The 57671-nt window shown below is 40.6% G+C and carries 55 protein-coding genes (2 of these 55 only partly in view); 27 read left to right on the forward strand and 28 right to left on the reverse strand.

All coding sequences use genetic code 11. From position 1 onward, the window contains the following. The 10 genes from murI to hutC form a co-directional block, all read right to left on the reverse strand. Positions 1-579: the 5' portion of a glutamate racemase gene (gene murI, locus ACTJJH_RS06150; RefSeq protein WP_440600887.1), read on the reverse strand. Its footprint begins 222 nt before the window's first position; only the first 579 of its 801 coding nucleotides appear in the window; the start codon lies at positions 577-579; its stop codon lies off the left edge, out of view. A gap of 23 nt (positions 580-602) precedes the next feature. Beyond that, the gene (locus ACTJJH_RS06155; RefSeq protein WP_440600888.1) at positions 603-1241 is read right to left on the reverse strand and encodes an HAD family hydrolase; all 639 of its coding nucleotides are present in this window, start codon (positions 1239-1241) and stop codon (positions 603-605) included. Positions 1242-1345: 104 nt separating this feature from the next. Beyond that, complete coding sequence (locus ACTJJH_RS06160; RefSeq protein ID WP_440600889.1) at positions 1346-3172, reverse strand: DUF885 domain-containing protein; 1827 nt, start codon at positions 3170-3172, stop codon at positions 1346-1348. A 254-nt stretch (positions 3173-3426) separates the two neighbouring features. Then, positions 3427-4347: a formimidoylglutamase gene (gene hutG, locus ACTJJH_RS06165; RefSeq protein ID WP_440600890.1), complete on the reverse strand. Its 921-nt coding sequence runs from the start codon at positions 4345-4347 to the stop codon at positions 3427-3429. Positions 4348-4357: 10 nt separating this feature from the next. Further along, positions 4358-5563, reverse strand: a complete 1206-nt coding sequence (hutI, locus tag ACTJJH_RS06170; RefSeq protein ID WP_440600891.1) for an imidazolonepropionase — start codon at positions 5561-5563, stop codon at positions 4358-4360. A 51-nt stretch (positions 5564-5614) separates the two neighbouring features. Then, entirely contained in the window at positions 5615-7027 is a 1413-nt protein-coding gene (locus ACTJJH_RS06175; protein WP_017481863.1) for an amino acid permease, read from the reverse strand. 64 nt (positions 7028-7091) lie between these two features. Then, positions 7092-8630 (reverse strand): histidine ammonia-lyase, encoded by a 1539-nt coding sequence (gene hutH, locus ACTJJH_RS06180; protein WP_000421598.1) that lies wholly within the window; start codon positions 8628-8630, stop codon positions 7092-7094. Between the two features lie 87 nt (positions 8631-8717). Next, positions 8718-10385, reverse strand: a complete 1668-nt coding sequence (hutU, locus tag ACTJJH_RS06185) for a urocanate hydratase (RefSeq protein WP_014207979.1) — start codon at positions 10383-10385, stop codon at positions 8718-8720. A 261-nt stretch (positions 10386-10646) separates the two neighbouring features. Then, entirely contained in the window at positions 10647-11222 is a 576-nt protein-coding gene (locus tag ACTJJH_RS06190; protein WP_032005044.1) for a HutD/Ves family protein, read from the reverse strand. Then, complete coding sequence (hutC, locus tag ACTJJH_RS06195; protein ID WP_005066641.1) at positions 11219-11971, reverse strand: histidine utilization repressor; 753 nt, start codon at positions 11969-11971, stop codon at positions 11219-11221. The genes ACTJJH_RS06190 and hutC overlap by 4 nt, the downstream gene beginning before the upstream one ends. Before the next feature lie 353 nt (positions 11972-12324). On the opposite strand from hutC, the gene ACTJJH_RS06200 reads away from it, so the two are divergent. Beyond that, positions 12325-13437 (forward strand): acyltransferase family protein, encoded by a 1113-nt coding sequence (locus tag ACTJJH_RS06200; RefSeq protein WP_440600892.1) that lies wholly within the window; start codon positions 12325-12327, stop codon positions 13435-13437. A 33-nt stretch (positions 13438-13470) separates the two neighbouring features. On the opposite strand, the gene zigA is transcribed toward ACTJJH_RS06200, so the two are convergent. The 3 genes from zigA to ACTJJH_RS06215 all read right to left on the reverse strand — a co-directional run bounded on the left by zigA (position 13471) and on the right by ACTJJH_RS06215 (position 17117). Then, the gene (gene zigA / locus ACTJJH_RS06205) at positions 13471-14736 is read right to left on the reverse strand and encodes a zinc metallochaperone GTPase ZigA (protein ID WP_372549104.1); all 1266 of its coding nucleotides are present in this window, start codon (positions 14734-14736) and stop codon (positions 13471-13473) included. Between the two features lie 142 nt (positions 14737-14878). Then, a complete protein-coding gene (zrlA, locus tag ACTJJH_RS06210; protein WP_440600893.1) occupies positions 14879-15565 on the reverse strand; it encodes a D-Ala-D-Ala carboxypeptidase ZrlA in 687 nt (228 codons plus the stop codon). A 163-nt stretch (positions 15566-15728) separates the two neighbouring features. Then, positions 15729-17117, reverse strand: coding sequence for an amino acid permease (locus ACTJJH_RS06215; RefSeq protein ID WP_002119258.1), 1389 nt, complete (start codon positions 17115-17117; stop codon positions 15729-15731). Positions 17118-17473: 356 nt separating this feature from the next. Here ACTJJH_RS06215 and fahA point away from each other — a divergent pair, with 356 nt between their 5' ends. The 4 genes from fahA to ACTJJH_RS06235 all read left to right on the forward strand — a co-directional run bounded on the left by fahA (position 17474) and on the right by ACTJJH_RS06235 (position 21041). After that, positions 17474-18781 carry a fumarylacetoacetase gene (fahA, locus tag ACTJJH_RS06220; RefSeq protein ID WP_206260467.1) on the forward strand — a complete coding sequence of 436 codons (1308 nt, stop codon included), beginning with the start codon at positions 17474-17476 and terminating at the stop codon, positions 18779-18781. Then, on the forward strand, positions 18768-19400 hold the full coding sequence (gene maiA, locus ACTJJH_RS06225) for a maleylacetoacetate isomerase (RefSeq protein ID WP_347746680.1): 633 nt from the start codon (positions 18768-18770) through the stop codon (positions 19398-19400). The genes fahA and maiA overlap by 14 nt, the downstream gene beginning before the upstream one ends. Positions 19401-19417: 17 nt before the next feature. Next, complete coding sequence (locus ACTJJH_RS06230; RefSeq protein ID WP_002119119.1) at positions 19418-19966, forward strand: VOC family protein; 549 nt, start codon at positions 19418-19420, stop codon at positions 19964-19966. Between the two features lie 295 nt (positions 19967-20261). Next, positions 20262-21041 carry an IclR family transcriptional regulator gene (locus ACTJJH_RS06235; RefSeq protein ID WP_005066619.1) on the forward strand — a complete coding sequence of 260 codons (780 nt, stop codon included), beginning with the start codon at positions 20262-20264 and terminating at the stop codon, positions 21039-21041. Between the two features lie 72 nt (positions 21042-21113). Here ACTJJH_RS06235 and hppD read toward each other — a convergent pair whose 3' ends face one another. Then, complete coding sequence (gene hppD / locus ACTJJH_RS06240) at positions 21114-22169, reverse strand: 4-hydroxyphenylpyruvate dioxygenase (protein ID WP_002119157.1); 1056 nt, start codon at positions 22167-22169, stop codon at positions 21114-21116. A 528-nt stretch (positions 22170-22697) separates the two neighbouring features. Between hppD and ACTJJH_RS06245 the strand changes: the two genes are divergently transcribed. Then, positions 22698-23168, forward strand: coding sequence for a DUF523 domain-containing protein (locus ACTJJH_RS06245; RefSeq protein WP_068929670.1), 471 nt, complete (start codon positions 22698-22700; stop codon positions 23166-23168). Positions 23169-23188: 20 nt separating this feature from the next. Here ACTJJH_RS06245 and ACTJJH_RS06250 read toward each other — a convergent pair whose 3' ends face one another. The 3 genes from ACTJJH_RS06250 to pncA form a co-directional block, all read right to left on the reverse strand. After that, positions 23189-24532 carry an MATE family efflux transporter gene (locus ACTJJH_RS06250; RefSeq protein ID WP_322977099.1) on the reverse strand — a complete coding sequence of 448 codons (1344 nt, stop codon included), beginning with the start codon at positions 24530-24532 and terminating at the stop codon, positions 23189-23191. A 176-nt stretch (positions 24533-24708) separates the two neighbouring features. Beyond that, positions 24709-25647, reverse strand: coding sequence for a bile acid:sodium symporter family protein (locus tag ACTJJH_RS06255; RefSeq protein ID WP_440600894.1), 939 nt, complete (start codon positions 25645-25647; stop codon positions 24709-24711). A gap of 52 nt (positions 25648-25699) precedes the next feature. Continuing rightward, on the reverse strand, positions 25700-26344 hold the full coding sequence (gene pncA, locus ACTJJH_RS06260; protein ID WP_141314603.1) for a bifunctional nicotinamidase/pyrazinamidase: 645 nt from the start codon (positions 26342-26344) through the stop codon (positions 25700-25702). Between the two features lie 328 nt (positions 26345-26672). Between pncA and dapA the strand changes: the two genes are divergently transcribed. The 5 genes from dapA to ACTJJH_RS06285 all read left to right on the forward strand — a co-directional run bounded on the left by dapA (position 26673) and on the right by ACTJJH_RS06285 (position 30322). After that, complete coding sequence (dapA, locus tag ACTJJH_RS06265) at positions 26673-27566, forward strand: 4-hydroxy-tetrahydrodipicolinate synthase (RefSeq protein ID WP_017386188.1); 894 nt, start codon at positions 26673-26675, stop codon at positions 27564-27566. Between the two features lie 15 nt (positions 27567-27581). Then, entirely contained in the window at positions 27582-28184 is a 603-nt protein-coding gene (locus tag ACTJJH_RS06270; protein WP_002119179.1) for a hypothetical protein, read from the forward strand. 36 nt (positions 28185-28220) lie between these two features. Then, positions 28221-28940, forward strand: coding sequence for a phosphoribosylaminoimidazolesuccinocarboxamide synthase (gene purC, locus ACTJJH_RS06275; protein WP_002119240.1), 720 nt, complete (start codon positions 28221-28223; stop codon positions 28938-28940). A 192-nt stretch (positions 28941-29132) separates the two neighbouring features. Beyond that, complete coding sequence (locus tag ACTJJH_RS06280; RefSeq protein ID WP_440600895.1) at positions 29133-29336, forward strand: hypothetical protein; 204 nt, start codon at positions 29133-29135, stop codon at positions 29334-29336. Between the two features lie 149 nt (positions 29337-29485). Then, on the forward strand, positions 29486-30322 hold the full coding sequence (locus tag ACTJJH_RS06285) for a formate/nitrite transporter family protein (protein WP_014207993.1): 837 nt from the start codon (positions 29486-29488) through the stop codon (positions 30320-30322). Positions 30323-30335: 13 nt separating this feature from the next. Here the strand turns inward: ACTJJH_RS06285 and ACTJJH_RS06290 are convergent, their stop codons facing one another. The 3 genes from ACTJJH_RS06290 to ACTJJH_RS06300 form a co-directional block, all read right to left on the reverse strand. Continuing rightward, positions 30336-31601: a replication-associated recombination protein A gene (locus ACTJJH_RS06290; protein ID WP_440600896.1), complete on the reverse strand. Its 1266-nt coding sequence runs from the start codon at positions 31599-31601 to the stop codon at positions 30336-30338. A gap of 105 nt (positions 31602-31706) precedes the next feature. Beyond that, on the reverse strand, positions 31707-32879 hold the full coding sequence (locus ACTJJH_RS06295) for a PQQ-dependent sugar dehydrogenase (protein ID WP_440600897.1): 1173 nt from the start codon (positions 32877-32879) through the stop codon (positions 31707-31709). A gap of 110 nt (positions 32880-32989) precedes the next feature. Continuing rightward, entirely contained in the window at positions 32990-33448 is a 459-nt protein-coding gene (locus ACTJJH_RS06300) for a YcgN family cysteine cluster protein (protein WP_440600898.1), read from the reverse strand. A gap of 193 nt (positions 33449-33641) precedes the next feature. On the opposite strand from ACTJJH_RS06300, the gene ACTJJH_RS06305 reads away from it, so the two are divergent. From ACTJJH_RS06305 to ahr, 8 genes are all read left to right on the forward strand, one after another. Beyond that, positions 33642-33800: a DUF1328 domain-containing protein gene (locus tag ACTJJH_RS06305; protein WP_002053759.1), complete on the forward strand. Its 159-nt coding sequence runs from the start codon at positions 33642-33644 to the stop codon at positions 33798-33800. 172 nt (positions 33801-33972) lie between these two features. Further along, on the forward strand, positions 33973-34710 hold the full coding sequence (locus ACTJJH_RS06310) for a dienelactone hydrolase family protein (protein WP_440600899.1): 738 nt from the start codon (positions 33973-33975) through the stop codon (positions 34708-34710). 184 nt (positions 34711-34894) lie between these two features. After that, positions 34895-35257, forward strand: a complete 363-nt coding sequence (locus ACTJJH_RS06315) for an HIT family protein (protein ID WP_002119132.1) — start codon at positions 34895-34897, stop codon at positions 35255-35257. 143 nt (positions 35258-35400) lie between these two features. Beyond that, on the forward strand, positions 35401-36435 hold the full coding sequence (mutY, locus tag ACTJJH_RS06320) for an A/G-specific adenine glycosylase (protein ID WP_284115804.1): 1035 nt from the start codon (positions 35401-35403) through the stop codon (positions 36433-36435). A gap of 47 nt (positions 36436-36482) precedes the next feature. Then, a complete protein-coding gene (locus ACTJJH_RS06325; protein ID WP_005066592.1) occupies positions 36483-37019 on the forward strand; it encodes a M23 family metallopeptidase in 537 nt (178 codons plus the stop codon). A gap of 9 nt (positions 37020-37028) precedes the next feature. Next, positions 37029-37274, forward strand: a complete 246-nt coding sequence (locus ACTJJH_RS06330; RefSeq protein ID WP_001287364.1) for a hypothetical protein — start codon at positions 37029-37031, stop codon at positions 37272-37274. Between the two features lie 30 nt (positions 37275-37304). Beyond that, positions 37305-37865 carry a DNA-3-methyladenine glycosylase I gene (locus tag ACTJJH_RS06335; RefSeq protein ID WP_019767330.1) on the forward strand — a complete coding sequence of 187 codons (561 nt, stop codon included), beginning with the start codon at positions 37305-37307 and terminating at the stop codon, positions 37863-37865. Positions 37866-37903: 38 nt separating this feature from the next. Then, on the forward strand, positions 37904-38932 hold the full coding sequence (ahr, locus tag ACTJJH_RS06340; RefSeq protein ID WP_017481883.1) for an NADPH-dependent aldehyde reductase Ahr: 1029 nt from the start codon (positions 37904-37906) through the stop codon (positions 38930-38932). Positions 38933-38934: 2 nt separating this feature from the next. Here ahr and ACTJJH_RS06345 read toward each other — a convergent pair whose 3' ends face one another. Then, complete coding sequence (locus tag ACTJJH_RS06345) at positions 38935-40359, reverse strand: aminotransferase-like domain-containing protein (protein WP_087400305.1); 1425 nt, start codon at positions 40357-40359, stop codon at positions 38935-38937. A 90-nt stretch (positions 40360-40449) separates the two neighbouring features. Here ACTJJH_RS06345 and ACTJJH_RS06350 point away from each other — a divergent pair, with 90 nt between their 5' ends. Continuing rightward, positions 40450-40824 (forward strand): hypothetical protein, encoded by a 375-nt coding sequence (locus ACTJJH_RS06350; RefSeq protein WP_019767328.1) that lies wholly within the window; start codon positions 40450-40452, stop codon positions 40822-40824. On the opposite strand, the gene ACTJJH_RS06355 is transcribed toward ACTJJH_RS06350, so the two are convergent. Further along, positions 40808-41710 (reverse strand): LysR family transcriptional regulator, encoded by a 903-nt coding sequence (locus ACTJJH_RS06355; RefSeq protein ID WP_440600900.1) that lies wholly within the window; start codon positions 41708-41710, stop codon positions 40808-40810. The genes ACTJJH_RS06350 and ACTJJH_RS06355 overlap by 17 nt on opposite strands. 120 nt (positions 41711-41830) lie before the next feature. Here ACTJJH_RS06355 and dkgB point away from each other — a divergent pair, with 120 nt between their 5' ends. Together dkgB and ACTJJH_RS06365 are read left to right on the forward strand one after the other, a co-directional pair. Next, complete coding sequence (dkgB, locus tag ACTJJH_RS06360) at positions 41831-42634, forward strand: 2,5-didehydrogluconate reductase DkgB (RefSeq protein ID WP_019767326.1); 804 nt, start codon at positions 41831-41833, stop codon at positions 42632-42634. A gap of 4 nt (positions 42635-42638) precedes the next feature. After that, a complete protein-coding gene (locus tag ACTJJH_RS06365; RefSeq protein WP_005066574.1) occupies positions 42639-43829 on the forward strand; it encodes an MFS transporter in 1191 nt (396 codons plus the stop codon). A 39-nt stretch (positions 43830-43868) separates the two neighbouring features. Here ACTJJH_RS06365 and ACTJJH_RS06370 read toward each other — a convergent pair whose 3' ends face one another. After that, positions 43869-44522, reverse strand: coding sequence for an START domain-containing protein (locus ACTJJH_RS06370; protein ID WP_002119284.1), 654 nt, complete (start codon positions 44520-44522; stop codon positions 43869-43871). 50 nt (positions 44523-44572) lie between these two features. Further along, entirely contained in the window at positions 44573-45394 is an 822-nt protein-coding gene (dapB, locus tag ACTJJH_RS06375) for a 4-hydroxy-tetrahydrodipicolinate reductase (RefSeq protein ID WP_002119175.1), read from the reverse strand. A gap of 183 nt (positions 45395-45577) precedes the next feature. Here dapB and ACTJJH_RS06380 point away from each other — a divergent pair, with 183 nt between their 5' ends. Further along, entirely contained in the window at positions 45578-45937 is a 360-nt protein-coding gene (locus ACTJJH_RS06380) for a hypothetical protein (protein WP_060465151.1), read from the forward strand. 114 nt (positions 45938-46051) lie between these two features. Here the strand turns inward: ACTJJH_RS06380 and dnaJ are convergent, their stop codons facing one another. From dnaJ to ACTJJH_RS06400, 4 genes are all read right to left on the reverse strand, one after another. Continuing rightward, on the reverse strand, positions 46052-47164 hold the full coding sequence (dnaJ, locus tag ACTJJH_RS06385; RefSeq protein ID WP_002119101.1) for a molecular chaperone DnaJ: 1113 nt from the start codon (positions 47162-47164) through the stop codon (positions 46052-46054). Between the two features lie 103 nt (positions 47165-47267). After that, positions 47268-47645: a membrane protein gene (locus ACTJJH_RS06390; RefSeq protein ID WP_002119294.1), complete on the reverse strand. Its 378-nt coding sequence runs from the start codon at positions 47643-47645 to the stop codon at positions 47268-47270. A 139-nt stretch (positions 47646-47784) separates the two neighbouring features. After that, positions 47785-50910 carry an efflux RND transporter permease subunit gene (locus tag ACTJJH_RS06395; protein WP_005078784.1) on the reverse strand — a complete coding sequence of 1042 codons (3126 nt, stop codon included), beginning with the start codon at positions 50908-50910 and terminating at the stop codon, positions 47785-47787. Next, the gene (locus ACTJJH_RS06400) at positions 50907-52013 is read right to left on the reverse strand and encodes an efflux RND transporter periplasmic adaptor subunit (protein WP_204085656.1); all 1107 of its coding nucleotides are present in this window, start codon (positions 52011-52013) and stop codon (positions 50907-50909) included. The genes ACTJJH_RS06395 and ACTJJH_RS06400 overlap by 4 nt, the downstream gene beginning before the upstream one ends. Positions 52014-52161: 148 nt before the next feature. Here ACTJJH_RS06400 and ACTJJH_RS06405 point away from each other — a divergent pair, with 148 nt between their 5' ends. The 4 genes from ACTJJH_RS06405 to ACTJJH_RS06420 all read left to right on the forward strand — a co-directional run. Further along, on the forward strand, positions 52162-52785 hold the full coding sequence (locus ACTJJH_RS06405) for a TetR/AcrR family transcriptional regulator (RefSeq protein WP_002119184.1): 624 nt from the start codon (positions 52162-52164) through the stop codon (positions 52783-52785). 170 nt (positions 52786-52955) lie between these two features. Further along, positions 52956-55640 (forward strand): phosphoenolpyruvate carboxylase, encoded by a 2685-nt coding sequence (gene ppc, locus ACTJJH_RS06410; protein ID WP_262520271.1) that lies wholly within the window; start codon positions 52956-52958, stop codon positions 55638-55640. 297 nt (positions 55641-55937) lie between these two features. After that, positions 55938-57233, forward strand: a complete 1296-nt coding sequence (locus ACTJJH_RS06415) for a solute carrier family 23 protein (protein ID WP_002119102.1) — start codon at positions 55938-55940, stop codon at positions 57231-57233. Between the two features lie 80 nt (positions 57234-57313). After that, positions 57314-57671, forward strand: partial view of a LysR family transcriptional regulator gene (locus ACTJJH_RS06420; RefSeq protein WP_002119266.1) — the 5' end (the start) only. 533 nt of this gene lie beyond the right edge of the window; only the first 358 of its 891 coding nucleotides appear in the window; the start codon lies at positions 57314-57316; its stop codon lies beyond the right edge, outside the window.

Here is a 57671-nt window from a genome sequence, read left to right on the forward strand (position 1 = left end):
TGAAACAAATGGATAGTGTGTGCATCCTAAAATAATCGTATCGGCTTTTTGTTCGACCAACGGCGCCAAAATATTTTCTAAATAATCCTTAACTTCCGCGGTATGTGCTTTGCCCGTTTCGATTTTTTCAGCTAAGCCAATACAAGGCACTAAAGACACTTTAATATCTTGCGCATACATTTCAATTAAACTTTTTAAATTTTTACCCTTTACCGTGGTGGCAGTTGCCAAAACCGCAATATGCTTACTTTGAGTGATTGCCACAGCTGGTTTTACGGCGGGTTCTATTGCAATAAGTGGCACATTAATTTGTGCTCTAATCGTTTCAATCGCTACAGCCGTCATGGTGTTACAAGCAATCACGATCGCTTTGCAATTCCCGTCATTTATAAGATTTGAGATTAAGTGAGTGGTTCGTGAAATAATCCAGTCACTTTCTTTGTCTCCATATGGGACATATTTCGAGTCAGCGAAATAGATAATGTCTTCATTCGGAAGCGCCTGCCGAATATGCTTAAAGAGAGACAACCCGCCTAAACCAGAATCAATCATTCCAATCGGGTTGTTATTGTTATTCATGATTTATCCTGCATTTCATATATTTAGAAAAATTCTTTCATGGTTGCTAAGTCGTTGAGCACGACTTTGGGCTGAATGGTTTTTAATTTTTCAGCCGATGTATAACCCCAACCTACCGCAGCAAAATCAATGCCTGCTTTATGTGCAGCTTCGCCATCAGTCGTTTGGTCTCCGACATAAATGGCCTGCTCTTTATTTAAATTCAAAATATTGAGAACACGCTTAATTCGTTTAGCTTTGCCAAATATAGACGAGCCACCATCAATATGGCTAAAAAGTTCACATAGTTCTGTACCAAGAATACTTTGACAGTTTTCTTTAGAGTTTGAAGTAATAATTGCGAGCGTATATCCCCGATTATGTAGTTCAATTATGTGATCCCGCATGCCTTCAAACATGTAAACTTCTTGGTTTCTTTCTTTCATTAAACGAATGAAATCTTTGGCAATCCAAGGCAGTTTCCACCTAGAAACATTCATCTCTTTCATAATTTCTTTTGGTGAAAGATGTTTGTACTGCTCTACTTGATGTAGCTCTACAGATTTAAATTTATGTTTCTTGGCAAGCTGATTTAAAGCAACTAAAAAGAAGCTAAAGGAGTCGACTAAAGTACCGTCCATATCAAAAATAATAGCTTGGTATTCTTTTAAAGATTTTTCCATTTTAAAGTTCTGAAATAAAATATATTTTTTATAATTATATTCTGTTTTCTATTGGTTTTTAAATCAGGCCCAACGAGGACCTGACCTAAATTTCGATTTTTGTTTTAAGCTGCCGCTTTTTGTTCCTTAATCCAATTTTTAATACGTGCATCCAGAATATTTAAAGGCAGTGTTCCTGCATTTAAAACCATGTCATGGAATGCTTTGATATCAAAACGGTCTCCAAGCTCCTGTTTGGCGAGCTCCCGTAGCTCTAAGATTTTCAGTTGTCCCATCTTATATGCTAATGCTTGGGCAGGAATAGCAATATATCGATCAGTCTCTGCCTGAATATCAGGTTCATCTAACGCGGAATGTTCTCGCATAAAATCGATCATTTGCTGACGGGTCCATTTTTTATAATGTACTCCAGTGTCAACCACTAGACGACAAGCACGGAACAACTCACTCGATAGTCTTCCATAGTCTGAAAGCGGGTCTTTATAGAAACCAACATCTTTACCCAATTGCTCTGCATAAAGTGCCCATCCTTCAATATAAGCGGTATGGTTGGGTTGCTTTCGGAACATCGGCAAATTTGGCAGGTTTTGGGCAATATCAATCTGCATATGGTGCCCAGGAATCGCCTCATGGTAAGCAGTCGCTTCCATTGATATTTTGGAACGTTCAGAGAAGTCCCCTGTATTCACATACACTTGTCCGGGGCGTGAACCATCAGGCGTGCCTTGATGATATTCCGCACCTGCCGCTTCTTTTTCTCGATATTGCTCTACAGGCAAAACTTCGACTTTATTTTTGGGTAATAAACCAAATAGCTTCGGCAACTCTGGTTGCATTTGGGCAATATATCCGCGATAAATTTCTAAAATTTCTTCACGAGATTTTGGGAAAACCGCAGGATTTGTTTTTAAGGATTGTTGGAAACTTTTTAAGTCATTGAAACCTTGTGCTTTGGCAATTTTCAGCATTTCCGCTTCTATACGAGCAACTTCTTTTAATCCGAGCTGATGAATAGTTTCAGGGCTTTCAGAGGTTGTCGTATTGTTTTCTACATAAAAGCGATAGAGCTCGTCACCGTTTGGCAAGCTCCATATACCCTCGTGTTGTCGTCCATAGGGGAAGTAATCTTTCTGAATAAACGTCCCGAGTTTTTGATAGGCAGGCCGAACATTCTGATCTATGACTTGTAGCACTTCACGGCTTAAACGCTCTTGTTCTGCTTTCGAAATATTTTTTGGAAATTGCTTTAATGGAGAGGCAAAAACACTGTCCTTCCCTGCGGGCGTCGCAATGCTATTAATCTGCTTTGCCACCTTTTCAATTAAATATTTGGGTGGCATCAAACCATCTTTTTGGCCTTGTTTCGCTAACTGAATACCTTGCTCAAGAATAAGAGGAATTTGTTTTAAACGAGAAATATAGTCTTGATATTGCTTAGCATTATCAAATGGAATCGAACTAATAAATCCCGGAAATTGTAAATGTAGCCCCCACATTTGATTAAAAGGCATCTCATACAATTTCAAATCATAATTTTTAAGTGTTTCTTTCAACTGATAAATCATTAAATCTTTATTTAATTGATCAGTTGCTGAAAACCCAGTGCTATCAATTGCTTCAAAACGTTTTAAAAAATTTTGCGTACTTTTTTTATCTTTCTCGATCTGATTTTTTGAAAGCTCAGTCCATCGATTGTTATAGCGTAAATCTCCTAAAACGGTTGCAGTTTCAGGACTATTTTTCAAAGTGTATTCCCACTGTTCCTGTAAAAGTTGGTTTAAAGCTTTCACCCGAACAGAGACATTACTGTTTTGTTTAGATTGTGATTTTTCGATGGTATTTGTATTTATTTCGGGGGTTGCAGCATTAGAAGAATGAGACATCCAAAATAAAACACTGATACAAGCCAATTGTAAGGTTCTGTTTTTCATTTAATTATCCAGAAATATTTAACAAAGGTTAAAATAAAGACAAAACAAATTACGTGCCAAGCAGCATATAAAATGGTGTAAAAATCGAGTATTTTTTTAACTAAATGATTTTATAAATTAATTTTCTTTTTAATTAAATTATTTATAGTTGCTATCTATATTCCACATCTGACTTTAATAGACCAAGAACTTAAAAAAAAGTGCACTTGAACGATCTCAGTGCACTTTTTAATTGCTACATTAAAAATTGTTTCTCAAGAAAACAAATATTGATAAACAATATAGGCAGCCAACTTTGCAGTTCTATTGTCTAAATCAAATTTTGGATTGCACTCGGCAATATCTAAAAGTTTGATTTTCCCAGTCTCTTGAATATGCTTAAAAATTGCTTCAAAAGTGGCTAAATCAATTCCTTTCACAGCTGGCGCACTGACTCCGGGTGCAACCGCAGCCGCGAAGACATCTAAATCAATCGTAACGTACAAACAGTCTACTTTTTCAATAAAAGCATCAACCGCCGCGAGCACGTTGTTTAGGTTAAAAATATTAACCTCATGATCGCGTAAATATGAACAATTCAGCGCATCAGCTGTATCAAACAAAACTTTAGTATTGGCATGGTTGGCGACCCCAATACATAAATAATTAAATTGTTTTTGATGCTGTTCTGAAAGTCGAGCTGCCTGTAAAAAAGGTGTTCCAGAAGTTGTATGCTCTGCTTCACGCAAATCGAAATGGGCATCGAAATTAATAATGCCTATTTTTTTATCTGGTGCGTGGGCTTGTACATAGTGGAACAGACCACTAAAGCTGCCAAAGGCAACCTCATGTCCACCGCCCAATACAATCGGTTTTAAACCATTTTGTATGCTGTTTGCGACTTGCTCTGCCAACTCGGTTTGTGCTTGCTCTAAATTGCCATATTCGCAGGTCACTGTACCCAAATCGACAATACTGACTGGGCGATGAATCGGTAAGTTAGCCAGTTGAGTACGGATTGCATCTGGTGCATCGGCAGCGCCAACTCGGCCTTTGTTACGCTTCACACCTTCATCAGAACTAAAGCCAATCAGGGCAAATTCAGCAGGTTGGGTTTTATTCATAATATGGTGAATACGTTGGTGTGCCTCACCTTCGCCATCATGTCGGCCTTGCCATTTAAATGTGTGATTCATGTGCCACCGTCTAAAAAATAACTTCTTGTCCATGCTGAACGACTCGCTTAGGCAAATCTCCGCCCAGCCAGTAAACAATTTCAGATGGATGCTCAATATCCCAAGCCACAAAGTCAGCGACTTTACCTTGCTCTAAACTGCCGTGTGTTTGCTCTAAACCGAGCGCTTGTGCAGCATGAATGGTGACACCTGCTAAGGCTTGCTCAGGCGTTAAGCGGAAAAGTGTGCTGCCCATGTTGAGCATTAAACGTAAAGAAAGTGCTGGAGATGTACCCGGGTTTAAATCACTCGACAGCGCAATACGCACGCCATGTTTAATCAGGCTTTCAATTGGTGGGTATTGCGTTTCACGCAATAAATAAAAGGCACCCGGTAATAACACTGCAACCGTGCCCGACTCTGCCATTGCTTTGACATCATCTTCGGTCATGTACTCTAAATGGTCGGCCGACAAAGCATGATAACGTGCTGCCAAGCTTGAACCACCTAGCGATGAGAGTTGCTCAGCATGAAGCTTAACGGGCAAACCTAATGATTGTGCTGTTTTAAAAACACGTTCAACCTGAGCTGGTGAAAATGCCAAATGCTCGCAGAAAGCATCAACTGCATCGACTAAACCTTCAGCATGTAGTTTAGGCAACATCTCTGTACAGATATGCTCGATATAAGCATCGCTTTGGTCTTTGTACTCTGGCGGTAACGCATGTGCAGCCAAGCAAGTGCTTTTTACCGTCATTGGTAAAGCTTCACCAATTTGACGGATCACACGCAGCATCTTGCGCTCATTTTCGTAATTGAGTCCGTAGCCAGATTTGATCTCGATGGTTGTAACGCCGTCTTTTTGCATACAGCGAATACGTTTAAGTGCTGAGCTTAGTAATTGTTCTTCGCTTGCTTCACGTGTTGCACGAACTGTACTGGCAATGCCGCCACCGCTTGCAGCAATTTCAGCATAGCTCACACCTTGCAAGCGTTTTTCAAACTCAACACTACGGTTGCCACCAAAAACACTATGCGTATGACAGTCGATCAACCCCGGGGTTACCCAAGCGCCATTTAAGTTAACTGTTTCGGAATAAGTGTCGGCAGGAAGTTGTTGTTGTTTTCCAATCCAGTGAATCAGATGCCCTTCTGTGACTATTGCTGCATCTTCAATATTGGAATATTGCCCATTTTGCATGGTCGCAATGTGGCAATTTTGCCAAAGTTTTTTCATTCGCCTTTCCTCAAAACTGCCCAAAAGTAAAGCTATTGGGCAGTTGACTTGTTAGCTTTCTATCTCGATATTTTGCGGAATTGAATTAATTTGCTTTCCCGAATTTTGCTGAGGTTTGACCCAAATACGATAAGCGATCATTAACAGAACAAGCCATGTGATTCCCACATAAATTGCAGGGCGTGAATCTGGGAAATAACCCATCATGACTAAAATGAATACCATAAAACCAATTGCAAACGCAGGAGCATACGGCCAACCAATAACGGGGAAATCCAATGCCTTAATTTCAGCAGTAGACAACTTACGGCGCATCGCGACTTGCGAAAGCAAGATCATGAGCCACACCCAAACGGTTGCGAAAGTTGCAATTGAGGCAATGATCATGAATACATTTTCAGGAATCAGGTAGTTCAGCACTACACCAATTAATAGCACGCCAGCCATAACCACTACAGTCATCCATGGCACACCATTACGTGATAATTTCTGGAAAACTCGAGGCGCTTGACCACGGTTTGCCATGCCATAAAGCATACGACCAGCACCAAATACATCACTATTAATCGCTGAAACAGCAGCAGTAATCACGACAATATTTAAAATTGTAGCTGCTGATTGAATGCCCAAATTCTCAAAAATCTGTACAAATGGACTACCTTGGCTACCAATTTGATTCCATGGGAAAATCGACATCAGTACAAAAATGGTCAACACATAGAAAAGTAAAATACGTACTGGAACTGCATTAATTGCTTTTGGTAAAGTGGTTTTCGGATCTTGTGATTCACCTGCTGTAATACCAATAATTTCGATACCACCGAAAGCAAATACAACCACAGATAAGCATGCAACTAAGCCGGCAATCCCATGCGGCATAAAGCCATCATAAATCCATAAGTTTTGAATACCCGGTACCACACTGCTATGGTCAGCATGGAAGCCGTAGAACATTAAACCGATTCCACCTAAAATCATGGCAACAATGGCGCTCACCTTGACAATAGAAAGCCAAAACTCGAGTTCGCCAAAGACTTTAACGTGAATGAGGTTAATTGCACCCAAGAACATAATCAGGGATAAAATCCAGATCCACCGTGGTACATCGGGATACCAGAACCCCATATAAATACCAAAAGCAGTGACATCAGCCAACGCCACAATGATCATCTCAAAAACATAAGTCCAGCCTGTCGTAAAGCCAGCCAATGGACCAATGTACTGTGAAGCATAGTGGCTAAATGAACCAGAGACAGGGTTTTGGACAGCCATTTCACCCAATGCGCGCATAACGATATAAATTGCAATCCCTGCAACGATATACGCCAGTAATACTGAAGGCCCTGCCATTTTAATTGCAGTTGCCGAACCATAGAAAAGCCCAGTTCCAATTGCTGAGCCCAATGCCAAGAAACGAATATGGCGGGTGTTTAAACCCCGCTGTAGTGTGGAGTTTTGTGACATTATAATCTCCAATCCTTGAGGATATTTAGTTAGATTCGGCCACTCCATGTGACCGTTTTATCAATCACACTTCAGATAAACTAGGGAGTAGTTTTGGAATAATTAACTCGTTTAAGCAGCCGCTTGAGAGTAATTCACTTGCTTGCTCAATATCAGGAGCAAAGAAACGGTCTTCACTGTAGTAAGGCACTTGAGCGCGCAAGATTTTACGAGCTTGTTCAAGTTTAGGCGAGCTTTTTAAGCCTTCACGGAAGTCTAGACCCTGACAAGCGCCTAACCATTCAACAGCTAAAATGCCACGGACGTTGTCAGCCATATACCAAAGACGTTTACCCGCATTCGGAGCCATTGATACATGGTCTTCTTGGTTGGCAGAGGTCGGCAAACTATCAACACTTGCCGGATGTGCAAGCGCTTTATTGTCACTTGCAAGAGCAGCAGCGGTAACTTGAGCAATCATAAAGCCCGAGTTAACACCACCATTTGCCACCAAGAACGGTGGAAGTTGTGACATGTGACGGTCCATCATCATCGAAATACGACGTTCAGACAGTGAACCAATTTCTGCAATTGCCAAAGCTAGATTATCGGCCGCCATTGCTACAGGTTCTGCATGGAAGTTACCACCAGAAATCACGTCACCTTGTTCAGCAAAAACAAGCGGGTTATCAGATACAGCATTCGCTTCAATTTCTAGTACTTCAGCAGCCTGACGGATTTGGGTTAAACATGCACCCATCACCTGTGGTTGGCAACGTAAAGAGTATGGGTCTTGAACTTTGCTACAGTCTTCGTGTGAATGTGCAATTTCACTCGAGTCTGTTAAGAGATCACGATAAGCCGCAGCTACATCAATTTGACCACGTTGACCACGTACTTCATGAATACGCGCATCGAATGGTGCACGTGAACCCAGCATTGCTTCAACGCTTAAGCCACCACAAACTGTTGCAGCTGCAAATAAATCTTCCGCTTCAAATAAGCCGCGTAAAGCATAAGCGGTCGAAACTTGTGTACCATTTAAAAGTGCTAAACCTTCTTTAGCTGCTAAAGAAATAGGTTCTAAGCCTGCAACTTTTAAAGCTTCAACTGCTGGTAACCATTCGCCCTTATAGCGCGCCTTACCTTCACCAAGTAACACTAAAGACATGTGTGCAAGTGGTGCCAAGTCACCTGAAGCGCCTACTGAACCTTTTAGTGGAATGTGTGGGTAAACTTCGGCATTAATTAAGGCCAACAAAGCATCAATCACTTTACGACGAATACCAGAGAAACCACGCGCCAAGCTATTTGCTTTCAATAGAATAATTAAACGTACCATTGCATCATCAAGTGCTTCACCAACACCTGCGGCATGTGAAAGAACCAATGAACGCTGTAATTTTTCTAAATCTTCAGGAGCAATTTTGGTTGAAGCAAGTAAGCCAAAGCCTGTATTAATGCCGTAAGCTGTACGTCCTTCATTTACAATTTTCTCAACGCAAGCCACGCTTGCATTAATTGCAGATGAAGCACTTTCATCTAATTTAACTTTGATCGGGTTGAGGTAGGCTTGACGTAAATCGGCTAAGGTCAGTTTTCCCGGTTGGATTAATAATTCCATGTTGGCTTCCTAATTTTTTGCACTATATTCTGCTGAGACGGTGCTTTTCACAATTGCAAAAAGCACCGCTAGTTCTTCCGTGTATTTTTATTGCGTGATCATTGGCAAGTGTAGGCCTTGCTCTTTCGCACAGTTAATCGCAATTTCATAACCTGCATCGGCATGACGCATAACACCTGTTGCAGGGTCATTGGTCAGTACGCGAGCAATACGTGCAGCAGCTTCATCTGTACCATCACACACAATCACAACGCCTGAGTGTTGAGAGAAGCCCATACCTACACCACCACCGTGATGTAAAGACACCCAAGTTGCGCCGCCTGCTGTATTGAGCAACGCATTTAATAAAGGCCAGTCTGATACTGCATCTGAGCCGTCTTGCATTGCTTCAGTTTCACGGTTTGGACTTGCAACCGAGCCTGAGTCTAAATGGTCACGACCAATCACAACTGGTGCAGACAATTCACCGCTACGAACCATTTCGTTAAATGCCAAACCAAGTTTTGCACGTAAGCCTAGACCAACCCAGCAAATACGCGCTGGTAAGCCTTGGAAGCTAATGCGTTCGCGAGCCATGTCTAACCAGTGATGTAAATGCTCATCATCAGGAATTAACTCTTTAACTTTGGCATCTGTTTTATAAATGTCTTCTGGATCACCAGAAAGCGCTGCCCAACGGAATGGACCAATACCACGGCAGAACAATGGACGAATGTATGCAGGTACGAAGCCTGGGAAATCAAAAGCGTTTGCTACACCTTCTTCTTTCGCCATTTGACGGATGTTGTTGCCATAGTCAAATGTTGGAACACCCATTTTTTGGAAATCAAGCATCGCTTGTACATGCTTTGCCATCGACTGTTTTGCAGCTTTTACGACAGCTTCCGGTTCAGTTTTCGCACGTGCACGGTATTCATCCCAAGTCCAGCCTACTGGTAAGTAGCCATTAAGTGGATCATGTGCACTTGTTTGGTCAGTCACCATGTCTGGACGTACACCACGGCGTACAAGCTCAGGTAAAATTTCAGCAGCGTTACCATGAAGCGCAATTGAAATTGCTTTACCTTCTTTTGTATAACGGTCAATACGCGCTAAAGCGTCGTCTAAATCAGTCGCTTGTTCGTCTACATAACGGGTACGTAAACGGAAATCGATACTTGCTTGTTGGCATTCGATGTTTAAAGAACACGCACCTGCAAGTGTTGCAGCTAAAGGCTGAGCGCCACCCATACCACCTAAACCTGCGGTAAGAACCCAACGGCCTTTTAAATCACCGTTGTAGTGTTGGCGGCCTGCTTCAACGAAAGTTTCATAAGTACCTTGTACAATACCTTGGCTACCAATGTAGATCCATGAACCTGCTGTCATTTGACCGTACATTGCAAGTGCTTTTGCGTCTAACTCGTTAAAGTGTTCCCAGTTTGCCCAGTGCGGTACAAGGTTTGAGTTTGCAATTAAAACGCGTGGTGCATCTTTATGAGTTTTAAATACACCTACTGGCTTACCTGATTGAACTAATAACGTTTCATCAGTTTCAAGATTTTTTAAAGTATCTACAATTTTATCGAAACATTCCCAGTTTCGTGCTGCACGGCCAATACCACCGTATACAACCAACTCTTTCGGGTTTTCTGCAACGTCCGGATCAAGGTTATTCATCAACATACGTAATGGAGCTTCAGTTAACCAACTTTTAGCCGTCAATTCAGTGCCGCGTGGCGCACGAATTTCTACATCACGAAATTTTGTTGTCATTGTTGTCACAGGCGGACTCCTTCCTTTGAGCTTACATCAGCAGAACATCACTTGTTTCTGCATTTGTATAGTAATGTATTAACTTGTATATACATCCATATACTACACAAATATTTTTCGGCGTGAAGAGGGTGACTGATATTTTTTTAATAAAATTGAATAAGCTTATGAATTAAATTAGTTTATTTTTATATCAAGCATAAAAAAAGCACATATCTTTTCACGAGACATGTGCTTTTGAATAAGCAAATTACTTAAGTTTTAACGTTGAATTAGCTCCATGACATAGCAGCTTTTGAGTTGTTTTTTGGGAAAACTAATCGATGTCACGCCAGCGTTTTTCTCAATTTTTAGTGTTTCTTGAGCAGCAAGCTGAACGGAATGATCATCAACGTTCACTTCCGTTTCACTACCCTGATTAAAAATGAAAATCAGGTCTGCCGAACTGATAAATGCCTGCTCCGCTGTATCATTCAACCACTGAAAACGAGCATGAAACTTTGCAGGATCATAAATTAAATTTAAATCTCGAATTGCACCGTCGACCAGTTCACTTTGGACCTGACTCTCGCCATGGAAAGCAAAAATATCACCTTGGTTCAGCGTTTTGGCAGGAAGATCATCGACATGCAATACCATACCCTGTCCATCGAGTACGCTAATAATGCGCTGCTTATTGGGAAATAGCGAAAATGGCCCAGAAGTGGTCACATCTGCCATCGAAATACGCCAATCGAAATCAGCTTCACCTTGGCTTCTGGCAATTTCTAAAGTAAAACCTGCACCATTTTTCCAAAGCATTTTTGTATATTGATCGGCCCTGATCAATTCAATCATGGGTTAAATTTCCCTTCGAGATAATAGCGGCTGCCCGGATAAATCAGACGTGCGCTTGAAATCAACTGCTTGTTTGACCATGTACGACGACGGATCAGTAAGCATGGCTCAGCTTTAGTGATCTTTAACCATTTACACTCTTGCGGCGATGCTAAAACTGCCTCAACAATATGCTCACCTTCTGAGACAGGTGCTTTCGCCATTAAATAAGCATTAGGCGTAATGGTTTTAAAATCTTGTTGTAGATAATCTGGAATCAGTGCTGCATCAACTAAACGATCTTCGACCTGAACAGGTACATCATTTTCATAATGCACAATAATCGAGTGAAATAATCTTTGCCCTTCGCGAGTCTGCATTAACACGCTTTGCTCTGCATTTGCATAAATTTGTTCTAAGACTAAAACTTCAGCGTGATGCTTATGGTTTCGTGCAATAATCTCATCGGCGATATTATTAATCTGAAAAAGTGCAGTTCGGCCTTGCCCTTCCGCAACGAAAGAACCAACGCCTTGAATTCGAACAAGTAGGCCCTCCGTCGTTAACTCACGAAGCGCACGGTTTACAGTCATACGGCTACAACCGAGTTGATTAACCAGTTCACTTTCCGAAGGAATTTTTTTATTTACAGCCCATGAACCTTCATAAATTTTTTGTGAAATCAGTTGTTTTACGCGTTGATATAAAGGAACTGGACTATCAGCTTCAATCGAAAGCTCAGCATGTTCTTGTTTTGATGTTCTGGGCATAACAAATACTCAAAAAGGCGGCAGGCAAAATCATATTTTAGTTGACATGCTATGTATATACAACCACATACAACATGTTAATTTATGAATTAAATAGATTTTAAAAAGTTAAAAAAATAAACATAGCTCAATAAGAGCTAATTTAAAGTTTTATGTAGAGAAATTCAAATATATAAAGGCTTTATCAATATTTATTTAATAGTTATTTCTGCTATGCCTGTGCTCAATTCAAGGATGTAAAAAGTATTGTCTTTTCTGATTTACGAAATGCTGCTTAAAATTTTTATTTAAAATAACTCATCGATAGTATTCTTCTGCCACACAGTATATTAATAAAACTGGAAGCACATCGAATGCGTAATTATAAAATAGATATTCTTCGAGGAATGTCTATCCTTTTGGTTCTTTTACACCATTTTAATATTCCTTATAAACTTAAAGATACATGGTTAGGTTTTGATTTCTTAGGTGAAGCATTTAGCACAGTCATCGCAAGAAATGGAAATTATGGCGTCACCATGTTTTTTGTGATTTCGGGTTTTTTAATTACCCATCACACCTTAAAAAGAGACAAACAATTCTCCGCAATTAACCTCAAACATTTTTACATCCGACGAGCAGCACGTATTTTACCGTGCCTGTTATTACTCATTTTAGGTGTAAGCATACTCGGTTCGTTTGACTTAAAACCCTTTATGAACCAAGCTCCGAATGGCATTGAGGTTTCCTATCCGCTAACAATTTTTGCGGCTTTAACCTTCTGGATGAATATCCTGATTATTAAATTCGGTTGGGTAAACTATGCTTTGGGCGTGTTGTGGTCGCTCTCTGTAGAAGAAGTTTTTTACTTTGTTTTTCCATTATTATGCCTGTTCACGCGTAGTAATAAGGTCTTTATTGCTGTACTGATTGGAGTCATTTTATACGGACCTTATTTTAGGTCTCTCCATTTTGGAGAAGAAAGCGGTGCCTATTTATATCATTATTTTTCAAGTTTTGATGGTATAGCAATTGGCTGTTTAACTGCCATTTTCTCTCATAAATATCAGCCAAATTGGCCCTATAAAAAACCTCTTTCATGGTTAATTATTTTGAGTATGACCGCTCTATATTTATATGCACCAATTAAAGAAGTCAGTACATGGGGTATCAGCTTATTTGCTTTTGCTACAGGCTTACTTATTTTGTGTTTTCAGCATCCTTCCGAAACGCAAGCGCATAACCTATTTACCAAAGTGATGGTCTGGTTAGGGCAAAGAAGTTACGAAACTTATTTGTTTCATCTGGTTGTATTGGGCCTTATGAAGGTTGCTTTTATTCCGGCCCAAACCGACTCTAGCATCAAAATTATGCTTTTAATTGGCTATTTGGTTCTGACTTTTATCATCAGCGCAGTGATTGAAAAATATTATTCCACACCGCTTAACAGCTACATTCGAAAGGTTTTTATTAAAGACAAATCATAAAAATAAGCCCCTTTAAAATAGGGGCTTATTTAATTAAGCGATCAACATGGTTTCATCTTCTTGTTTAAAAGGATTAGGCCAGTTCTGCCAAACTTGTGGTCCTAAAGCCATTTCTTCATCACTTAACAAGCAGCGATCCAAGCGTTGTATTAAAGCTTGCTCATCCATTTGCATACCAATTAAAACCAGTTCCTGACGTGCATCTCCTGTGCGTGCATCCCAATTTTTCTTAATTTCTTCAATGCTGGCTAGGTCACTCGGCCAGTCTTCTTCTGCAACGGCGGCCCACCAATAACCTGCCAAGCCGTGTCGAGCCATTGCACCTGCTTGTGACCATGAATAGGCCAATGTCGGTTCGGCAGCCAACCAGAAAAAGCCTTTAGAACGCACGACTCCCGGCCATTCAGCCTGAACCAAATCATAAAAACGCTCTGGATGGAAAGGTCGACGCGCACGGTAAACAAAGCTACTGATTCCATATTCTTCAGTCTCAGGGGTATGCTCGCCGCGTAACTCTTTTAACCAACCTGGTGCTTGTGCAGCTTCATCAAAATCGAAGAGCTGTGTATCTAAGATTTTATCTAAGGCAATCTTTCCAAATTGAGCAATTTCAATTCGGGCACGCGGGTTTAATGTTTTTAAAATTGCGATAAGCTGGTCTTGCTGAGCCTGATCAATCAAATCAATTTTATTCAGCACGATTACATCACAAAACTCGATTTGATCAATAAGAAGATCGACTACAGTTCTTTCATCTTGCTCACCTAATGATTCGCCACGTTGTTGTAGGGAGTCAACTGAACTGTAATCTTTAAAGAAGTTAAAAGCATCGACTACCGTAACCATAGTGTCGAGTCGAGCGAACTCATTTAGCGAGTTTCCATCTTCATCTTCAAAGGTAAAAGTTTCTGCTACTGGCAACGGTTCTGAAATGCCTGTTGACTCAATCACCAATTGGTCAAAGCGCCGTTCGTCAGCTAAACGTCTCACCTCAACCAATAAATCTTCGCGTAACGTACAACAGATACAACCATTGCTCATTTCAACCAGCTTTTCATCCGTTCTTGAAAGCTCTGCCCCACCTTCGCGTACTAATGCCGCATCAATATTCACTTCAGACATATCATTGACAATCACGGCAATACGGCGGCCTTCGCGATTATTTAAAATATGGTTGAGTAATGTGGTTTTTCCTGCACCCAAAAAGCCTGATAAAACAGTGACGGGAAGCTTGGCAAATGAGTTGGCGATTGCAGTGCGCATGGCTTGATCTCTTCGAATAATATTTAAACTGATCATGGCTGGCCATCTAGGTATGGCCAGATCACAGGCGTAATCTATTTCTAAACCACAATAATGTTATGTTATAACATAACCATTGATCAAGTTTTTATTCCGCTTTTATTTAAATCAATTTACTTAGTCGTTGAAAAAATTGCTTTTATAGTCCCTGACAAATTGAGGTTTTGTAGTGATGGTCAGGCCCCCATGCACGGAATCCTTGGCTATCAATATGGATTTGTCCTGAAGCATAAACACCTAGTCCCATATTAAGCGCTTGGCCTTTAGTCGCCCAGAACTGACAAAGCTTAGTTTTAGTTTGCTGAATATTGAATTGGTCTAAATCGGTAGGCTGTTCTGGGCCAATTCGGAAATCAAGCGCTGCATTAAAGACATGTCGAGAAGCATCAGCACCACCTGCACAGCGGTTTAGAGACAACGCTCGGTAGACCGAAGTCACTTCAAAATCATTAATTACGCCATCATCAACTAACGCTTTTAAAATGCTAAACGTCGGAACGATATTGGACCAAATCTCCCGTGGTGGCACCGCGTAAGGCTCAACTCCACATTTTTGCCAATCGCGAGCTGAGTTTAATAATTCATGGTCTGGCACTAAATCTGCAAGTCCCTTTTGCTTAAGAAATTGCTTGTAAGCTTGTACAGCCTGTCGATGGTCTGCTGAAGCTAACCACGCAACATACGCCTCGGGTTGAGACTTTATTTTGACCACTGGTTTTGTAGGTTGAGGTAAAGGTGTTTGGGTATGCAGAGGGGTTGTTAGCTTGGGTGTTTGAGTGCTACATGCTGTGAGAGATAATAAAATTAAACCGAAATAACGCTTCATAAATATGCTCTATCTTCACCAAAAATGGGAAAATTGCTCATCATTAAATTAATGAAATGTTATATTATAACAATAATAAAATCCTTTAATTTCTGTTGCTAAATTTTAAAAATAAAAAAGGACGCCTGTCAGACGTCCTTTTTAGATACAACTCAATAATTTATTAAATATCTGCTTCTAAGGCAGGTACAGACTGCTCAGCTTTTAATTTCCGGCGTTTAAATTGGTAAGCCACCATCAAACACAAGATCCAGCCAGGAATCATCATGACCGCAACACGCATATCTGGTGTTAAAGACATCACGACCAAAATACCCAGCATAAACAGTATGCATAGATAGTTGCTAAACGGATACATAAAGCTTGGGAACTTCGTTGTTTGCCCTTGGCGCTGCATATATTTGCGGAATTTTAAATGCGTCCATGAAATTACAACCCAGTTAATTACAATCGCTGCAACCACCAGCATCATGAGTAAACCAAATGCTTTTTCAGGGAAAATATAATTTAACAGTACACATAAAATAGTGACTGCCGCAGAAAGGATCACTGCATTGGTTGGAATACCGCGTTTATTAATACGTGCAAATACTTTTGGTGCATTTCCTTGTTGCGCAAGGCCTAACAACATACGGCTACTGCAATAACTTGTCCCGTTATAAACTGAAACAGCAGCAGTCAAAATCACAAAGTTTAATAACGTTGCAATTCCTTGGCTATCTAAAGAAGCAAAGACCATTACAAACGGGCTTCCTCCTTGTGCCATTTGGTTCCATGGGAACAGCGAGAATAAAACAAAAAGTGTCGCAATATAGAAAATCAAAATACGATAAATAATTTGATTCACAGCTTTAGGTAAAGTTTTATCAGGGTCACGTGCTTCAGCTGCAGTAATACCGAAAAGCTCAATACCACCAAAAGCAAAAATAATGACCGCCATTGCCATCACTAAGCCTTCAACACCAAATGGGAAGAAACCGCCAAGTGCCCAGAGGTTTGAAATGCTTGCCTGTGGACCTGCTGTGCCTGTTGCAAGTAGATATGAACCAAAGCCAATCATTGCAAGAATTGCTAAGATTTTGACAATAGAAAACCAAAATTCCATTTCGCCAAAAAACTTAACGTGTAGCAAATTAATGCCGTTAATTAAGACAAAGAAGGCTAAAGCAGATGCCCACGTCGGGATTTGCGGCCACCAATATTGAATGTAAAGACCAATTGCACTTAGTTCTGCCATACAGACGAGTACATTGAGTACCCAATAGTTCCATCCTGACATGAACCCTGCAAATGGTCCCCAATATTTGTAGGCAAAATGACTAAAAGAACCACTGACTGGCTCTTCAACCACCATTTCGCCAAGCTGACGCATCATTAAAAAAGCAATAAATCCTGCAATGGCATAACCGAGGATGACCGATGGACCTGCTAATTTAATCGATTGTGATATACCAAGAAAAAGCCCTGTGCCAATCGCCCCACCCAATGCAATAAGCTGGATGTGCCGATTACTCAAACCATGTTTCAGGTTTCCTTGCTCTTGTGCTGACATATGATTATTCTCATCCGTGTCACGTAATTTTTTTCCAATAAATTACGTATATCATAAATTGATCAAACTTTCATAGAGATTCATGAAAAAATAATTGCGTGACTTTTCTCATGACCGCGAATGAAAACAGAAAATACAAGAAATGACAATTATTATGAAATGTGTAATTAAATTATGTATTGCGTAATTTGATGAATTCAGTATTATAGAGACATGAAGCAATTGGTTGTGCTCGGTCTATATCAAACTCATAAGACAAAAGATGATCTAAGCAAAGGTTAAAACTTATTGAGTAGCTCAGTCCTAGACCGAACTTTTATTTGTATAAGACCCGAGATAAAGACAAGGAAGCGAAAATGGAACAAAAACTAAACTCTTTTATTGAAGTTTCACCTCAATCAGATTTCACTATTCATAATTTGCCTTACGGTGTTTTTAGCAGAGCTAACGAAAGTGAGCGTCAAGTTGGTGTAGCTATTGGTGATTGGGTGATTGATCTCGCTGCTCTTGAAAAGCACGGTCTTTTAAAACTTTCAGAACAAGACACATATTTTAACCAGCCTACACTGAATAAATTTATTGAGTCGGGTAAAGCCAACTGGTCAAAAGCTCGTAAGACACTACAGTCTCTTCTCTCGGTTGAAAATTTAACGCTTCAAGAAAATGAAGCATTGCGCCAAGAAGTTTTGGTTAAGCAAGACAGTGTTACTTTGCATTTACCACTTCAAGTATCTGGTTATACTGATTTCTATTCTTCTAAAGAACATGCCACCAATGTAGGCTGTATGTTCCGCGACCCTAAAAATGCTTTACTGCCAAACTGGACTGAATTGCCTGTTGGTTATAATGGTCGTGCTAGTTCTGTTGTAGTCAGTGGCACTCAAGTCGTACGTCCATCTGGACAAATTAAACTTCCAAATGAAGAGCGCCCAGTTTTCTCAGCTACGCGTAAACTCGATTTCGAACTTGAAACAGCATTTGTTATTGGTAAACCAACCGAGCTTGGCCAGCCAATCTCAATTGAAAATGCGTGGGATCATATTTTTGGAATGGTATTACTCAATGACTGGTCAGCACGCGATATCCAGCAATGGGAATATGTGCCTTTAGGCCCTTTCAATTCAAAATCATTTGCTAGTGCCATCTCACCTTGGGTAGTCACACTTGAAGCACTTGAGCCATTTAAAGTGGAAGGCCCAAAACAAGAGCCTAAACCTTTAGCGTATTTACAAGAAAATATCGCGAATAGTTATGACATTAATTTGAGTGTTGAAATTCAAAGCCCGAAATCGGCACAAGCTGACGTGATTTGCCAAACTAATTTTAAATATATGTATTGGTCTATGGCTCAACAGCTCACTCACCACACCATTGGCGGCTGTAACGTTCAGGTTGGTGATTTAATGGGCTCAGGTACTATTTCAGGTTCTACACCAGATTCGTATGGCAGCTTGCTTGAGCTTACATGGAACACCACCAAGCCTTTAACACTTGCCAATGGCGAAACTCGTGGTTTCTTGCAAGACGGCGATACACTCATTATGAAAGGTCATTGTGAGAAAAATGGTATTCGCATTGGCTTCGGTGAAGTTCGAAATACAGTCCTTCCTGCATTAAATTTCGATTTTGCAGAAACTTCGGAGCCTGACTATGAAGCTGTATAGTTACTTTCGTAGCTCTGCAGCCTACAGAGTACGGATTGGTCTAAACATTAAAGGTTTAGCTTATGAGACTGTTCCAGTTCATCTGGTAAAAAACGAACAGCAAAGCGAAGACTATTTAAAGTTAAACCGTAGTGCTCTAGTTCCGACTTTAATTGACGGCGATTTAACTTTGTCTCAATCATTAAGTATTTTGGAATATCTAGATGAGCAATATCCAGAAGCCAAACTACTTCCAAGTGATGTGCAAGAGAGAGCAAAAGTTCGCGCTTTTGCTCAAGCAATCGCTTGTGATATTCACCCGTTAAACAACTTACGCGTACTGAAATATTTAAAAAATGACTTAAATGTTTCAGATGAGCAGAAAAATTATTGGTATCAGCACTGGATTATTGAAGGCTTTCAAAATCTTGAGCAGCAACTTCAAGATTCAAATGGACAATTTTGCTTTGGACAACAAGCAACTATTGCCGATTGCTGCCTGATTCCACAGGTCTACAACGCGAAACGCTTCAAGATTGATTTATCTGCGTTTCCAAAAATTGAATCGATTTATCACCATTGTTTGTCTATCCCAGCCTTTTATAACGCGGCGCCAGAACAACAACCAGATTGGGAATAGTAAAAAGGAGTTTTAATATGACATTTGCGATTAAAAAAATACATCACGTTGCATATCGTTGTAAGGATGCGAAAGAAACTGTTGAGTGGTATAAAAAAATGCTCAATATGGATTTCATTTTAGCTTTTGCTGAGGACCATGTGCCGTCAACTAAAGCCTTTGACCCATATATGCATTTATTCTTAGATGCTGGTCAAGGCAACGTTTTGGCATTTTTTGAATTGCCAACTCAACCAGAAATGGGCCGAGACGAAAATACGCCTCAATGGGTACAACATATTGCTTTTGAAGTTGAAGACTTAAATGCGTTGATGGCTGCCAAGCAACATTTAGAAGAAAATGGCGTGAAAGTCTTGGGTGTGACCAATCACGGTATTTTCCACTCAATTTACTTCTTTGACCCAAATGGCCATCGTTTAGAACTGACTTATAACGATGCTCATGCTGAAGAAAAAATTGCAAAAATTACAGAAGAAATGAAAACTGAAATGCTAGAGGAATGGAGCAAAACCAAACGCGCTCCGCACCATACTCATTTCTTGCATGAAGAAGAGTTAGGAACCTAATTTTTAAAGAGCGTAATAAAAAGTCGGCATTGATTAGAATTGTTTTAACGAGCAGTTCTATATCAATGCCGATTTATATTATTTAAAACTGCTAAATTTCTAGAAAATTGCGCTATAAATAAGTAAATAGTGATTTTAGAAAATTGTTGGTTATTAAACATGTCAATTTCGCTAATAGAAAAAGGTGATTTCTATTTTTCACTAGGCTCAGGCATGATGTAAAACGCGCCAATTTCAATTTATGTTTTGATCGTCACTATTTAACAGCTGAAGTAAATTTATTAAGGGTATTTAAATGATTGAAGAAAAAGTATCTGGGGGGGTTCAATCACTTGAAGTCGGTTTATCTGTACTAAACGCCCTTTTGGAACACAATCAACCTATTATTCTCAAAGATCTATCGAGCAAGCTCGAAATGCATCCTGCCAAGGTTCACCGCTATCTGGTCAGCCTTATTCGCATGGAATATGCAAAACAGCTTGATGATGGCCAATATGCTTTAGGTGATCAGGCATGGCGCTTAGGTCTCAACTGTGTTCAGCATAGCGACACACTACAGCTGGTACAGCATTTAATTTACGACCTACAAAATAAAATTGGTTGCGGCATACAAATCAGTAAATGGTCACCAAAAGGTCCTGTCGTGGTTCAATCGATTGAATCAAACCACCCTATTTCGATTGTGACTAAAGTCGGCTCGATTATGCCTTTAGTCAATTCTGCTGCGGGACGTCTATTTGCTTCTTATCTTCCAGAGCACTTTGTTCGTCCCTTAATGGAAGCGGAATGGCAAAAGCATCAAGAACTTGGTCTAAACATCGCACCGCAAAACTGGCAAGCATTTACAGAGCTTAAAGACACTATTCGCCAGCAACAAATGTCGGCAGCGAAAGGCGATTTATTGACAGGAATTAATGCGGTAGGTTTACCTGTGTTTAATTCAAACCAAAGCATCGAGTTTTGTATTGTCGCACTGGATAGCGAAATGTTTTTACCAGTCGACCCTCACAGTAAAACGATTGAAATCTTGAAAAATGAAGTGAATCTCATCAATCAATATATTAAAAGTCGCTAATCAATAACCATAAAAAAAAACCAAGAGATCAAACTCTTGGTTTTTTTAGATCAGGAATAAAGCTCAGCTTATTTATTTAGTTTCTAAAACACCACGGCGAATCTGGTCACGTTCAATCGACTCAAATAACGCCTTGAAGTTACCTTCACCAAAGCCATCATCATCTTTACGTTGAATAAATTCAAAGAAAACTGGACCAATCATGTTTTCAGAGAAAATTTGCAATAACAGCTTTTTCTGACCGTCTTTAGTATTACCGTCAAGCAAAATACCGCGCTGTTTTAATTCATCAGTTGGTTCACCATGCTCAGGTAAACGATCTTCTAGCATTTCATAATACGTATTTGGCGGCGGAGTCATAAATTTCAGACCAAGGCCTTTTAACTTATCCCAAGTCGAGATTAAGTCATCACAAATAAACGCGATATGCTGAATACCTTCGCCATTAAAGTCAGATAGGAACTCTGCAATTTGGCCGTTTCCTTTGTCTGAATCTTCGTTTAACGGAATACGGATCTTACCGTCTGGCGCTGTTAATGCTTTAGACGTTAAACCTGTATATTCACCTTTAATATCAAAGTAGCGAATTTCTTGGAAGTTAAAGATTTTTTCATAGAAGTTTGCCCAATACTCCATACGGCCTTTGTAGACGTTATGAGTTAAGTGGTCAATCTCGTTTAAGCCTGCCCCTACTGGACGTTTCTCGGCATCATCAAAGAAAACAAAGTCATTTTCATAAATATCACGGTCAACTAAAAAGATTGGCATACCACCAATACCTTTAATTGCCGGAATGTTAAGCTCCATTGGCCCAACTTTTGAATACATTGGTTCAGCACCAAGCTCTACTGCTTTTTGGAAAGCCTTTGCTGCATCACGTGTTTTGAAACCCATCGCACAAGCAGATGGACCATGTTCATTAAAGAAGAATGAAGCATAAGATTCTGGCTGATAATTCAGGATAATATTGATATTTCCTTGACGCCATAAGTACGCTTCTTTCGATTTATGCTTGGCTACTTTTGAAAAGCCGATTGTTTCAAACACTGGATCTAATTCATTTTCTTTTGAAACAAACTCAATAAATGCAAAACCGCATAATTCTAATGGGTTCTCTAAAATATCCATCTAGTTTCCCTCTGGTGATTACCTGTTCCGTTTATCTCTATTGCTGATGAACTCAGCTCCTTTCTCTATAGAATACGTCATCATTGGGTGAGTATTTGAACCGTCAAAATGCCTTAACCCAACGCATCCTATGAGAAAAAAACGAGTCATTAAAACGAAGATATGATGAGCGTAGAGCCTTTAATGATTAATTTCCGTTCCATGTGGTGTTTGTTTTCCATACACACTGTCCTTTGTTATCTAAAAGTACGATTGAGATTTTTCAATAAACCCTTAAAAATCGTCTTTTCCTAAAAATCATTTATAGATTTATGGAGACCAACATCCTTGTTGGATCTCCAATGGCCATTTACCTTGAATTAGATGCTACTAAAAACAATTAAATTATGCAATACATAACTTAATTATGAATTGCATAATTTTAGTAATCTTTTAATTTGTCTGTTTTTAAAATCAATTGTCATATTCGATATTCTGTTTATGATTCTTTATCTTCAAAAATCTCTCTTGCTGTGAGTTTGGAAAACTATGCTTTTAGTCAGTGCATGTTTAATTGGTGAACCTGTTCGATATGATGGTAAATCCTGTCCAAATACCCGACTTAAGCAGCTATTAATCAATAAAAAAGCCCAAGCATTATGCCCAGAGCTATTAGGTGGTTTTACCACTCCCCGTTTACCCGCAGAAATTGTGGGCGGAACAGGTCAAGATGTGCTTGATGGCAAAGCAAGAATTACTGATTCATCTGGTTTAGATGTGACAGAGTTATATTTAAAAGGTGCTTACCGCACCCTAGAAGTTGCGCAGCAAATAAAAGCGACTTGTGTGGTTTTAAAAGAGAATAGCCCATCTTGTGGTAGCCAAAAAATTTATAACGGTACTTTTCAAGGTGAGAAAATTACGGGAGTTGGAATCACCACGGCGCTTTTGCAGCGCCACGGCTTTGAAGTAATTTCTGAAAATGAGATTGAAGATTGGTTAGTAGAACATCCTCTTTAAGAGTGTGTTGATCTACCTAATCAAAAACCTCTTAATTGTTTTCTAAAATGGAAACAGATGGCACTCATTAGACAAGCCACTAAATAACTTATGGCAGCCATCCACCAGAAGCCATAAATTCCCATCGCAGAAATCGAGATATTCTGCCAATGCAGTCCTTTATAGGCCATCCACCAACCACCGCCTAATCCGAAACATAACACCACGACCAGGAAAATCAGCATTGGTAAAATCGACACATCCCAACAACGCAGCAAAGAGGTCAATAACGTCATTAAGCCATCTAGAAAGTGAGACAGACACACAATCAACAGCAGTGATGCAGCTAAAATCTGCACAGCCAAATCATCTGAATAAAAGGTGACAATTAAGTCCCGCTCCAACCATAAACACAGGGACAAACTGCCACTCACTGCCATAATCACCCATATACTTTGTCTGGCAATTTTGTTTGCTTCTTGCATGTTCCCGCTGCCCATAGATCGTGACACTAAAATGCTATAAGCCGAGGCAATTGACGAAGGAAAAATAAACATGAAGCCGCCAGTACTTGCGACAATTTGATGTGCCGCTGACACCACACTCCCAAAAGGTAAAATCAAAATAGCAACCGAACAAAATGCAACAACATCCATCAACGCCATGATCGCAGTCGGTATACCTATTTTTAAAATCATACGCAGACTTTGTCGGCTATCTTCAACCGAACGTTCTGGATGTTCAATAAAGATGTATCTTTTCTCCAGAAAAAACAGGTAATAAACAGCCAGCATAAACCACCGTACAATAAGGGTGGCTAACAAAGCCCCTATGGCACCAAGTGGTGGAATTGAAAATAAAGCGACACCATAAATCAAAAGATAGGACAAAATAATTTTAAGAATGAAAAAAATGCTATCTGATAGTAAAACCTTATGCGCATTTTCAGTGACCTGAGACAAAGCTGTAAATAAGCGCATCAGTAAATGGGCGGGTAAAATAAATACCAAAGCCCAAATACAGTTTTTAGTAATTGACACAACATGTTCAGATGCACCAAATAATTTTGGTAAATCGCGGAACAAGTAGAGCAAGCCAATACTTAGCAATGCCGAACATAACATTAGCCAGATGCCTTGAATAAAAATTTGACGAATGCGAGGTATGTCATGGCAACCATAAGCTTCTGAGAGCTTGAGTATCACACCTTGCAGAATCCCCATACCAATGACATAAACCACTGTATATAAAGATAAGGTCACCGATAATGCTGCTACATGATCGTTACTAAAATGCCCTACATAAGCAATATCAATCAATCCACTTAAAACTAGAATTAAATTGCTTGAGAGCATGGGAATAAATAATTTAAAAATCTGATTCATCAAGGAAATGCCTTATTTTTCTTTACGATTTATACTCATATTCACGTTATTTTTAGTGCATCAATTCAAAGCAAAAGACATACCAGTTCTAGCTTTAGCTCCCCTAAAATATGCTTTAAATAAAAAGGCCAAACTATTCGTTTGGCCTTCTTTCCTAATGAATGTTGTTTATACAGTTATTCTTGTTTGTGTTTACTTGCCCAATAAGTCGCAAGCGCAGGCCCGGAAATATTATGCCAAAGACTGAAAATCGCGCTTGGTACAGCTGTAATCGGAGAAGCAGCAAAATGGACTGCTGCAAGTGCAACACCTAAGCCTGAGTTTTGCATCCCCACCTCAATAGCAATCGCCTTACTGTCCGCATAAGGTAATTTAAAGAAACGCGCTGCGGTAAAACCTAATAAATATCCAAGTCCATTATGTAAAATCACTACCACTAAAATGAGCAAGCCCGACTGTAAAATTGCTGCTTTGCTTCCACCAATAATGGCTGCCACAATGGCCACAATTGCAATGACCGAAACTAAAGGCATGACTTGAATATAAGATTCGACCTGACGTTTAAGCCATGTTCTTAAAATCAAACCAATCACAATAGGCAGTAGCACCACCTGCGAAATCGAAATAAACATCGAGGCTGCATCAATCTTTAGCCATTGGCTGGCAAGCAGATAGAAAATCGCAGGGGTTAATATCGGTGCCAAAAGTGTTGATACCGATGTACAGGCCACCGATAAAGCCACATTGCCTTTAGCCATATAGGTAATTACGTTTGACGCCGTTCCCCCTGGGCAACAACCCACCAAAATGACCCCAACCGCAATTTCAGGCGGTAAGTTAAATAATTTACATAGAGCATATGCTAAGCCCGGCATTACGACAAACTGCGCTACCACCCCAATCAATACCGCTTTAGGGCTTTGTAATACCCCTTTAAAGTCATCGACGGTCATGGTCATTCCCATACCAAGCATAATAATGCCCAAAATCCATGGAATGTACGCTTTGAGCCAGACAAAAAATTCAGGCTGCCATAGCGCTAGCGCTGCAAAAACAATCACCCATAGGGCAAAAGTTTTTTGAATAAATTGGGTAAAGCGTAGGAATGCAGCCATACTTTCTATCCCTAAAAATTAAAATATAAAAGTAAAAATCAGAGCAATATACTTAGTGCTTACTCAACAGATCAGTCGACTGAATACGGACAACACCTTGTCGCTGCATGGTTTGCCACGCGTGTTCTAACGAACCATTCAGATCAATCCCTTTACAAGCATCTTCAACCACTAAAGTTTTAAAACCTTGCTTAACTGCATCTAAAGCAGTCCATGCTACACAAAAGTCCGTGGCAATTCCGACCACATAAACCGTATCAATGCCACGCTCTTTTAGGTAACTGGTTAAACCGGTCATGGTGGCGTGATCTGCTTCCATAAAAGCCGAGTAGCTATCAATATGAGCATGAAAGCCTTTTCGGATAATCAGTTGAGCGGTCGGAATATTTAAATCAGGATGAAACTCGGCATCTTGAGTACCTTGTACACAATGCTTAGGCCAAAGCACCTGTGGTCCATAGTCGAGTTCAATGGTTTCAAATGGCTGCTTACCCAAATGATTGGCTGCAAAAGAGATATGATTATCCGGGTGCCAGTCCTGAGTCAGGACGACATTTTCAAAACAACCAGCAAGTTGGTTAATAGTTGGAATAATTATATCGGCATCGGCGACTGCTAAATTTCCACCCGGTGTAAAACCATTTTGTACATCAACTACGATTAAAACCGCATTTTGTGGTTGTTTATTCATTTTCATGTCATCTTCAATCCCAACTGGGAAATTGCATTCTATCTTGCCACAAAAAAAGCCCATATTAAGTAAGGCTCAGTCGAATCAAGCCGTATTGTTATGTTTACTGGGTATTCTTAGCGCGCAATAATGAAAACATCCTATCTTTTCCTCAAGTTTACATCGCGATTATCCGTTAGGCGTATTGTTCTTATGCGTCTGATCAGTCATAATTTGCATAATTGTCATTCAACAATCTGTTATTGTTAGAACTGGACAATCAAAATACTGCAACCATCCCACATTTTGTTTTTCTTACCTCAGATTCGGATGGATAAATAGGATATTTTTAAAAATGACTCAGCAAGCACAGACCATTCAAGGCTCAATCGTCGCAATCGTCACACCCATGTTGAAAGACGGCGGTGTAGATTGGAAGGGTCTTGAGAAGCTGGTTGAGTGGCACATAGAACAAGGTACAAACAGTATTGTAGCCGTCGGTACAACCGGCGAAGCCTCAACATTGAGCATGGAAGAGCACACACAGGTTATTAAAGAAATTATTCGTGTAGCCAATAAACGTATTCCAATTATTGCCGGTACTGGTGCAAACTCAACCCGTGAAGCAATCGAATTAACTAAAGCTGCTAAAGACCTCGGTGCTGATGCAGCTTTACTTGTAACGCCATATTATAACAAGCCAACCCAAGAAGGCCTTTACCAACACTATAAAGCGATTGCTGAAGCTGTTGAATTACCGCTTATTCTCTATAACGTACCTGGTCGTACTGGCGTAGACCTTTCAAACGACACAGCTGTACGCTTAGCAGAGATCTCGAATATTGTTGGCATTAAAGATGCAACAGGTGACGTACCTCGTGGTAAAGCTTTAATTGAGGCGTTAAACGGCAAGATGGCTGTGTACTCAGGTGATGATGAGACAGCATGGGAACTTATGCTTCTTGGCGCTGACGGCAACATCTCGGTTACTGCAAATGTTGCACCTAAAGCAATGAGTGAAGTATGTGCTGTTGCGATTGCCAAAGATGAACAACAAGCGAAGACGCTTAACAATAAGATTGCAAATTTACACAATATTCTATTTTGCGAATCAAACCCAATTCCTGTGAAATGGGCACTACATGAGATGGGACTGATTGATACTGGTATTCGCTTACCACTCACTCCTCTCGCTGAGCAATATCGCGAACCTCTCCGCAATGCCCTAAAAGATGCGGGAATTATTTAATAAGAGCAATTTATGATGCAATTACGTCTTGGTTTAGTCCTTGCAGTTTCAGCCTTAAGTTTAGCTGGTTGTGGTCGCTTCGCAATTAATAATCACTCTTTAGATTATAAAAATGCCAAGCAACTTGCCCCGCTTGAATATCCTGCCGATGCAACTGTACGACCAGCGACACCTTTGTATCCTGCACCAACTGTAGAACAGCGTGCTATCGATAACGCACCGAAGTTTGAAAATAAGCGTGGCAACCGTTATGCCTTGCCACGCCCTGAACAAACCCAAGGTAATGCGACACTAGATGCCTCTGCTCAAACGACGACTGCGCTTGGACGTCCTCAGCTTGTGACTGACGGTAATAAAAACCCGTTGTTAAAAGTTGATGGAAATACAGCCGAGATCTGGCAATACACCAAAGCAACTTTAAGTACTTTAAATTTCAACATCATCGCTCAAGGCAGTAATCAAGCGACGATTAAAGTAAATGACAATACTTATGTGCTTAAACTTACTGGTGTAGGTTCTAGTCATACTCTTGCTCTATTTAATGTAGATAACACTTTTGCAAGCCCAGATGTGGCTGCTGAAGTGCTAAACCAGATTTACCAAAATTGGCCAGCCTAGTCGTTTACTAGGCATTTTTTTTAAAAAGGTTCCCTCATGTTAAAACAAACCTTGCTCTATACTGGTAAAGCAAAATCTGTATATGAAACAGACAATGCCGACCATCTGATTTTAGTCTTTCGTGATGATGCCTCTGCGTTCAACGGCGAAAAAATCGAACAACTAGATCGTAAAGGCAAGGTGAACAACCGTTTTAACGCCTTCATCATGGAAAAACTTGCTGCTGCAGGTATTGAAACGCATTTTGAAAAATTGCTTTCTCCAACTGAAGTGCTTGTTAAAAAACTTCAAATGATTCCAGTTGAATGTGTAATTCGTAACTACGCAGCTGGTTCTCTATGCCGTCGCTTAGGTGTAGAAGAAGGTAAAGAGTTAACTCCTCCTACATTTGAATTGTTCTATAAAGATGACGGTCTAGGCGACCCAATGGTTAACGAATCTCAAGCGATTGCTTTAGGTTGGGCAACTGCTGAACAGTTAGAACAAATGAAAGTTTTAACTTATAAAGTAAACGATGTATTAAAAGCATTATTTGCTGAAGGCAACATGATTTTGGTGGACTTCAAGCTTGAATTCGGTGTTTTCCATGACCGCATCGTGCTTGGTGATGAGTTCTCTCCAGACGGCTGCCGTTTATGGGATAAAGACTCTAAGAAGAAACTCGACAAAGATCGTTTCCGTCAAGGTTTAGGCGGTGTTGTTGAAGCTTATGAAGAAGTTGCTGCTCGTTTAGGCGTAGATTTATCTGACATCTAATCAGTAAAACTTCATAAAAAAACCGGGCTAAAGCCCGGTTTTTTTATATTCAGCGCCATGCGCCCCAAACAATGTAGACAGATTTGTCTATTTCAATAAATTAACACTTGCATAAGCTTAATTTAAAACACTAAAATCTAAAAAAACACAAAGTACTTCACAATAATTAAATTTAAAAACTCGGGTGAACCTATGGAATTATCTAAGTTTGAAAAGAGATTAATGAATCATCCAATCCATTTTGGTGAAAATCCTCTGGTCCTATTAAATAACTTTAGCACTACTGCCTTAAAACAAGGCTGGAGTCAGGTAGAGGTTGAATCTGTTATTGCTAAAGCCTCTCAAGGCGACTATATGGCACTCATCCGTACTTTAAGAGCTTATACTTTTCTTTGATTTTGTGATTGATGATCCAGCCATTGTGCATTCAATTTATAAAAAGACACATAAAGCTGTTATGAATAGACTAGATTTATCCTGAACACTGCCTTAACAATAAATAAAACAATAAATATAAGATATTTATTCAGTGAGGAGTAAACCTGATGGACCATGAAATAGAGGAAAAAAAAGTCGAGAAAACTTTAAGCTGGCGTGAAAAAATGGCAGTCGAAGAACATGAGAAACTGTCACCCCGTCTGGTTTATGAAATTATCCGCCGTGATGGTGCCGAAGAGCTTGATCGTCCAACAACTGCATTGATCTTTTCAGGGATTGCCGCGGGTTTAGTCATCAGTTTTTCATTTGTATTTAAAGCGATTATTGCTGCTTATCTCCCAACTGATGCAGTCTGGACCGATTTAATCACTAATGTGGGTTATACCATTGGGTTTCTAATCGCTATTTTGAGTCACATGCAACTCTTTACCGAAAATACTATCACCACAGTTGTGCCATTATTTAATCCCTTTACTTTCGATAAATTACGAGCAGTGGGCCGCTTATGGGGTATTGTGATTCTATGCAACATCATTGGAACAGCTTTGGCGAGTTTATTTTTCCTAACTACTCACCTGTTTACGCCAGATATTGATAAAGCACTAGATGAACTCGCACATCATGTGGGCTCCTTTTCTGCAACCCAGAATCTGCTCAAAGGCATTATGTCAGGGCTGTTAATTGCTGCCTTGGTCTGGATGTTGCCTTCAGTCAGTAATAAGTTTCTGCTCATCTTTTTTATGACGTATTTGATAGGACTGGGTGACTTTACCCATGTAGTGGTTGGTTCTACAGAAATGTCCTATCTGGTCTGGCAAGGAGAAGCTTCTATTAGCAAGTATCTGTTTACTTTCCTCATCCCAACCACAATTGGTAATATTATTGGCGGTACAGGCGTGTTCACGCTACTGATTTATGGTCAGGTCACTGAAGAGCTGGAATAGCATAAAGCAGGAACTATTGTTCCTGCTGCCATCTGCGTTGCTGTAAACGCTCACCTTCAACCTCACGCTTATTTCTTGCAGACTCATAGAGTTTGGTTCCCTTCAACTCAGGCGGCAAATAGTCTTGCAGCACAAAGTGCTCAGGGTAATCATGAGGATAGAGATAATTAATACCATAGCCTTGCTGTTTCATAAGCTTGGTTGGCGCATTTCTCAAATGTAAAGGCACAGGTAAATTTGCTGTTTTTTCAGCAAGTTCAAGAGCCTTATTAATCGCTAAATAAGTACTATTACTTTTTGCACTCGTTGCTAGGTAAACTGCTGTTTGGCCTAGAATAATTCGAGCCTCAGGCATACCTACAGCTTGTACAGAGCGGAAACACTCACCTGCAAGCAATAGCGCATTTGGATTAGAGTTTCCGATGTCTTCTGAGGCTGCAATCAACATACGTCTTGCAATAAAAACCGGATCTTCTCCGCCTTTAAGCATACGAGCCATCCAATATAGCGTTGCATCTGGATCACTGCCTCGAATTGATTTAATAAAGGCAGAAACAAGGTCGTAATGCTGCTCGCCCGATTTGTCATAACGCGCAATATTTTGCTGAGCGACTTTTACCACAACCGCATTAGTAATCGTGTTTTCAACTTCTGGTTCAAAGGTGCTTGCAATCAAGTCCAGTAAATTAAGCGCTTTACGTGCATCACCTGCTGCGAACTGAATGAGCGCATCATATTCTTCTATATGAATGTAACGTTCTTTTAAGAATTTATCGCTTTGAAGTGCATTGTTGAGTAATATCTGAATTGCCTCACTGTCTAAACTATTTAAGGTATAGACCTGACAGCGTGATAAAAGCGCGCTATTCACCTCAAAAGATGGATTTTCAGTGGTCGCACCAATTAAAGTAATTTTGCCTTTTTCAACTGCACCCAATAAAGCATCTTGCTGAGATTTATTAAAACGATGAATTTCATCAATAAAAACTACAGGCGTCAGTAAATCACCACTTTCTGCAATTACTTCACGTAATTCTTTTACGCCCGTATTCAGCGCAGATAAGCTCACAAATGGACGGTCTATCGCCTGTGCCAAAAGTAAAGCAATCGTTGTTTTACCAACGCCTGGTGGTCCCCAAAAAATAATAGAAGGCAAATGTCCCTGATCAATCATTTGACGTAAGGGCGCATGTTCACCTAATAAATGATCTTGCCCAATAATTTCAGACAAGTCTCTTGGGCGCAGGCGTTCGGGAAGTGGAATATGGGTGTCTGACATCTCAAATGGCTTTATCGTCTTTTCACTATAGTCTATTGTGTCTCACAGAAATCTACAATTTGAATCTATGAGACACGTTCTTTATTTAAAGGCTCTTGCTTAGCATTAAGAGGGTTTCTTACTCAGCTTGAGTAAACGCGCATTTGAGCCATCTTCAATCACCCAAATCGAACCATCTTTTGCTTCATGCAACCCACGAATACGTTTTTTCATATCCAATCTTTGCACTTCTTTCACGGGCTTATGCTCTAAATCCACCACAATAATCGCTTCGGAAGATAACCCGCCAATTAAGGCTTTATTTTGCCATGCAGGAAATTGTTGTCCGCGATAAATGATCATACTCGATGGAGAGATAACAGGAGTCCAGTCAATTTCTGGTGCTTTAAACTCTGGCCGAGTGTGATGATCTGGAATAGGTTGGCCCGAATAATGGTCTCCATTTGAAACGATTGGATAACCGTAATTTTCACCTTTGGTAATAATATTAAGCTCATCACCACCTTTAGGCCCCATCTCAACCACCCACAGCTGTCCTTGGCGGTCAAAAGCCATACCTAACGGGTTACGGTGTCCCAGTGACCATATTTCAGCAGTGACCCCGCCTTGCTTATAAAAAGGGTTACCTACAGCCGCGGTGCCATCCTCATTTAAACGCAAGATTTTACCTAAGTTACTTTTCATGTTTTGGGCAGGATCAAACTTTTGTCGCTCACCTGAACTGACCCACAGCTTACCATCTGTACCAAAAAGCATGCGATGTCCGTAATGGCCTTGTCCTGAAACTTTGGGTACTTGCTGCCAAATCTGCTTTATTTCGTTAAGTTTTGGCTGATTAGGATGAGATAAATCTAGTTTCGCACGTGAAATCACTGCGCCAGATCCACCTTGCCCTTTTATAGCATAGCTGAGATAAACCCAATGATTCTTGGCAAAGTCAGGGTGTAAAATGACATCTCCTAAACCACCCTGTCCTCCATAGTTCACCGCTGGGACACCTTGCACATCCAACATTTGCTTATTTTTAGGGTTAAAAATTTTTAATTTACCTTGCCGTTCAGTCACTAATAAACGCTGATCAGGCAGACTGGTCACAGCCCAAGGCTCATTAAAATCTGAGACTGCTTCAACCTGATAAGTTTGTTTGACGGCAACAGACTGATTTGCTTTTGCAGTCGTATTTTGTTCAGGATTTTTTGAATTGGTATTATTAGACCCACAGGCCATTAACAAAAAAAAGCTACTACATAATAAGGGGGCTGCTAATCGTCTCATCATTTTTATCTCCTTTTGTTTTTATTGTTATATTACGGAGATGAGCAAAAAAATTACGATAAAAGTGTTACTTTATTATACGCTGTAATCAAACATTCTCTTTTAAGACTAAATTAGCGCACCCACCGCACAATATAATCTTCAAGATCATCTTCATGGACATCAACCTCAGAAATACAACGTCCTGCAACTGACTTTTTCGCCTTAACCACGCTTTGTCTCGAACCCGTATTTAAATAATGCCAAGAAGGTAAATTCTTTCCTTCATTCAAGCGCTTATAGGCACAGCTTGATGGCAACCAGTGGATTATTTTTAAAGACTCTACCGTTAATTGCAGGCAGTCAGGTACTTGCTGCTGACGATTCGGATAGTCCGCGCAACGCCCTGTACCACAATCAAGTAACTTACAGGCCACCTTGGTATAAGCCACCTCATGCGTATCTTCATCTTCTAGTTTTACCAGACAGCATAAACCACAGCCATCACATAAAGCTTCCCACTCAGCCTGAGTCAGTTGCTCTAAGGGATAGTTTTTCCAAAAGAGTGGTCGAAGTGAGGTCTCGGTAGACATAATCTTTTAACAGCTGATGAGATAAAACGATGTATCAGTATAGCATTGAAGTGGTCTGTACTAAAAAAGAAGCTGTATTTATGACATCACAAAATGATTGTTTAATATACATTTCAACCACATAAACGACACATTCCGAGTAAAAAACACGCTATATAGTTAAATGACAATGAAAAATAAGGAGGACAGCATTATGTTCCGTTGGGCGATAATTTTTGCAGTAATTGCACTCATTGCCAGTCTATTAGGGTTTGGTGGTGTTGCAGGGCTATCTAAAGACTTTGCCGTGATTTTATTAGTTGTAGCTGTAATTCTAGCTGTAATTGGGTTCATTTCTCGAGGCCGAACTTAATTTAATCATGATCACATAAAAAGAAGGAACTGGTTTCCTTCTTTTTTTATTGCTTATAGCTTTGTATCTTTTTCTTTTGATGTAGATTTTTACATAGTTATTTATTTTAGTTCTTAATTTTTATGCTTTAATCAAGCGTATTTAAATCGATTTAAATTTCAGGATTAATGTCATGAGTACTGCAATTAAAACCCGTGAAATTCAATATACTGCACCAGATGGTAGCCATTTAATTGGTTACTTTGCGGCTCCAGATAGCGAAACACCTGTTGCGGGTGTGATTGTTGCTCCTGAGTGGTGGGGACGTAACGAATATACAGAGCAACGCGCACGTGAACTTGCTGAACACGGCTATGCTGCGCTTGCAATTGATATGTATGGTGATAAAAAAGTTACAACCACCGCAGCTCAAGCCTATGAATGGATGATGCAGACATTTGAAGAGTTAGACACGGTGACTGATCGTGCCAATGCTGGGCTTCAAACTTTAGCTGCTCAGCCGGAAGTAAACAGTGAAAAAATTGCCGCTGTCGGTTACTGCTATGGTGGTAAAGTCGTATTAGATCTTGCGCGTTCTGGTACTCCACTAAAAGCGACTGCAACTTTCCATGGCACATTAACGCCTAAAGCTCCTGCTCAAAAAGGCGACATTCAAGGTGAAGTTTTAGTTCTACATGGTGAATTAGACAGTATGGTCACCTTAGAAGATGTTGCTAATTTTGAAAAAGAGATGCAAGCTGCTGAGGTTAAACATGAAGTAGTGGTTTTAGAAGGTGCTAAACATGGCTTTAGTAACCCGCTTGCCGATGAAAGAGCTAAAGCGAACGGTGTGGACCTTGGCTACAATAGCGAAGCGGAAAAACAAGGCCTTGCTAAAATGTACGCTTTATTAGATCGTACTCTAAAATAAAAGAAGCAAATTTGGAGCAAATGATTTTTTTGCATTTGCTCCCTTAAATGTTTATGACTTTGCAATATTTTTACTGTATTTTTTAAACCATACTTCAATAACTATACTCCCGTTGAGCTAGAGCAAAGCCTAGTCTTATTTCCCGCACTCGGGGTTTAATGGAATAACATGAGAGGATACAACAATGACTGACAAGAAATGTCCGTATTGCGAATTTGATGAATATGACATCATTGATAAGAATGAATTTGCCGTAATTTTGCCTGATTCTAATCCGTTATCTAAAGGCCACTGTGTAGTAACACCACTGCGCCATGTTAGTTCTTTTTTTGACATTACATCTAAAGAACACCAAGGCTTACTGACACTTCTTGAAATTGCCCGTCATGAGACACAGCTTCGTCATCAACCAGATGGCTTTCATATTGGCTTTAATGATGGTGAAGTTTTTGGAAAAACTTCAGATCATTTCCACATTCATGTCATTCCTTACTATAAAAACCAACCGTTGAAACTTGATCAACTTTGGGGTGTACAAAAGGATTAATCCTTTTATCTGATTAAAACAGAGATTGCTATTTTTCAAGGTCGTCTCTGTTTTAATATACTCTCGCTGTTCGCCTGCTTTAAACAAAATTTCATCTAAATTTCAGCTATAATTTAGCCCTTACTTCTCTTCTATAGCTGTTCATGCCTGAATTTTCTTTTTCTGATGCCCTCTTAAACTGGTTCGATCAACATGGTCGTCACGATTTGCCTTGGCAAGTTGCCGATGATCCATACAAAGTTTGGGTTTCTGAAATTATGTTGCAGCAAACTCAGGTGAAAACGGTTCTGCAATATTTTGACCGCTTTATGGAGCGCTTCCCAACTGTAGAAGCTTTAGGTCATGCAACTTGGGATGAAGTAGCACCTTATTGGGCTGGCCTCGGTTACTACGCTCGTGCACGCAATTTGCATAAAGCGGCTGGTCTTGTCACGCAGCAAGGTAAATTTCCTGAAACGCTAGAAGAATGGATTGCGTTACCTGGCATTGGTCGCTCGACCGCAGGCGCGCTCATGTCTTTAGGTTTACGTCAGTACGGTGTCATCATGGATGGCAACGTGAAACGCGTCTTAGCTCGTTTCTTTGCCATTGAAGATGATTTAAGCAAACCACAGCACGAGCGTGAAATGTGGAAACTGGCTGAAGAGCTTTGCCCTACACATCGCAATCATGACTACACTCAAGCGATTATGGACTTGGGTGCAACCATCTGTACGCCTAAAAAACCGCTATGTTTATATTGTCCAATGCAAGCTCATTGTCAGGCTTATCAGCAAGGGTTAGAACAAGAATTACCTTTTAAAAAACCGAAAAAAACACCGCCTGTTAAAACAGCAGATGTTCTTATTATTCAGTGCGAAGGTGAATGGTTCTGGCAGCAACGCCAAGCTCATGGTCTATGGGGCGGTTTATTCTGTTTACCAATTTTAGAAAATGAACATGAACGACTGAGCTTAAGCCAACAATTCAAACTACAACCTCAAGCACAAACTTTTCAGATCAGCCATAGCTTCACTCATTTCACATGGTTACTTAATGCTCATGTGTTCCACGTGGAACCTGATCAAAAAGAACATCTGGCTATTGAACTTGAAGGTCAATGGTTGAGTCCGGAACAAGCCATTGCCAAAGGTGTTCCAACCGCGATGAAAAAATTGATCTCGACAAGCCGTTCATGACATAGTGAGTAAAATAATTTTGATATGGCTGGGACAGGGAGTATTTTGTGCGACGTTTTGTTTCTCATTTCTCACTTGGTTTTCTGATTATTCTATTGGCGGCCTGTGCCAGTGCACCAAAAAAACCTGCCCCACTTCCACCTGCTGAAGTCATCAAACTCAAAAGTATGCAGCTTCCAAGTCGACTACCTGTACCTGTAAAAGGTATTGATCGTGATGAATTAAAAGACACATGGGGAGCTGCTCGCAGTCAGGGCCGTAGTCACGAAGGAATTGATATTTTGGCTCCACGTGGAACCAAAGTGTACAGTGCAACCGAAGGACTCGTTGCAGATCTTCGTAATAACAACTTGGGTGGCAAAGTCATCTGGATTTTAGGCCCCGCAGGAACATGGCATTATTATGCTCATCTTGATGGTCACAAACGTGGCTTAAATGTGGGTGACTATGTCAAAAAAGGCGACCTCATTGGCTATGTCGGCAATACGGGCAATGCACGTTATACTTCACCTCATCTTCATTATGGTCTTTATCTAGATGGTAAAGGGCGTGGTGCTGTTAATCCTTATTCATATTTACGCTAGGAACATTTTATGTCGGAAGCGCTGATCAATCGCTTAGTAGAGTTTGCCGAGTCTGGTAACCAGCAAAAGATCATTTTAAATGGCAATAGCTATCAAGGCTGGATCATGGAAATCAGCGATGATGCCCTACTAATCAGTACTGGTTTTTCAGACAAAGTCGGCAAAGACTTTTGGCTGAAGTTTGAAGACTTAACACAAGCAGAACTGTATTATTGGGATACTCGCCCAAATGAATGGGTCTTATTTAAACTTTAAAATTCTAAGATAAATATAAGGAGCATTATCATGAAAACTCAACGTTGCGGATGGTGTTCCGATGATCCACTCTATATTGCCTACCATGATGAGGAATGGGGTAAACCCGAACACGACGAGGCACGATTATTTGAAATGCTTTGTCTCGAAGGTCAGCAAGCCGGCCTCTCATGGATTACCGTACTAAAAAAAAGAGAAAGCTACCGTCAGCATTTTTTTAATCATCCGATTGCAGACATTGCTTCATTTACAGATGATTTTTTAGAACTAAAATTATCTGATGCTGGCTTAATTCGTCACTTTGGTAAACTCAAAGCCATTCGTGATAATGCTATTGCTTGGCAAGCGCTCAAAGTACAAGTCGGTGATGTTCCTACATGGCTTTGGCAGTTTGTAGATGCAGCGCCACAAAACAATGATGTTGTAGATTATCGTAAGGCCCCTGCTCAAACTGAACTCAGCGTAAAACTTTCCAAGAATCTTAAAAAGAATGGTTTCAAATTTGTTGGCCCAACCACCTGCTATGCTTTTATGCAGGCAGTAGGCATGGTCGATGATCATGAAAACGATTGTCAATTTAAAGCTTCATAACCCACCAGAACGGTTCAAAGCCGCTTAAGGAGTTTCCGATGAGCAATAATACGATTCAAGCTTATGCTGCAATGCAGGCAGGTGAAAAACTGGTTCCCTATCAATTTGACGCAGGTGAATTACAACCGCATCAGGTTGAGGTAAAAGTTGAATATTGTGGTTTATGTCATTCTGATATTTCTGTTTTAAACAATGAATGGCGTTCGACCGTATACCCTGTGGTTGCAGGTCATGAAATTATTGGACGAATTGTTGCTTTGGGCTCAGAAGCCAAAGGTCTACAAATTGGACAGCGTGTCGGTATTGGTTGGACAGCTGAAAGTTGCCAAGCCTGTGATGAATGTATTGGTGGTCAGCAAGTACTGTGTACAGGTGGAAATGTTGCAACAATCGTAGGACATGCGGGTGGCTTTGCCGATAAGGTTCGCGCAGGTTGGCAGTGGGCTATTCCCCTCCCTGAAGATTTAGACGCTGAAAGTGCAGGTCCTTTACTTTGTGGCGGAATTACCGTTTTTGATCCACTACTCAAACACAAAATACAGGCAACGCATCATGTCGGTGTAATTGGTATTGGTGGTTTAGGTCATATAGCCATTAAGCTACTTAAAGCTTGGGGCTGTGAAATCACTGCTTTTAGTTCTAATCCTGACAAAACAGAAGAACTCAAAGCAATGGGAGCGGACCATGTAGTGAATAGCCGCGATACAGAGGCAGTAAAAGCTCAAAAAGGTAAATTCGATTTATTGCTAAGTACCGTGAATGTGACTCTAAATTGGTCTGCTTTTATTGCAACACTGGCACCAAACGGAACCTTACATTTCTTAGGCCTTACGCTTGAGCCTGTTCCTGTTTCTGTTGGCTCTCTTATTGGTGGTGCTAAGTCAGTGACTGGTTCACCTACGGGCTCACCTGCTGCACTACGTCAGCTTTTAAAGTTTGCTGCACGTAAAAAAATTGCGCCTCAAATTGAGCTATTTCCAATGTCACAGCTCAATGAAGCAATTGAACGTCTACACTCGGGTCAGGCACGCTACCGCATTGTGCTTAAAGCAGACTTTGCAGAATAAGACTAACTCGCTGTTTTAATCTGTTGCCGTGACCAGTCCGCTAAGTCTTTAATTGCTTGGCGGACATCTGCTGTTAACTCGTGACCTGCATTTAAACGAATAAAATGCCGATAGCGTTCATCCTCACCAAAAACATGACCGGGAACTACAGTAATTCCGTGAGATTTTGCAGTGTAATAGAGCGCCAAGCTATCTACAGTTTTAGGTAACTGCATCCATAAAGCATAACCACCTTCTGGTTGACTCAGTGCAATTGGAATACCTTCAAATGCATTTAAAATACAACTACGATACTCCTCGACTTGCCGCATCAAATTCGGTCTTAACTGCTCTAAATGCTCCCTATAACCACGACTATAAATAAAATCAGCTAGACCTAATTGTAGCGGTGTATTGACCCCAATATTACTGGCTAACAGCTCAAGCCTTAAATGTTCTAACTTTGTTGTTAAACAGAACCATCCTACGCGATACGCACTCGATAACGACTTAGAAACCGATCCACACCAAATGACATAGCCTTCACGGTCCCAATAGCGTATAGGTAATGGTCGCTCACCGCTGTAACCACACTCTCCATAAATATCATCTTCGATAATAAAGCACTGATACTTTGCTGCTAATTCGGCAATCTTTTGTTTTTCTGTATTACTTAAACAGTATCCCAATGGGTTCTGATAGTTGGCTGTCATTAAGCAAACTTTAGCCAAACCTTGCTTCATAAATGATTCTAAGCGCTCAAGATCGATACCACGATGATGCGCTGGAATTTCAATAATCTGCCGTTTTAAACTTGCTATAAGCTGTAGCTGTCCATTAAAAGTAGGCGTCGGAATTAAAATACTATCGCCTACTTCTGTTAGGTGTTGAATCACCAAAGACAAAGCAGGCATGCAGCCATTGGTAATAAAAATATCTTCTGCCGCGATAAAAATCCCATCTTCACGCCAATGATCAGATAACGCTTTTCTTAATTGCTCATGCCCTTGTTTATTACAATAAAGAAAGTCTTGAGGCTGACAATTTTTTAAAGCCCGTTGAATAGAACGACGTAAACCTTCCACAGGAATAAAATGAGGCGTTAACTGAATAGAGCCTAATGGTACAAGATGGCTTTGTAAGGCAGCTTCCTGAATTTGATTATGCAATTCCAGATTTGAAACTTGTCGAGGTAAAGACAAGAAATCTGGACTTTCAGGAATGGGGCCAGCTTGTGCACGGGCAACCACAAAATAACCTGACTTCGGCTTTACATAAATAAGCCCCCTCGCCTCAAGTAACTCATAACAACTTTTTGCTGTACTTAGACTAATGCTGTGCTGACGAGCAAAATCTCGTAAAGAAATAAGTTTCTGGTGAGGTTTAAGCTCATCTTGATAAATACGATGTGCTAATTGATTGGCAAGAACCTGATATTGGAAAGTCATTCTGTGCTGCTTTTTTAAAAATTTCTGTATCTGTACTGGTTTATAGAACACCTTTAGGCTATAGAAATCAACTCAGAAAGTAGCAAACTCATGAAATTAAAAGCTATATTGTTATTTACTATTGTTTTAGCTGGTTGCCAACAACAACCAAAAGATGAGCAGTACAGACATACTGTTTGCCAAAGCCTCATAGAAGGTTATTTAAAAATGACCAACCAACAAGACTATAAAATGGAGCAACGCACTGATGACGAGACCAATGCGATTTCTCATTATCAATATAAACGGAATAGCTCAAATGAAGTTGTAATGGTGAACTCGGTTTATTCGACTTTATATTTTAGCTGCCGAGAACATCAAAAAAGCTATTTTCTGTCTCAACATTCATCACAAGGACAAACGACTCCACTTTTAGAAGTTCATTTCCCAACTGACAGTTACACTACTTTTAGAGAGCGTTTTTAAAACCGTCTTTTAACTGTTCTGCCAAAAACTCAATAAATAAACGAATTCTTTTTGGTAGATGCTCTTGTTGATAATACACAGCATGGATGCTTTGATATTGATGTTCAATTTGGTCTTCAAATAAGGCTATCAATCGCCCTTCTTCAATGTCTTTCCAAATTTCAAATTCAGATAGTCGTGCAATACCATGTCCTCTAATCGTCAGCTGACGCACCGTTTCCCCACTCGATGCTTTAATTTTTGATTGCGCAAAAAAATATTCATCACCAACTTTAATCGGCCAACTATTGATATATCTAGGTCTGGTAAAACCAATCAAATCATGTTTTTCAAGCTGTTCAGGTTGTGTCGGTGTACCCTTAATTGCTAAATACTCAGGGCTTGCAACGATAAATAAGCGACTTTTACACACCAGTTTGGCATGAAGACTTGAATCATTGAGCTCCCCAAACCGAAATGCGACATCAGTTTTATGTTGCAGCAGGTCAATCACCTGATCATTACTATTTAACTCAATTTCAATATTTGGATAGCACTCACGAAACTTATGCATTAATGGCGCAATTACGTGTAAGACAAACGGCGTTGCTGAATCAATGCGAATGAGCCCCGCAGTGCCCTGATCAGACTTTTGCAGTTCTTCTTCGGCAGCGTTCAGCTCATTTAAGATTTTACGGGCCTTTACAAGAAACTGCTGCCCTTCTTGTGTGAGTTTTAATTTACGTGTGGTGCGCTCCAATAAAGTCACATCTAACTTCGCTTCCAAGCGTGTTAACGATCGACTGACTCCTGAAGGCGTTTGTTTTAAATGTTCTGCCGCCGCAACAAAAGAGCCTGTATCAACGATTGCGATAAACGCGACCAGCTCTTCAATTGTTGATTTCATGTCTTATTCCATTATTGACTAATGATCAAAGATATTTTGCTTATTCATCTATTTTTTCGCAACAATAAAAAAAGCAAAATGCACATCAAGTTAAATGATTATTCAAATTTAGGTAAACACATGAATATCCCACGTTTTGGTCTAGGAACTTTCCGTCTTAAAGAACAAGCAGTTATTGATTCTGTTAAAACTGCTTTAGAAGTAGGTTACCGTGTCATTGATACTGCTCAAATTTATGACAATGAAGCAGCAATTGGTCAAGCGATTGCCGAGAGCGGTGTATCACGTCAGGACTTATTTTTAACCACAAAAATCTGGGTAGATAATTTTGCTCAAGATAAGTTTATTCCAAGCTTAAAAGAAAGCTTAGAAAAGCTTCGTACTGACCATGTTGACCTCACTTTGATCCATTGGCCAGCACCAGATTTAGGCGTTTCGATTCCTGAAGTTATGAAGCTTTTACTTGAAGCAAAACAACAGGGCTTAACTAAACAAATTGGTATTTCAAACTTCAATATTGAGCTTACTCAACAAGCAATTGACACAATTGGTGTAGAGCATATTGCAACCAACCAGATTGAGCTAAGCCCTTATCTTCAAAACCATAAGCTTGTAAATTTCTTACAAGAGAAGAACATTGATGTCACTTCATATATGACGCTTGCCTACGGCAAAGTGCTTCAAGACCCAGTTCTCGCTGAAATTGCAGCAGCGCATAAAGCAACAACAGCGCAAATTGCACTAGCGTGGGCATTGCAACGTGGTTTTGCAGTCATTCCATCTTCGACTAAACGTGAAAACCTGATGAGCAACTTAAAAGCCCAGGATATCGAGTTAACTTCAGCTGAAATGCAAATGATTGCTGAACTCGACCGTAACAGTCGTGAAGTTAGCCCAGAGCCATGGGCACCAGTTTGGGACTAAACTCATGAACACTCAATCAAATACGGCGTTCTCGTTATTGGCATTGGCAATTGGTGCCTTTGCCATTGGCACCACGGAATTCTCTCCAATGGGATTGTTGCCGAATATCGCTAATGATTTAGGGATTTCAATTCCAACGGCCGGTATGTTAATTACAGGTTATGCACTTGGTGTCATGCTAGGTGCCCCATTCATGACCCTGTGGTTTGGTGGTTTTGCTAGACGTAATGCGCTTATTTTGCTGATGGCGATCTTTACGGTCGGTAACCTAATCGCAGCATTTTCACCAAGCTATATGAGCTTATTAGGTGCTCGTCTCATTACAAGCTTAAACCATGGTGCTTTCTTCGGGATTGGCTCTGTTGTAGCGGCAAGTATTGTACCCGCACATAAACAGGCCAGTGCTGTAGCCACCATGTTTATGGGCTTAACCATTGCTAATATCGGTGGTGTACCGTTAGCAACATGGGTTGGACAAAACATTGGCTGGCGTATGTCGTTCCTTGCGATTTCTTTGCTTGGTGTGATTACCATGCTCGCTTTATGGAAAGCGCTCCCTCAAGGGATGGTTGCCCAAAAACCAAATGTGAAAGCTGAGTTGAAAGTGTTAACGCGTACTCCTGTGGTCCTTGCGCTACTCACCACCGTACTCGGTGCAGGTGCAATGTTTACGCTCTACACCTATATTGCGCCAAGTTTGACTGAGTTTACCCATGCTTCACCGACGTTCATTACGTTCATGTTGGTGCTGATTGGTGTCGGTTTCTCAATTGGTAACCATTTAGGCGGACGTTTTGCAGATTTGTCCATTAATAAAACTTTGATTGGTTTCTTGGTTCTGTTAATTGTGATGATGGTAACTTTCCCAATTCTTGCGCAAAGCCAGATTGGAGCAGCCATTGCATTAGTGATCTGGGGTGCAGCAACCTTTGCTTTAGTACCACCTTTGCAAATGCGTGTAATGTCAGTCGCTCATGAAGCACCAGGACTTGCCTCTTCAGTGAATATCGGTGCGTTTAACTTAGGTAATGCCGTAGGTGCAGCAGCAGGCGCGTTAGTACTCGATCTAGGTTGGGGTTATAGCGCAGTATCTTTTGCTGGAGCATTACTAGCTGGCTTAGGTTTGTTATTGGTTTTATTTCAAATCAAACGCGAAAGCAGCCCTGCACAAGCTTTACAGCAGTGTTCAGATTAATAAAAAAGCGCCTGATCTCAGGCGCTTTTTTTAAGCTATTTATTTTAAAATATCTGGTAATTTAGGATGTTCATAAATCGGACTGGTCACTTCCCGCTTCATTTTAAGCAGCATCTGATAAGGTTGCTGTTGAACAAACATATTTACAAAGCTCAACGGAATTGCACCAGCAGGATCAGCATAACCACTGGTCGTTACCTTCACCTTATTATTTGCAAGTTTCTGGAATGTCCAATCCCCTTCATAGCGTGTTAAGCGCACTACATCAGGTTGTATCGGATAATTTCCGCTAATTGCAGTATTTTTAATTGTCACAACACCATTTGCAGCCTTGCTCATTTTTCCTTTTACAACCACATCACGATCTTTCAAAGGAAACGGAAAATCCAACACCATATACAGTGTGAACTCACCTTTTTTCTCATCTTGAGACAACATTTCAACTTTGCCCATATAAGGCACCCACTGGTCAGCACGATTTACATCTAAAATCACAGCGACAGCGCGTTCAAGTGGCACATCAAATGTCGTTTCAGCCTTATATTGAAAGACTGGATTATCAGTTTTTTGATAGGTCCAGACTTTAATATTATTACGGTCTAAGCTGAGTTTAGCTTTTTCTGTAGAAGCAGCCCCCGTCCAGAGGCTGCTTAAGCAAAGAAGAGTGGTCAAGGCAATTTGTTTTTTATTCATGTTCTGCTCTATCTTGTTTTTCTCGCTACACATGGAATACGTACAGGGTTTTATACCTGTACGTCGTTCAATCCTAAAACATCTTTCATGTCATATTTACGCGCTTCACGGCCCACAACCCATGCAGCAGCTCGTACTGCACCAGCAGCAAAGTTCATACGGTTAGTCGCTTTATGAGTCACTTCAACACGCTCACCTTCACCAATAAACATGACAGTGTGTTCGCCAACGATGTCACCACCACGAATGGTTTCAAAGCCAATCGTTTGACGGTCACGTGGGCCTGTATGCCCTTCACGGCCATACACAGCAACTTCTTTTAAGTTACGACCTAAAGTATCTGCAATTGCTTCGCCCATCATTAATGCTGTACCTGACGGCGCATCTACTTTATGACGGTGGTGAGCTTCAATCACTTCAATATCTACTGTATCGCCAAATACCTTTGCTGCAAGCTCAAGTAACTTGATTGATACATTTACGCCCACTGAATAGTTCGCAGCGTAAACCACAGGGGTATGCGTAGCAACTTCGTCTAACTCAGCTTTTTGCTCATCTGACATACCTGTTGTACCAATAACCATGGCAACCCCAGCTTCACGACAAAGCTTTAAATGCTGAGCAGTTGCAACTGGTGCAGTAAAATCAATGATTACATCGCAGTCTTTAAGAACTTCTGCCAAGTTTCCTGAAACCTTCACACCCACTGAACCAATACCAGCAAGCTCACCTGCATCAGTGCCCACCAAACTACTTTCCGGACGCTCTACCGCAGCAGCTAATTGATAGCCTGCCTGTTGAACTGCTTGAATAAGCGTACGGCCCATACGACCGCCTGCGCCTAAAATACCAATGCGTGGAGCTGCTGACATAATCTTCCCAATCTTCGGTTTTACGTAATTTACCTACTATATCAAAACTCTTTGCTCATCTTAAAAAGTAAAAATTATTTTTTGAGTTAGGACGAAATTTAATCTGTTTTCACAAAAGTTAAAGAATTGATCGGCAGACTACGGAGCCACGAATGAGAAAAAGATGACTATAAGGAGTTCAGCATGCATTCGAGAATTATTGGCTTTACAGTGATGATGGGGATTATGAGTTCAATGGCATTTGCAGAGCCTGCAATCCAACCAGGAGACACATTAGAAAGCTTATCTAAAGCACGTATTACAACTAACGTAAGTACTCAAACAGCAACGCCTACAGCTCAAACTGTAGCAACTGATGCCAACACTGACGTTAAAATTGAAGATATTGACCCAATTATTGGCGAAACAGCAGCAGAGGCACCAAAAGTAGCTGTACAGGCAGAAGCAGTAGCCGCACCAGTGATCGAAAATGCTCCTACTCTTGCTTCTAGCGAACCGACTGTCAGTGTTAATGATATTGATGTTGCTCACCCTACAGAGTAAGCAGACGTAATTTTCTTTTAAGCAGAATAAAAATAATAAGATGAATCAGCGCAATAAAAAGGCGGATATTTTATCAATATCCGCCTTCTTTTTAATTTCTTATCTAATCAAGTATTAATCGAACAAACGATCAAAGAATGATTTTTTCTTCGGTGAAGAAGCACTGTCTTCGCCATCAAAAGAAGCTTGCAACTCTTTAAGTAATTCACGTTGACGAGAATTTAAGTTGACCGGAGTTTCTACCACAATACGGCAGAGTAAATCACCCACCATGCTACTACGTACTGGGCGAACGCCTTTGCCACGTAAACGGAATAATTTACCTGTTTGAGTTCCCTCAGGAATCTTCAAGCTAACACGACCTTCCAAAGTTGGAATTTCAATTTCTTTACCAAGTGCAGCATCAGCAATGCTCACTGGTACGTCCATATAAAGATCCGCGCCATCACGTTGGAAAATTTCGTGTTCACGAACAACGACTTCAACGTACAAGTCACCTGATTGGCCATCACGAATTGCTTCGCCTTTACCACTCAAACGAACGCGGTCACCGTTATCTACACCCGCTGGAATTGTAACTTCCAACGTTTGCTGGCGATCGGCAACACCTGAACCATGACATGCCTGACAAGGGTTTTTAATAATTTTACCTTGACCACGACACGTACCACATGTTTGTTGTACAGAGAAGAAACCTTGCTGCATACGAACTTGTCCTGAACCATGACAAGTTTTACAGGTTTCAACATCTTTTGGATTTTTAGAACCTTTACCATCACACACATCACATGGTGCTGGAGCAGTAAAGGTAATGGTTTTTTTAACCCCTTTTACAGCTTCTTCAAGGGTAAGTTCCATTACATAGCGTAAATCTGATCCGCGACGTTGACGCTGTTGACGTCCACCACCACCGAATGCGCCACCGAAGATATCACCGAACTGGCTAAAAATATCTTCTGCACTAAATCCGCCGAAGCCACCACCGCCCCCGCCAAAGCCACCTTCGAACGCATTATGTCCCATGCGATCGTACATGCTACGCTTTTCGCTATCCGATAAAACTTCATAAGCTTCAGCAGCTTCTTTAAATTTCTCTTCAGCTTCGGCATTGTCAGGGTTTCTATCAGGATGATATTTCATCGCCAATTTACGGTAGGCTTTTTTGATCTCATCATCACTTGCGGTTTTTGAAACGCCTAAAACCTCATAATAATCACGTTTAGCCATTTTTGGCGGTGCTCCTCACGGAATTTTATCAATACTCTATTGCCGACTAAATGGGGGGCTTTAGCCGAATTTACAAGGGGGAAATGTTTAAAAAATAGATATATTAAAAAACTGCCTTATTTTTTAAATATTTAGACAAGCCTTTTAACCATGCATTTAATAGAAATAACCACGCAATAGCGCTAAAAACTACGCCAGCAACCGTAGAGGCTGTGACCCAAAGATTACTATCCCATGCAAAGAAGAAGAGCGGAATAAACCAGACAACAGCAAAAATTGCCATAAATAGAAATAGAATCGCATTGCGCATAATCCATAGCGCATGCGCATGAATCCAAACTTCTGCATTATCTACAACTGCCACTTTACGAGCGACCAAATAAGCAAAGGCCGCAAAAATAACCGTAAACAATGCAAGAAACATGAACGCATAAGAAATTACTATATAACGGCGATGCTGTTCGATATGGTCTTGCCCCATCTGTATTTCACCTCAATTCACTGCATTTTGCCTATTTTTTATGCAGCGAAATAATCCTGTATTTTTTGTGTAAAGACAGGTGCTACTATATTGGAGTTTTCAATATTTCGCACCTTTATTCACAAAAAATTTATGTATTTTATGCGGTTTTTTTCACCTTAAACCACGCTGCGTAGAGTGCAGGTAGGAAAAATAATGTCAGTAAGGTGGCAACAATCAATCCGCCCATGATCGCAACAGCCATCGGACCAAAGAAAATACTTCGAGAAAGTGGAATCATGGCCAGAACAGCGGCTAAAGCAGTCAAAATAATTGGACGGAATCGTCGCACTGTCGCTTCAATAATTGCTTCCCAAGTTGGATGTCCGGCTTGTCGGTCCTGCTCAATTTGATCAATCAAAATAAGCGAGTTACGCATGATCATGCCAGAGAGCGCAATTGTGCCTAACATGGCCACAAAGCCAAATGGTTTGTTAAATAACAGTAAGAATAAAACAACACCAATTAAACCCAGTGGAGCTGTTAACAACACGATGGTCGAGCGAGACAAGCTTTTGAGCTGAATCATCAGTAATGTCATGACCACTGCCAAGAAGAGTGGCATACCCGCATTCACAGAATCTTGCCCACGTGCAGACTCTTCTACGGTTCCACCCACTTCAATGAGATAGCCACTTGGCAATTCAGCACGTAACTTATCCATTGATTCAGCTAACTCACCCACAACGGTAGCAGGCTGCAAATTGGTACGAATATCCGCGCGAACAGTAATCGTCGGTAAGCGGTTACGATGCCAGATCAAACCATCTTCAAACTTATACTCAATCTTCGCAATTTGAGCTAAAGGTACAGTAGTTCCATTGTTCGTTGGCACAGCTAAGCTTGCCAGTGAAGCCACTTCAACGCGCTCTGCTTGGTCCCCGCGTAAGCGAATTTCGATGAGTTCACGCTTTTCACGGTATTGCTCAATCGCACTACCAGTAATTGATGCATTAATGAAGTTCGCTAAATCCAGACTAGAGACACCCATTTGTCGAGCACGGTCTTGATCAATTTGAATGGAAATGATCTTACTTGGCTCGCCCCAATCTAAATGCACATTGGTGGTATTCGGGTTTTCACTCATTACTTTAGCGACTTGCTGCGCTTCTTTACGTACCAGATTTAAATCTTCACCTGACACACGATATTGCAATGGATAACCCACAGGTGGGCCATTTTCGAGTAATGACACACGAGTACGGACTTGTGGGAGTAACTGCTTAATTTGTGTTTCTAACGAACGACGAATGTCATCACGATCATCAAGTGATGATGCGAGTACAACAAACTGAGCAAAGCTGGCTTGCGGTAATTGCTGGTCTAAAGGTAAATAAAAACGTGGTGAACCTGTCCCTACATAGGCCACATAGTTATCAATACCTTTTTGTTTAGACAAGAATTTTTCAACCTTTTTAACAGCTTGTTCTGTTGCAGTTAAAGAAGCACCTTCTTCAAGCTTTAAATCGACTAAAATCTCAGCACGGTTTGAAGGCGGGAAAAACTGCTGAGGTACCATCTTAAACATCAGCACAGAGAGCACAAAAATCCCCACCGTCGTTGCAATCACGGTTTTACGATAGGTCACACAAAACTCGACCATCTTTCTAAAGCGTAAATAGAAACTAGATTGATAAGGATCGTAATGATGGTCCTGTGAAATTGCCACTGTTTGCGGTTGCGGTTTTTTAGTTAATCTTGCCCATAAGCGGACATACCAAGGGGCCTGATGTCCTAACTTGGTAAAGTCTGGTAATAGCTTTTCACCTAAATAAGGTACGAATAAAACTGCCGCGATCCAAGACACCAATAAAGCAATGGTCACGACCTGAAAAATAGAGCGTGTGTATTCGCCTGTACTAGACTGAGCCGTAGCAATCGGTAAAAAACCTGCCGCGGTAATCAATGTTCCCGTGAGCATCGGAAATGCTGTAGTTTTCCACGCAAATCCGGCGGCTTTAATTCGGCTATAGCCCTGCTCCATTTTAATGGCCATCATCTCGACGGCGATAATGGCGTCATCGACTAACAGACCTAACGCCAAGATCAAAGCACCAAGTGAAATCTTATGCAGTCCGACATCGAATAAACTCATACCGGCAAAAGTCATTGCTAAAACTAATGGAATAGAAAAAGCGACCACCAATCCCGTACGGAAGCCTAAAGAGAAAAAACTCACTAACAAGACAATAATGACTGCTTCAGCGAGTACCTTCACAAACTCATGAATACTGCGTTGTACTGCTACAGGTTGGTCAGAAACTTTTTGCAATTTCATGCCGAGTGGCAAGGTCTTTTGCAGTTGGGCAAATTCTGTTTCTAGATTTTTACCAAGGGCAATAATGTCACCGCCTTTACGCATCGAAACGGCAATGCCAATACCATTTTCACCCATAAAACGCATGCGCGGTTGAGCAGGCTGACTAAAACCACGATAAACATCAGCAACGTCACCAAGCTGAATTGTTTTATCACCGACCAATAAAGGTGTTTTTTTAATTTCATCAATGTTTTGTAGATGACCACTTACTCTAATTTGAATACGGTCTGTACCCGTTTCAAAAAAGCCAGCACTTGCCATACTATTTTGCTTTTGTAAGGCTTCTTGAATCGCTGTAACTGGAATTCCGAGCTGTACCGCTTTAGTGTTAGAAATCTCAACCCAGATTTTTTGATCTTGCAGACCAATCAATTCGACCTTACTGACATCCTTGACGCGTTGAAGCTGTAATTGCAACCGATCTGCATATTCTTTCAAAAGTGCATAGTCAAAGTCTTTGCCTGTCAGTACATAAATATTACCGAAAGTGTCCCCAAATTCATCGTTAAAAAATGGGCCTTGTACACCGTTTGGCAGTTCATGGCGAATATCATTTACCTTCTTACGAACGTTATACCAAACGTCAGGAATCTGTGCTGATGTCAGCGAGTCCTTGGCAACAAACGTAACCATCGACTCACCTGGGCGGGAGTAAGCCATAATCTTGTCATACTGCCCTGTTGTCATGAGTTCCTTTTCGATACGGTCAGTCACCAGCGTTGAAACTTCTTTCGCTGTTGCTCCCGGCCAATAGGTTTGTACGACCATGACTTTAAAGGTAAATGGTGGGTCTTCACTTTGTGAGAGTTTTGAATAAGAGATCGCGCCGATAATGCCAAGTAACAGCATAAAATAAAGGACGATACCTTTATTATTTAATGCCCATTCCGAGAGATTGAATTTCATGGCTGGATTGCTCCCTGAATTTTCACCGCACGGTTTTCACGGTCAATCGGGTGAATCTTCTGCTTATCGCGTAGCAAATGCACACCACCAATCACCACCCAATCATTTGGTGTTAAACCAGATAGCACGGGTACACTGTCTCTGCCATATGCACCAACCGTTACAGGTACTTTACGTAAAGTCTGATTCGCATTAACAACCCAGACATAAGGCTGATTATCTGTTGCTGAAACGCTCGAAAGTGGCACACTCATCACGTTGGTTTGAGTTGAGGTAAAAAATACGCGTGCACTTTGTCCAAGTTGGATAACAGACTGCCCTTCTTTGAGTGCAACTTTCACTGTAAAGGTACGAGACTGATCAGCCGCAGGAGAAACTTCGCGTACATATCCGGCAAACCTTTCATTCGGTTTAGACCACAAAGTGATCCAAGCGGCTTGACCAACTTTAATCTCGGCAACTGCTTGTTCAGGAACACCAATAACAACTTCACGCTCTCCATCAATTGCAAGTTGATAAGCAGCTTGTCCTGCTGCAACCACTTGTCCAATTTCTATGTTTCGCGCAGTAATCACCCCGTTTTTATTAGAAACGAGTTGGTTATAACCAGTTTGGTTTGCAGAAACTTCATAGTTAGAACGCGCTTGTTGTAGAGCCGCTTGTGCCGCGTCGTATTGATTTTTTACCGTATCAAATTGTGAACGGCTCACTGCATTAATCGGGAGTAATTGTTGAAAACGTTTAAGTTCATCTGCTGCTGTTTTTGCTGAAGCCTGTGCATTATCCAATTGGGCTTTAGCAGCATTTAATTGTAACTGGGCATCTGCCACATCGAGTTTTGCTAATACTTGTCCAACTTTAACTCGGTCGCCTACATCCACATAGCGCGCCGTAACTTGTCCACCAACCCGAAATGCCAAAGCCGTTTGTTGTCTAGCCTGCACATCCCCTGCATAGCTTTTTTGTTCATTGAGTGTGGTTAATGGCTGCGCCACCATCACATAGGGTATTTCTTCTGTTTTGGGTGCTTCTTTACTGCATCCCATTAATGTGACCGTACAAACAATCACCATACTCATGATGAGAGGTTTTAACAGATTCATATCTTATCGCTCTTATTCAAACTGATTTTTTAAGGCACAATATGCTTGCATCATAGTTTGTTTGTTTTTTAATTAATATACCTACGAGTACATTAATTAAAAAAAACTTATAAATATTTATTTTTCTAAACTTTTATTAGAGGGTTTTGTGCAAACAGTTAATCAAAGTGGTCGTCCCAAAGATCTGGAAAAGCGTGCTCGTATCCTACAAGCCGCGAAAGCTATTTTTTTAAAATCCGGCTATCACGGAACCAGCATGAACCAGATTGCACAGGAAGCAGGCGTTACTAAACTCACGGTTTATAACCACTTTCAAGATAAAGTGAACCTGTTTATCTGCGCGATTACGGAAACTTGTGAAGAGACACTGTGCACTAAACAATTTGACTTAGATACATCGGCAGACTTCTATCAAACACTCTTTATTGTATGTTCACGTGCCTTACAAATTATTTATTCACCTGAAGCATTAAAGCTTGATCACGTATTGTTGGAGCTTGCAGCCGAACAGAACCCACTCGCCTTACAGTTTTTTGAAGCTTCACACACACGAATGGAGAATCAATTAGCTGAGTTTTTTCAAAAAGCTGCTCAATTAGGTTTCATTCAAGCCGATGATCCGATCTATCAAACAGAACTGCTTTTGACCTTATTGCTTGGTGTACGCCATCACAAGGTTTTACTGGGCATTACTGCTGCCCCAAATGCACAGGAGCTAGAGCAAATTATTCGCGACGCAATTAATTTATTCTTGCTCAAATATCGGAATTAAACCAAAGTCCGATTGTCAAAAGTTGCGCTGAGTGCATGCCAGCTTTTAAGACACTACAAGCGAATTAAATGTTATTTTTTAAGCAAAAATTCACATTTTCTTACGCTCAAAGCTTGGAATGTTTGTTAATCGCGCTATATTCGATAAGAATAAGAACAGGAGAAAATAGCATGGTTCAGCAAATCGATGCGCCACTGCGTGAGGATGTCCGCTTACTTGGTAATTTGTTAGGTGAAACCCTAAAACAACATGCAGGACAAGAACTGTTTAATCAGATCGAGCAAATCCGTGCTCTTGCCAAAGGTGCACGTGATGGTCAAGCTGAAGCCGAAAAGCAACTAGAACAATTATTTTTAGAACTGCCCGATGAAGAGTTACTTCCTCTCACCCGCGCTTTTTCTCACTTCCTCAATTTTGCCAATATTGCCGAGCAATATCATGTGGTCCGTAGCCGCAGACAGGCAGAGTTTGATTCGGATGCAAACTCTCCGAATCCGCTGGTTCACTTATTTCAAAAATTTAAAGATAAAAGTATTTCAACAGAAAAACTATTCCAGCAAATTTGCGATCTTAAAATTGAGTTAGTACTTACGGCGCACCCAACTGAAGTGAGTCGTCGTACCCTCATTCAAAAATATGATGATATTAACGCTTGCCTCTCACAGCTTGATCAGCAAAAACTTACCCCACGCGAACGCCAAAATGCACTTGCGAATTTAAAGCAACAAATTAGTTCGGCTTGGCAAACAGATGAAATCAGACAACACCGTCCGACTCCAGTCGATGAAGCAAAATGGGGATTTGCCACAATTGAGCAAACACTTTGGAATGCTGTACCTAAATTCATTCGCGAGTTAAATGAATTAGTTCAAGAAAACTGCCAACTCAATTTACCACTTAATATTGCACCAGTACGTTTCGCATCTTGGATGGGTGGAGACCGTGATGGCAACCCAAATGTTACCCATCAAATTACCCAAGAAGTACTGTGGTTATCACGCTGGCAGGCTGCCGACCTCTATTTAAGAGATATCGAAAACTTACGTTGGGAACTTTCAATCCAGACGTGTTCCGAAGAAATGATTCAGGCAATTGGTAGCCAACATGCAGAACCTTATCGTGAATATTTACGTGCTACACGAGAACGTTTAAAAGCAACTCGACACTGGTTAGCGCAGCGCCTACAAGGCTTAGAAGCAGACGACAGCAATGTCATTAAAAGTAAAGATGAGCTTTTACAACCATTATTGCTGTGCTATCGCTCTTTAATCGACAGTAACCTACCTGAAATTGCGAATGGTCAACTGCTCGACTTTATCTACCGTGTGAACTGTTTTGGTATTGAATTACTTAAACTCGACATTCGCCAAGAATCAGGCCGTCATCGCCAAGCGATTTCAGCCATTACCGAATATTTAGGTTTAGGTAATTTTGAATCTTGGACTGAGCAAGCACGCCAAAACTTCCTCATTCAAGAATTACAAAGTAAACGTCCGCTTTTACCGAAATATATTAATGAGCCTGAAGGTAGTTTAATTGGACACCCAGATGTCCAAGAAGTATTTGCAACCATGCGTACTTTGGCAGACCAACCACCTGAGTCTTTAGGTGCCTATATTATTTCGATGGCTGAATATCCAAGTGATGTTTTAGCGGTGTTGTTATTGCAAAAAGAAGCAGGTATTCAGCACCCTTTACGTGTAGTTCCTCTATTTGAAACTTTAAAAGATTTAGATGGCGCTGCAACAACCATGAATACGCTGTTCAATATGCATTGGTATAAACAGCACATTCAGGGCAAACATGAAGTGATGATCGGTTACTCCGACTCTGCAAAAGATGCTGGTTTCATGTCAGCTAACTGGGCGCAATATCGTGCTCAAGAAGAGCTAACTGCAATTGCTCAAAAACACGGTGTACAGTTAACGCTATTCCACGGTCGCGGCGGATCAATTAGCCGTGGTGGCGCACCAACCCAACAAGCTCTATTCTCACAGCCGCCAGGTTCAATCTCTGGTGCAATTCGTGTCACAGAACAAGGTGAAATGATCCGTTTCAAATTCGGTCTAGAAGGCATTGCCATGCAAAACCTTGAAATCTATACCGCAGCAACACTTGAAGCGACATTGTTGCCACCACCAGAGCCTAAAGCCGAGTGGCGTGAACTCATGAACCGTATGACAGATCATTCTGTTAAGGTTTATCGCCAAACAGTTCGTGAAAACCCACACTTTGTGAAATATTTACGGACCGTTACGCCTGAACTTGAATTACAAATGTTGCCATTAGGCTCGCGTCCTGCAAAACGTAAAGTGAGTGGCGGCATTGAGTCTTTACGTGCGATTCCATGGGTATTTGCTTGGACACAAATCCGTTTGATGTTACCTGCATGGCTAGGTACAGGTGCTGCCATTAATGAAGTGATTGCCGATCAGCAAAAAGCAACGCTTGATGAAATGCTCCAGCAATGGCCTTATTTCCAGACACTTATTGATATGCTGGAAATGGTATTGTCTAAATCCGATGCCAACATTGCACTCTATTACGAGTCTCATTTGACTGAAGATGAAGATTTAAAAGTGCTCGGTAATCAATTACGTCAACGACTAAAAGATGCTGTTGAAACGCTACTTAAATTGAAAGATGAATCAAAGCTTCTGAGTAACAACGAGGTTCTTGATCAATCTATGCAGGTTCGTAAACCATACTTACTTCCTTTGCATCTTTTACAGGCTGAACTCATGAAGCGTCGTCGTGATTATCTTGCTGAGCGTCAGGCAGAACACACACCTGTTGACCATGCACTTATGGTGAGTATTGCGGGTATCGCTGCTGGCTTACGTAATACAGGCTAAGCTAATTTTACCAATTGTTTTATAAAGCAGTGCATCTTGATGTTCTGCTTTATACTTGCAAAATTCTCTATTTTTCTTAAATTTTCCCCGATTTTCTATTTTTTTGAATATTTTTTAAAAATCATAAAATTAATATTTATGAGAAAAAAATAACTAAATACGCACATTTAGTTTTTTTAAAATTATACCAATCGTTAAAAAATAATTACTTTTCACTCACATACTTCTCTGTAGAGATTAAATGCACTCCCAAGAAAGAGTATCATGGCAGCAATTAAAGAATAATGAGCTTATTTTATGTCCAATTGGTTTCCAAAATGGCAGCCTTACCAAGGTGATATTGACCATCGGCCAGTCTCTACCAATGAATATCTCCCACCCGTTCAAAGTGCTGTTTTGGGTATTCAACATGCATTTGCTATGTTTGGAGCGACTGTTTTAGCACCCTTACTCATGGGTTTTAATCCTAACCTTGCTATTTTAATGTCTGGAATCTGTACCATTCTGTTTTTCTTAATTACAGGTGGTCGTGTTCCAAGTTACTTAGGATCAAGTTTTGCCTTTATTGGGGTGGTTGCAGCTGCAACTGGGCATATTACAGGTTCAGGTGCCAATCCAAATCTATCTATGGCTTTAGGTGGAATCGTAGCATGTGGCGTTTTTTATGCCATCATCGGTTTTATTGTGATGCTTACTGGTACACGCTGGATTGAAAAACTCATGCCGCCTGTGGTGACTGGTGCCATTGTGATGATTATTGGTCTGAACCTTGCACCTGTTACGATTAAAGGTGTTGCAGGCCAACCATTTGAAATGTGGATGGCCTTAATTACCGTACTTTGTATGGGTAGTATTGCAGTCTTTACTCGTGGCCTGTTGCAACGCTTGCTTCTGTTGATTGGTTTGATCTTGGCTTATGTGATTTATGCCATCACCACCAATGGGCTAGGTTTAGGTAAACCCATCGATTTTAGCCAGATCTCACAAGCCGCATGGTTTGGGATTCCAAGCTTTTCGCATCCTACTTTTGACACGAATGCTATGCTAATTATTGCGCCAGTTGCGCTTATCTTAGTAGCAGAAAATCTAGGACATATTAAAGCTGTTGGCGCGATGACTGGTGAAAACCTGACCCCACAATTAGGTAAAGCATTTGTTGCAGATGGTTTGGCAACAACATTATCTGGTAGTGTCGGCGCGCCAGGGATGACCACTTACGGTGAAAATATTGGTGTGATGGCAGTCACTCGTGTGTACTCAACCATTGTTTTTGTGATTGCTGGTGTGTTTGCAATTTTCTTAGGTCTATCTCCAAAATTTGGCGCGGTGATTAGTACGATCCCAAGCGCAGTTTTAACAGGTGCATCTATTGTTGTGTTTGGTTTAATTACCATTGCTGGTGCAAAAATCTGGATCGAAAACAAAGTTGATTTTTCTAACAATAAAAATCTAATTGTTGCTTCAGTCACGATTATTTTAGGTGCTGGTAACTTTGAATTATTGTTTGGTAATTTCAATTTAGGTGGTATTGGTACCGCAACTTTTGCAGCCATTATTTTAAATTGGCTGTTTAGTTTAAAAGATAAAACCTAAATTCAAAAAGGCAGCGCAAGCTGCCTTTTTTTATTACGATTTAGTATGATGACTTTTTAGCCTTCAATACGTTCCCTGTCATGCGTTTTGATTTTTTTGATTTACAGCTGGTTCTTCATATTGTCTCTACGGGTAGCCTAACCAAAGGTGCAGACCGCTCTGCAATTTCACTTCAAGCTGCCAGCGAACGCATTAAAAAACTCGAACAATATTTTGAAACGCCCTTATTTATTCGCCACACAACGGGAGTGGAGCTCACCACAGCAGGTCACGCATTTGTAGAGCATGCGCGTCAACTGATGACACAAAAAGAGCAGCTCGAACAAGAAATGCAGCGTTTTAGGCCGCCTACAACAGAGTCATTAACGCTTTGGTGTAACTCTTCTGCTCAAAGCGAATATTTGCCTCCGTTATTACCTCAATATTTAGTGCTTCATC

The organism is Acinetobacter sp. 22301, assembly GCF_052045285.1.
Taxonomy (GTDB): Bacteria; Pseudomonadota; Gammaproteobacteria; order Pseudomonadales; family Moraxellaceae; genus Acinetobacter; species Acinetobacter pittii.

What these genes read in the sequence shown, in the direction of transcription:
- ACTJJH_RS06155 (WP_440600888.1), bottom strand. Translation starts at nt 1,241, where the DNA reads ATGGAAAAATCTTTAAAAGAATACCAAGCTATTATTTTTGATATGGAC.
- ACTJJH_RS06395 (WP_005078784.1), bottom strand. Translation starts at nt 50,910, where the DNA reads ATGAAATTCAATCTCTCGGAATGGGCATTAAATAATAAAGGTATCGTC.
- hutI (WP_440600891.1), bottom strand. Translation starts at nt 5,563, where the DNA reads ATGAAAAAACTTTGGCAAAATTGCCACATTGCGACCATGCAAAATGGG.
- ACTJJH_RS06255 (WP_440600894.1), bottom strand. Translation starts at nt 25,647, where the DNA reads ATGGCTGCATTCCTACGCTTTACCCAATTTATTCAAAAAACTTTTGCC.
- hppD (WP_002119157.1), bottom strand. Translation starts at nt 22,169, where the DNA reads ATGGATATTTTAGAGAACCCATTAGAATTATGCGGTTTTGCATTTATT.
- hutC (WP_005066641.1), bottom strand. Translation starts at nt 11,971, where the DNA reads ATGCCCAGAACATCAAAACAAGAACATGCTGAGCTTTCGATTGAAGCT.
- dkgB (WP_019767326.1), top strand. Translation starts at nt 41,831, where the DNA reads ATGAATATCCCACGTTTTGGTCTAGGAACTTTCCGTCTTAAAGAACAA.
- dapA (WP_017386188.1), top strand. Translation starts at nt 26,673, where the DNA reads ATGACTCAGCAAGCACAGACCATTCAAGGCTCAATCGTCGCAATCGTC.
- ACTJJH_RS06350 (WP_019767328.1), top strand. Translation starts at nt 40,450, where the DNA reads ATGAAATTAAAAGCTATATTGTTATTTACTATTGTTTTAGCTGGTTGC.
- ACTJJH_RS06230 (WP_002119119.1), top strand. Translation starts at nt 19,418, where the DNA reads ATGACATTTGCGATTAAAAAAATACATCACGTTGCATATCGTTGTAAG.
- hutG (WP_440600890.1), bottom strand. Translation starts at nt 4,347, where the DNA reads ATGAATCACACATTTAAATGGCAAGGCCGACATGATGGCGAAGGTGAG.
- ACTJJH_RS06380 (WP_060465151.1), top strand. Translation starts at nt 45,578, where the DNA reads ATGCATTCGAGAATTATTGGCTTTACAGTGATGATGGGGATTATGAGT.
- ACTJJH_RS06390 (WP_002119294.1), bottom strand. Translation starts at nt 47,645, where the DNA reads ATGGGGCAAGACCATATCGAACAGCATCGCCGTTATATAGTAATTTCT.
- ACTJJH_RS06300 (WP_440600898.1), bottom strand. Translation starts at nt 33,448, where the DNA reads ATGTCTACCGAGACCTCACTTCGACCACTCTTTTGGAAAAACTATCCC.
- ACTJJH_RS06370 (WP_002119284.1), bottom strand. Translation starts at nt 44,522, where the DNA reads ATGAATAAAAAACAAATTGCCTTGACCACTCTTCTTTGCTTAAGCAGC.
- ACTJJH_RS06175 (WP_017481863.1), bottom strand. Translation starts at nt 7,027, where the DNA reads ATGTCACAAAACTCCACACTACAGCGGGGTTTAAACACCCGCCATATT.
- ACTJJH_RS06315 (WP_002119132.1), top strand. Translation starts at nt 34,895, where the DNA reads ATGACTGACAAGAAATGTCCGTATTGCGAATTTGATGAATATGACATC.
- ahr (WP_017481883.1), top strand. Translation starts at nt 37,904, where the DNA reads ATGAGCAATAATACGATTCAAGCTTATGCTGCAATGCAGGCAGGTGAA.
- ppc (WP_262520271.1), top strand. Translation starts at nt 52,956, where the DNA reads ATGGTTCAGCAAATCGATGCGCCACTGCGTGAGGATGTCCGCTTACTT.
- mutY (WP_284115804.1), top strand. Translation starts at nt 35,401, where the DNA reads ATGCCTGAATTTTCTTTTTCTGATGCCCTCTTAAACTGGTTCGATCAA.
- dapB (WP_002119175.1), bottom strand. Translation starts at nt 45,394, where the DNA reads ATGTCAGCAGCTCCACGCATTGGTATTTTAGGCGCAGGCGGTCGTATG.
- ACTJJH_RS06250 (WP_322977099.1), bottom strand. Translation starts at nt 24,532, where the DNA reads ATGAATCAGATTTTTAAATTATTTATTCCCATGCTCTCAAGCAATTTA.
- ACTJJH_RS06335 (WP_019767330.1), top strand. Translation starts at nt 37,305, where the DNA reads ATGAAAACTCAACGTTGCGGATGGTGTTCCGATGATCCACTCTATATT.
- ACTJJH_RS06305 (WP_002053759.1), top strand. Translation starts at nt 33,642, where the DNA reads ATGTTCCGTTGGGCGATAATTTTTGCAGTAATTGCACTCATTGCCAGT.
- ACTJJH_RS06345 (WP_087400305.1), bottom strand. Translation starts at nt 40,359, where the DNA reads ATGACTTTCCAATATCAGGTTCTTGCCAATCAATTAGCACATCGTATT.
- ACTJJH_RS06415 (WP_002119102.1), top strand. Translation starts at nt 55,938, where the DNA reads ATGTCCAATTGGTTTCCAAAATGGCAGCCTTACCAAGGTGATATTGAC.
- ACTJJH_RS06215 (WP_002119258.1), bottom strand. Translation starts at nt 17,117, where the DNA reads ATGTCAGCACAAGAGCAAGGAAACCTGAAACATGGTTTGAGTAATCGG.
- fahA (WP_206260467.1), top strand. Translation starts at nt 17,474, where the DNA reads ATGGAACAAAAACTAAACTCTTTTATTGAAGTTTCACCTCAATCAGAT.
- ACTJJH_RS06330 (WP_001287364.1), top strand. Translation starts at nt 37,029, where the DNA reads ATGTCGGAAGCGCTGATCAATCGCTTAGTAGAGTTTGCCGAGTCTGGT.
- ACTJJH_RS06295 (WP_440600897.1), bottom strand. Translation starts at nt 32,879, where the DNA reads ATGATGAGACGATTAGCAGCCCCCTTATTATGTAGTAGCTTTTTTTTG.
- ACTJJH_RS06190 (WP_032005044.1), bottom strand. Translation starts at nt 11,222, where the DNA reads ATGATTGAATTGATCAGGGCCGATCAATATACAAAAATGCTTTGGAAA.
- ACTJJH_RS06245 (WP_068929670.1), top strand. Translation starts at nt 22,698, where the DNA reads ATGCTTTTAGTCAGTGCATGTTTAATTGGTGAACCTGTTCGATATGAT.
- ACTJJH_RS06355 (WP_440600900.1), bottom strand. Translation starts at nt 41,710, where the DNA reads ATGAAATCAACAATTGAAGAGCTGGTCGCGTTTATCGCAATCGTTGAT.
- ACTJJH_RS06365 (WP_005066574.1), top strand. Translation starts at nt 42,639, where the DNA reads ATGAACACTCAATCAAATACGGCGTTCTCGTTATTGGCATTGGCAATT.
- hutH (WP_000421598.1), bottom strand. Translation starts at nt 8,630, where the DNA reads ATGGAATTATTAATCCAACCGGGAAAACTGACCTTAGCCGATTTACGT.
- hutU (WP_014207979.1), bottom strand. Translation starts at nt 10,385, where the DNA reads ATGACAACAAAATTTCGTGATGTAGAAATTCGTGCGCCACGCGGCACT.
- ACTJJH_RS06200 (WP_440600892.1), top strand. Translation starts at nt 12,325, where the DNA reads ATGCGTAATTATAAAATAGATATTCTTCGAGGAATGTCTATCCTTTTG.
- ACTJJH_RS06400 (WP_204085656.1), bottom strand. Translation starts at nt 52,013, where the DNA reads ATGAATCTGTTAAAACCTCTCATCATGAGTATGGTGATTGTTTGTACG.
- purC (WP_002119240.1), top strand. Translation starts at nt 28,221, where the DNA reads ATGTTAAAACAAACCTTGCTCTATACTGGTAAAGCAAAATCTGTATAT.
- dnaJ (WP_002119101.1), bottom strand. Translation starts at nt 47,164, where the DNA reads ATGGCTAAACGTGATTATTATGAGGTTTTAGGCGTTTCAAAAACCGCA.
- ACTJJH_RS06235 (WP_005066619.1), top strand. Translation starts at nt 20,262, where the DNA reads ATGATTGAAGAAAAAGTATCTGGGGGGGTTCAATCACTTGAAGTCGGT.
- ACTJJH_RS06160 (WP_440600889.1), bottom strand. Translation starts at nt 3,172, where the DNA reads ATGAAAAACAGAACCTTACAATTGGCTTGTATCAGTGTTTTATTTTGG.
- pncA (WP_141314603.1), bottom strand. Translation starts at nt 26,344, where the DNA reads ATGAAAATGAATAAACAACCACAAAATGCGGTTTTAATCGTAGTTGAT.
- ACTJJH_RS06285 (WP_014207993.1), top strand. Translation starts at nt 29,486, where the DNA reads ATGGACCATGAAATAGAGGAAAAAAAAGTCGAGAAAACTTTAAGCTGG.
- maiA (WP_347746680.1), top strand. Translation starts at nt 18,768, where the DNA reads ATGAAGCTGTATAGTTACTTTCGTAGCTCTGCAGCCTACAGAGTACGG.
- ACTJJH_RS06280 (WP_440600895.1), top strand. Translation starts at nt 29,133, where the DNA reads ATGGAATTATCTAAGTTTGAAAAGAGATTAATGAATCATCCAATCCAT.
- zigA (WP_372549104.1), bottom strand. Translation starts at nt 14,736, where the DNA reads ATGATCAGTTTAAATATTATTCGAAGAGATCAAGCCATGCGCACTGCA.
- ACTJJH_RS06290 (WP_440600896.1), bottom strand. Translation starts at nt 31,601, where the DNA reads ATGTCAGACACCCATATTCCACTTCCCGAACGCCTGCGCCCAAGAGAC.
- ACTJJH_RS06270 (WP_002119179.1), top strand. Translation starts at nt 27,582, where the DNA reads ATGCAATTACGTCTTGGTTTAGTCCTTGCAGTTTCAGCCTTAAGTTTA.
- ACTJJH_RS06310 (WP_440600899.1), top strand. Translation starts at nt 33,973, where the DNA reads ATGAGTACTGCAATTAAAACCCGTGAAATTCAATATACTGCACCAGAT.
- zrlA (WP_440600893.1), bottom strand. Translation starts at nt 15,565, where the DNA reads ATGAAGCGTTATTTCGGTTTAATTTTATTATCTCTCACAGCATGTAGC.